The sequence below is a fragment of the Ruegeria sp. AK11 genome (assembly GCF_056541095.1).
In genome coordinates, this window is sequence record NZ_JBQFXU010000004.1 from 168,859 (window position 1) to 223,331 (window position 54,473).

Below are 54,473 nucleotides of genomic sequence, written 5' to 3' on the forward strand. Positions count from 1 at the left end.
GCGCAAAAAGCTGGCAAGTTTGTCGACGAAATCGTGCCCTTCACCATCAAGACCCGCAAGGGTGACATCGTGATGGACAAGGACGAATACATCCGCCACGGCGCTACAATGGAAGCCATGGCAAAGCTGCGCCCCGCCTTCACCAAGGACGGATCGGTCACAGCTGCAAACGCTTCGGGCCTGAACGACGGCGCGGCCGCAACCCTGCTGATGTCAGCTCAAAACGCAGAGAAGCGCGGAATCGAACCTTTGGCGCGCATCGCGTCCTACGCAACTGCCGGGCTGGACCCGTCGATCATGGGCGTTGGCCCGATCTACGCTTCGCGCAAGGCATTGGAAAAGGCGGGTTGGTCCGTCGACGATCTGGACCTTGTTGAAGCCAACGAAGCCTTTGCCGCGCAGGCCTGCGCAGTGAACAAAGATATGGGCTGGGATCCGTCGATTGTGAACGTGAACGGCGGCGCAATTGCCATCGGCCACCCAATCGGCGCATCAGGTTGCCGCGTTCTGAACACGCTGCTGTTCGAAATGAAGCGCCGCGACGCAAAGAAAGGTCTGGCCACCTTGTGCATCGGCGGCGGCATGGGTGTCGCCCTGTGTGTGGAGCGCGACTAAGTGCGCCAATAACCAAATAGAAAAGGGCGTCCATGGGACGCCCTTTTTTGTTACACTGGGGTCGTACCCCTTAGATGCGACGATATTGCCATCCGAAATAAACACCCTAACGACGAAACAATATTGCGCACAAACATCTCTCAAAGTAACAGCATTACCAAGGCGACTAAAATTGGAGGAGTCCTAAATGGCACGTACAGCACTCGTTACCGGCGGTTCCCGCGGCATTGGCGCAGCAATTTCCAAGGCGCTCAAAGCCGAAGGATACAACGTTGCGGCCACCTATGCAGGGAATGACGAAGCCGCCGCGAAATTCACCGAAGAAACCGGCATCAAGACCTACAAGTGGAACGTCGCCGATTATGACGAATCCAAAGCGGGCATCGAAAAGGTCGAGGCCGAGGTTGGCCCCATCGACATCGTTGTCGCCAACGCAGGCATCACCCGTGATGCACCTTTCCACAAAATGACACCCGATCAGTGGAAAGACGTGATCGACACCAACCTGACCGGCGTGTTCAACACTGTGCACCCTGTCTGGCCCGGCATGCGCGAGCGCAAATTTGGCCGTGTCATCGTCATCAGCTCGATCAACGGCCAGAAAGGTCAGTTCGCTCAGGTGAACTATGCTGCGACCAAGGCGGGCGATCTGGGCATCGTGAAATCTCTGGCGCAGGAAGGCGCGCGGGCAGGCATCACGGCCAACGCGATCTGCCCCGGTTATATTGCAACCGAGATGGTGATGGCGGTGCCCGAAAAGGTACGCGAATCGATTATTGGCCAGATCCCCGCCGGTCGTCTGGGCGAGCCCGAAGAGATTGCACGCTGTGTGACCTTCCTGGCCTCGGACGAATCTCAGTTCATCAACGGCTCGACCATCTCGGCCAATGGTGCCCAGTTCTTCGTCTGATCTGCAATCAGAATTGTGAAAACGGGCCGGTCCATCAGGGCCGGCCCATCCTTATCCCGTAAGATCGCGCGCGCTGCGATCAGCGGGAACCCAATACCCAATTCCACAACTGCCGGACCACCTTGCCACGCTCTTCATGCGCGCGCAGGATCGCCACTTGGGCGGCGGGATTTATTGTCATCTCGATCATGGCAGCCGCCTTTCAATTCAGTTTTGCTTGACCTGATGTGAATATGAAGGTCACCTAGGATCATGACAAACGAAGTTTCCTGAACCTTCAGTTAAGAATTTCTTGACCATGAGTGATTATCTGCCCCCACTTACCGCGCTTCGGGCTTTTGATGCCGCGGCCCGGCACATGTCGTTCGCGAAAGCGGCGGAAGAGCTGCACGTGACGCCAGCGGCCCTGTCCTTTCAGATCAAATCGCTTGAGGAGCATCTGGGTCGCCCTCTGTTCCGCCGTCTGAACCGTGCTGTGGAACTGACTGATGCGGGCCGCGCCCTGGCCCCCGGCGCGGCAGAGGGCTTTGCCACATTGCAAAGCGCGTGGCGTGCTGTACGCAGGCAGGAGGATGACACCGGATTGACCGTCACCGCAGGTCCGGCACTGACTGCAAAGTGGCTCGCACCTCGCCTTTACGAATTCGCCCGTGCACATCCGGAAATCGACCTGAAATTCTCGGCCACATTGCGCAACATGGATCTGGAGCGAGATGATGTGGATGTTGCCATCCGGTTTGGCAATTCCGCCGATGAGGGGCTGTATTCCGTACCTGTAAGAAAAGAGTGGCTGACCCCGGTCATGACCCCGGAGCTAGCGGAGCAATTCACCACGCCAGACAGCCTGCGCGACGCACCGTTGATCCACGACGATTCGATCAATTTTCTGACCCCGCCCTGCGACTGGCCTGCCTGGTTCCGCGCTGTGGGTATCGATTTTATCCCCACTCATGGGGCGCATTTTTCCAACGCAGATCACGCGATTGACGCCGCTGTCGCCGGCGTTGGTGTCGCCCTTGGACGGCGCGCCATGATCCTCAAGGACTTGACCGAGGGTCGGCTGGTTGCCCCCTTCAAGGTCGCGCTGGAAACGCAGGGCCGGTTCCGGTTCCTGTGCCTTCCGGGGGCCGAAAAACGTCCTCAGATCTCAGCATTTCGGGATTGGTTCCTGACCGAGATTGAAAAGACCGCGCATATTTCGGATGAATTCGACATTATTCCGATCGAAGAGGTTTCCGGATCATGACCAAAACGCGCGCAACAGCCATCGGCTTTGGGGCCGTACTATTATGGGCTTTGCTGGCGCTTTTGACCGTCGGCTCTGCACCCACACCGCCATTGCTGTTGAACACGATCTGCTTTTCGATTGGTGGGGCACTTGGGTTGATTTGGACAGCCGCAACCGGTGGGTTTAGCGGGTTGAAACAGGTCCCCTGGACGACCTACCTGTTCGGTTCATTGGGTCTGTTCGGGTATCACGCATTGTATTTTTCAGCCCTGCGTATGGCCCCCGCGGCCGAGGCCGGGTTGATTGCCTATCTCTGGCCCCTTCTTATCGTTCTGTTTTCCGGCCTGCTGCCGGGCGAGCAGCTTCGCACTGGTCACTTGATCGGGGCATGCCTTGGCTTTGTTGGGGCTGCTTTGATCATCACCGGAGGCGGGAGCGCCGGTTTTCAGGCACAACACCTGCCGGGATATGCATTGGCCCTGCTTTGCGCCCTGACATGGTCAGGCTATTCGGTTTTGTCGCGCAAATTGGGGGGTACACCGACCAGTTCGGTTGCGGTCTTTTGTCTGATGGCTGCGATGGCTTCGGGTCTGCTGCATCTGGCCATAGAAGACACCGTGCTGCCCGACACGACACTGGGGTGGTTATCGGTATTGGCACTTGGCCTCGGGCCCGTTGGACTGGCCTTTTATGTATGGGATATCGGGGTAAAGCAGGGTGATATTCAAATGCTCGGGACCTCATCTTATGCGGCCCCGCTTTTGTCGACACTTGCTTTGGTGATGGCCGGGATCGCTGCCCCATCCTGGGGGCTGGCGATCGCGGCCTTTCTGATTACCGGCGGGGCCTTGATCGCGGCCCGTTCCAGTTTGAAATCTTAAGCAGACAGTCGCTCGATCTCTTCCTTCAGCTTGAGCTTCTGTTTCTTCAGCTGGGCTATGTGGAGATCATCGATGCCTGGCGAGCGTTGGGCTTGTTCTACTTCTAGACCGAGAGATTCGTGCTTTTTCTTCAGTTCTGTCAGATGTGCGCTCACGCTCATTGCGATCCTCCTTTTATACGTGTCTGAATGTCACGTAAGAAGTTGATCACATCGTTTCCACCCTGTCACGCTGCAGACGCACAGAATCTGAAACAAATCCGACAAAATCGGCTGGACATTGCCGGTCGTCGTCAAAACCCGGGCAGGGCAGCGGCCTTCCGGAGCACGGCCGAAACTGCATCCGTATAGCTTTCGCCGTCTTTTTCGTGACGTTCACCCGCGTGCACAATCAAAGGTGGGTGGAGGCGAAATGCCGCACGCCCTCCTTTGCGGGCGCGCAGAATGATCAGCTCAGCCTCTCGCCCTGTCCGTGGGCTTAGCGGCAACAACTCTACCGATCCCAGCAACCCCTGGCACGCTGCCAGCATGTCGGGCAGTCGATCGGCTTTCTGGATCATGTGCAGGTACCCTTTTGGCGCAAGGCGTTTGGCAGCCACTGCAATCCAGTCGGCCAACTGGGTGTCTTCGCTCAGGGCCACACTTCGTCCAGCATCCTTTGCAGGGCTATGCGCCCCCGCCCGATAATAGGGCGGATTCGCAATTACGTGATCGAACTGGCGCTGCCGAAACGCCTCAGGCAAAGCAGTCAGATCAGCTTGGACAACTTCCAGCTCTATCCGGTTGATTTCCGCATTTCTGCGGGCCAATTCCGCATAGGAAGGCTGTAGCTCGATACCTGTCAGGTGCAGACCGGGCACTCGGGAGGACAAGCAAAGAATGGCAGCCCCTGCGCCGCACCCCAGTTCCAACACGGACTGACCTGCGCTGGCCGGAACGGATGCGGCAAGCAATACCGGGTCGACCCCGGCACGATAACCCGACCGAGGTTGCAGCAATCGAACCCTGCCCCCCAAGAAATCATTGCAGCTGAGTTCGCTATCGGAAAACCGGGTCATCGGCCCAGCGGAATTTCATTGTCGCGCATCACACGTTCAGCACGGGTCAGGTCTTCGGCGCGAACCATCAGTCGGCGGGGAAAGATTCCGATCCCACCTTCGAGGATGCTCATATTTACGTCCATCTGAAAGCAGTCTATATCCTCGCCTTCAAGGAGAGCGGATGCAAAGGCCAGGATCGTCGGATCGGTACTGCGCAATAGTTCTTTCATGGGGATGGATGTAAGGGCAAGGCGGGGCGGAAGTCGAGCCTTGTATCAGGAGAATGATGACCGTCGGCATGATCTCAAAACCGCATGAGCGCCTCGCTGATATATTGGCGGGTGAAATGGAGGCTGTGAACACGTTGATCCGCACCCGGATGGCGTCGGACCATGCCCCACGTATCCCCGAAGTGACCCAGCATCTGGTCGAGGCGGGCGGAAAGCGCCTGCGCCCGATGCTGACATTGGCAGCGGCGCGGCTGTTTGGCTATTCGGGCGAGCACCATGTACGCCTTGCTGCCACGGTCGAGTTCATCCATACCGCTACCCTTCTGCACGACGACGTTGTGGATGAGAGCGCGCAGCGGCGCGGACGCCCGACCGCAAATCTACTTTGGGGCAATAAATCCAGTGTGCTGGTCGGTGATTACCTGTTTTCTCGCAGCTTCCAATTGATGGTCGAAACGGGTTCGCTGCGGGTTCTGGATATCTTGGCCAATGCCTCAGCAACCATCGCCGAGGGCGAGGTGCTGCAAATGACCGCAGCAACCGACCTGCGGACAGATGAAAGCGTTTACCTACAGGTCGTGCGCGGCAAGACAGCAGCTTTGTTTTCAGCTGCGACCGAGGTGGGCGGCGTGATCGCCGGTGCATCGGAAGAACAGATCAAGGCCCTGTTCGATTATGGTGACGCATTGGGGATAGCATTCCAGATTGCAGACGATCTGCTGGACTATCAAGGGGACAGCAAGACAACCGGCAAGAATGTGGGCGATGATTTCCGCGAACGAAAGCTGACCCTGCCTGTCATCAAGGCTGTTGCACAGGCCACGCCCGAAGAACGCGCATTCTGGGAGCGTACAATCGAAAAAGGCCGCCAACAGGACGGTGATCTGGATCATGCGCTGGGTTTGATGGACAAATACGCAACGCTGGAAAAAACCCGGCAGGACGCTTTGGGCTGGGCGAACAAGGCAAAGGCATCTTTGGATGTTCTGCCCGATCATGAAATTCGCAGCCTGCTGCGCGAACTGGCCGATTACGTGGTCTCGCGCCTTAGTTAAGCTGCGTCGCGCGGCACCACCAGTCAGGATGCGCCGCACCGATCTCATAGGCCGCGAAATGCGCGTCTTTCATTGTGGGATATAGGGCAAAACAGGTTGATCCTGACCCCGACATGCGCGTCACAAGGGCACGACTGGTCATGTTCAACTCGTCCAAAACCTGTTCGATCTCACGTGCAACGCCCATGGCAGGTACCTGCAAATCATTGCGTTGATCACGCAACCACAGGGCACAGGCTTCAGCGTCTTCAAAATCTGGAACCAGCTCAGGCATCGGCGGATTGTCTCGGGACGCCAGCGCGTTGAAAACGGCTCCTGTCGGCACCGGCACATTCGGGTTGACCAACAGGGCGGGTAGGTTCGGAAAGTTCACCGCCGCCAAACGATCGCCAATGCCTTGCATTCTGATCGCCCGGCTTTCCAGACAAACGGGCACATCTGCCCCCAGTGACAACGGCAGGTCAGGCGGGATGTCACGGCCCAGACCGCCCAGCATATTCATCGTGGCGGCCGCATCCGATGACCCACCCCCAATACCTGCGCCGTGGGGCAGAGATTTGGTCAGGTCGATATGCCCGGTCCAACCGACACCTTCGGCCGCTTTCCAGACCAGGTTACGGCTGTCCGTGGGCACGCCTTCAGCAAACTCCCCACTCACGTCCATAGTCAGCTCGGGGCCGGGTGTGAATGTCAACTGATCGCCGAGATCAGCAAAAACCACTAACGAATCCAACAGGTGATAACCGTCCTTACGACGTCCGGTCACATGCAGGGTCAGGTTGATCTTGGCGGGCGCAAACGCCTTAATTTCCATTTGCGACTTTCAAAGGTTCCGCACCTTCTTCGGCCAGAACGGCACTTAGTCCGACCTCGATCTTGCGTCGAATGCGATCTGGGTCAGCCTCGCCATCTGTGTCTTCGGGGTCAACAAAGGACAGCGCCCGCTTCCATTGGAACTCGGCCTCGCGCGCACGTCCAACAGCCCAATAGACATCCCCCAGATGATCATTGACGACCGGATCAACAGGCATCAACTCGACCGCACGCTCCATATGCTCGACCGCTTCTTCGTAACGACCCAGACGGAACAGAACCCAACCCAGACTATCCACGATGTAGCCGCTATCCGGGCGGGCTTCGACCGCGCGTTGGATCATGTCCAGCGCTTCATCCAGCTTTTCTTTCCGTTCTACCAAAGAATAGCCCAAGTAGTTCAGCACCTGCGGCTGATCCGGATTCAACTCCAGCGCCCGGCGGAAATCGGTTTCAGCCTGATCCCACTGCTTCAGCCGCTCGTGGCTTATGCCGCGCGCGTAGTGCAGGAACCAATTCCCACCTGCCTGACTGTCCGTCAAAGCAATCGCAGTGTCGTAAGAGGCAACCGCAGCCGCATAGTTTTCCTGACGACGCTGAAGATCTGCCAGAGAAACATGCACGCTAGGCAAATCAGGGTTTTGCAGCGCCAGGTTTTGCAGAACTTCAATGGCCGCATCGGTTTTTCCGGATTTATCCAGGATTTCGGCCCGTCCAAGTTCTGCGGCATGGTGGTCATTGCTGCCTGCCGGGACCATACGATAGGCCGCAACAGCCAGATCATACTGTTGCAGCTTGTCCAGCAATTCCGCGCTCAGCAGAATGGCGTCCACGTGGTCAGGGCGCAGAAAGCTCGCCAGTCGCGCGTAAAGCAGGACGTAGTCTGCCGAAGCCTCGCTGTTCAATGCGGCACCAACGGTAAAGAATATTTCCGCCATGCCATCCAGCGCAGAGCCCGCATGGGTGAACGGAAGCGTCTCGCCCGCGGTCAATTGGCCGGTATAGGCTTCAATGGTCGGATCGCTACCGGAAACAAACACATCGTCCAGAAACTGTATGGCGTCTTCGTTGCGATCCAGCTGTGACAGCACCTCTGTACGGGCCAGCGCGGCCCGACGCGAGAACCGCGCAACCGCGCCGTTATTATCCGCAAATATCACCTCGGCACCTTCGAAATCGCCGATAGAGGCCAATGCCATGGCTTTGTGATACAGCGCAAATTCCCTGAGGCCTTCCTGCGTGGCCACGGCATCGAACTGCTCCATGGCCTTTGTCATTTCACCTTGCCCCAGATGGGCCCATGCGATCATCAGTCCATCAACTAAAGGACCGATCCCCTGCGTTTCAGGGTCACGCGCCAGAAGTTCGTCAAACTTGCCGTCAGCAATCAAATTGGCCGAAATCGCCATGCGCGCGGCCTGACTGGGAAGGTTGGCTTCCTCGATCTGCTTTGCAACAGGCAAAGCACGGGCAATTTCCCCCAGCGCAAGGCGGGCGACAACAACGCTTTCCAAGAGCAGCGCGTTTTCCGGATCAAACCGGAGAGCCTGGGCGTAGTATCTTTCCGCCGCAGAATAGTCGCTTTCGTAGATCGCCTGACGCCCGGCCAGATATGAACCGGCACCCGAATCCGAATAGGCCGGAACTGCGACCGACGACATGAGCAGCACGGACAATGCCGCGCGACGAACCAGGGAAACCACCGAAATCCTGCCTTACTATCGTTGACTGACGGTTAAGCTAGGGCTTCGGTCGGCAAGAGGCAATGGCAGAGCCTTCACGACCCTGCCATTGCCGGTTTTTTGCTTACATGTTCGGATAGTTTGGTCCGTCGCCCCCCTGCGGTGTGGTCCAAGTGATATTCTGGCTTGGATCCTTGATGTCGCAGGTTTTGCAGTGAACGCAGTTCTGGAAGTTGATGACGAATCGCGGACCGTTGTCATCCTCGACCATTTCGTACACGCCTGCCGGGCAATAGCGCTGCGCCGGTTCGTCGAACTTGGGCAGGTTGACCTTGACCGGGATATCCGGGTCCGTCAGGCGCAGGTGGCAGGGCTGGCTTTCCTCGTGATTGGTTGCCGCAAAGGACACGTTGGTCAGACGGTCAAAGGACAGCGTGCCATCGGGCTTGGGATAATTGATCGGCTTGTGCTTGCTGGCTTCCTCGGTCGACTGGGCATCGTTCTTGCCATGTCCCAGCGTACCAAAGAGCGAAAAGCCCAATGTGTTGGTCCACATGTCCAGACCACCCAGCACCAGCGAAGGGATCATGCCCCACTTGGACCACATCGGCTTGACGTTGCGCACCTTCTTCAGGTCCTTGCCAATTGCGCCATTGCGGACATCGGCCTCGTAAGCGGTCAGCTCATCGCCTGAACGGTCAGCCTTGATCGCGTCATAAGCAGCCTCAGCCGCGGCCTTGCCCGACAGCATCGCGTTGTGGTTGCCCTTGATGCGCGGCACGTTGACCATGCCCGCAGAACAGCCCAGCAGCGCCACGCCCGGTGCCACCAGCTTGGGCATCGATTGAAGGCCGCCTTCGGTGATCGCACGGGCACCGTAAGCCACGCGCTTGCCGCCTTTCAGCAGCTCGGCCACCATCGGGTGATGCTTGAAGCGCTGGAATTCCATGTAGGGGTACAGGTGCGGGTTCTTGTAGTTCAGGTGAACCACAAAGCCGACATAGACCTGATTGTTTTCAAGATGATAGATGAACGACCCGCCGCCTGCGTTGCCGCCCAGAGGCCAGCCCATTGTGTGCGTGACCGTACCTTCCTTGTGCTTTGCCGGATCGATCTCCCAGATCTCTTTCATGCCGACGCCGTATTTCTGCGGCTCTTTGCCGGCAGACAAGTCGTATTTGGCGATGACTTCCTTGGACAGTGAGCCGCGCACACCTTCCGACAGGAAAACGTATTTGCCGTGCAATTCCATACCCGGCTCGGTGTTGGGGCCATAAGAGCCGTCCGCTTCCAGACCAAAGACACCGGCCACTACGCCTTTGACTTCACCGTTATCGCCGTAAACCAGTTCGGAACAGGCCATGCCGGGGAAGATTTCCACGCCCAGTTCCTCGGCCTGCTCGGCCATCCAGCGGCAAACATTGCCCATCGAAACGATGTAGTTGCCATGGTTGTTCATCAGCGGCGGCATCGGGAAGTTGGGGATGCGGATTTTACCTGCCTCGCCCAGCATGTAGAAATTGTCTTCATGCACCGGCACGTTCAGCGGAGCACCCTTAGCATTCCAATCCGGGATCAAAGCATCCAGCCCGCAGGGATCGAGAACTGCGCCAGACAGGATATGAGCGCCCACTTCCGAGCCCTTTTCCAGAACGACAACGTTCAGATCCGCATCCAGCTGTTTCAGACGAATGGCCGCCGACAGGCCCGCAGGACCTGCGCCTACGATCACCACGTCATATTCCATTGCTTCGCGTTCAATCTCGGCCATCGCGGGCTCCCTAGCTTACTTTCGGAATTGGCGCTGTCACTGCAGGATCTGCGCAATTTTGTTTCACGGCTGATTACATGGTCAGTAAGACTTTGGTCAATCGAAACACGGCGTAACAAGGGCGCTATTCGACACATCAGTCCTCTGGTGCATCACCCATCAGGTATCTGGGGCCGCTACCATGGGATTTTGCCCTGTCATCGGGGTTATAAAGCTTGCATTTCGGCAAGCTGAGGCACCCACACCCGATGCAGCCGTCCAGATTGTCGCGCAATCGCATCAGGGTATCGATTCGCTGGTCCAGATGAGTGCGCAACCGCACGCTTATGGCTTTCCAATCTTGTGGTGTCGGTGTTCGCTTTCCCGGCAAGCCCGACAAGACCTCGCGAATTTCAGGCAAGGTCAGGCCGAACTGCTGTGCGATCATGACAAAACTCAGCCGCCGGATATCCGCCCGCTGGTAACGTCGCTGCCCACCCGCATTGCGCCAGGGCGCAATCAAACCCTGTGCTTCGTAATACCGGATCGCTGAAACGGCCAACCCCGTACGTCGGGCCAATGCCCCGATTGCCAACCCTTCTGAAACAGCCATGTCGCCCTCGAAGAAATACCTTGACCTAAAGTTAGGTTTAGAAATTACGGTGAGTCGAAACAAGCCAAAAAAAGGAGATCCCATGATGGCAACGCTTGAACATACCAATTTCACTGTCAGCGACCCACAGGCCTCGGCCGCCTGGATGCAGCAGGTCTTTGGCTGGAAAACACGGTGGGAAGGACCCGCAATATCAGGCGGATACACGGTGCATGTCGGATCGGCCCACACCTATCTTGCGCTTTACAAACCAGATGCGCCGAAACCATTGGTCGAAAGCAGCTACGATATCGTCGGCGGGCTGAATCATGTTGGTGTTCTGGTCGAAGATATCGATGCAACCGAGGCCAAGGTGCGCAAGGCCGGGTTCGAACCCCATAATCATGCCGATTACGAACCGGGGCGTCGGTTCTATTTCAGGGATGACAACGGCATCGAGTTTGAAGTGGTTCAATATGATTGAGATGCTGTGGCTCTGCACGCCTTCAAAGCGATGGTGCAAGGGTGGGCAACCGGACCATCGCCATAGGCCACACCCGAAACAATCCCAGCGGCGCAATGTTGCAAATTGATCGCTGCACCTGCTGACACCCCTTGCAATTCACGTGGTATTTGGGTCAGGTAATCGTCAACCTAGGACTCGCCCCGACGCTTCTGTGCGGCGGGGCGAGTCAGTTTATGCGTGGACGTAGAGAGTATGGAAAAGATCCCGATGACGCCTGCGGGCAATGCCGCACTCGCAGCTGAGCTGAAGAACCTCAAATCCGTCGAACGCCCTGCGATCATCGAAGCCATCGCATCGGCGCGAGAACTTGGCGACCTGAAAGAAAACGCCGAATATCATTCAGCCCGCGAAAAGCAGGGGTTTATCGAAGGTCGCATCAAGGAACTGGAAGGTATCCTGTCACTGGCGGATGTAATTGACCCGGCAAAACTGTCTGGCGCGATCAAGTTTGGCGCAAAGGTTACATTGGTTGACGAGGATACCGACGAAGAAAAGACGTGGCAGATCGTCGGTGAATATGAAGCCAATATCGAAGCCGGCCTTTTGAATATCAAATCCCCCATCGCCCGCGCCCTGATCGGCAAGGACGAAGGTGACAGTGTCGAGGTGCGCACCCCTGGCGGCGTGCGCTCTTATGAAATTCTGAGTATCAAGTACGCCTGACCGGAGCGCATGTAATGTCGGGGCCCAAACCTGACCCGGAAACTGAAAGACCGACTTCGCTGGGCATCTATGACCGCCCAAAGGCACCGTCTGTCACCGAGATTGAGATTGCCGCACTGGTGCTCAGCCTGATTTGGCTGGTGGTGTCGGTTGTTTTTCTGGTGTTGCCGGGTAAGGCGCAGAGCGGTGGTTTTGTTGTCACCTTTCTGGCCGTTTTCATGCCTGTGGCGATGATCTGGGTCGCGGCCACTGCCATGCGTGCCAGCCGCGTGATGCGCGAGGAAAGCGCGCGGCTGCAAACTGCGATTGATGCGATCCGTCAGGCTTATGTGGCGCAGCAGCAGCGCGCATCCAGCACCTACGAACCTGCGGTAGCAAAGAAACTGGATGAGATCGCAGCCGCGACGCGGAAAACCGAAAGCGCTCTGGCAACATTTTCGACCAAGCGCACAACGCCCCCTTATGCCCCTGCAAAACCACTCGTTGCAGGTGCTCAAACCTCGCTTGAACTGGGCACATCTGCGGAAGAAATTGCGCCACCGCTGAGCACCGATATCTTTATCCGCGCCTTGAACTTCCCGGAAACTCAGAATGACACCGAAGGGTTTAATGCCCTGCGCGTGGCGCTGAAAGACCGCAAGACGGCGCAGATCGTACAAGCCTCGCAGGATGTTCTTACACTGCTCAGCCAGGAAGGCATCTATATGGACGACCTGCGCCCTGACATGGCCCGGCCCGAAATCTGGCGTCAGTTCGCGCAGGGCGCGAGGGGTCGCGCCGTTGCCGCGCTTGGGGGTGTACGCGACAGGTCCTCGCTGGCGCTGACAGCTGCGCGGATGAAACAGGATCCCATTTTCCGCGACGCCGCCCACCATTTTCTTCGCCGCTTCGACAAGATGATGGCCGAGTTCGAGCCCACCGCAAGCGATGCAGAACTGAGCGCGTTGGGTGAGACCCGCACCGCGCGGGCGTTCATGTTGCTGGGGCGCGTAGCCGGGACGTTTGATTAATCAGGCAAAACGACCCAAGACATCTTGGTCGCGCTGCTGAAACCAAACAAGTAACTTAAAGGCCCGGTTTTTTCTTCACCCACAGGCCGAAATCCTTCGCGCTTGTATAAAGCGCGGGCGCGGGGATTTGTGTCGATAACGTCAAGCTGAACCACTGACATGTTTTGTTTCCGCGCTTCACACTTAACGGCATCCAGCAAGGCAGTACCAACCCCTTTGCCACGCGAGCCCGCGGCCACAAATATGCCATCCATCTGAAACACGCCGGGTTTCAATTCGCGCTCCAAAATGCTGAGGATGAGGGCGCGCCAAATGGCCCCAAGCCAGCCATAGACCTTTGCAAGGTCTGACATTCCGCCTCCGGCCAATGCACCATCGCGTGTCTTGAAACCTGCAAGCCCCAAAATCCGGTCTTCCTTGTCCCGTGCAACAAGCGCGAAATCCGGGTTCAACGAAGTTTCGAAGAAAGCCAGCCCCTTTTCATCCGGACCCATGACTTTGTTCAGTTTCGCCGAAAATGCCTGCCAGAACAGGGTCGCCACCAGTGGGCGTTCCGCATCAGAAAAACCGCGTGAGACCGTGATTTTCACAACCCAAAACTGCCATACGGGATAAACCGAACCATATCCCCGGGTTGGATATGCCGGGCACCATCTTCTATTTCGACCAGCCCTTCGGCCCAGCTGAGCCCGCTGATCCGGCCTGATCCTTCTGACTTGAAGACTACAACCCGGCCTTCCCGTATGCGCGCGCGCAGGTATTCGCGGCGGCCCGGTTTCTTGCGCTTTTCAAAGGCAGCGGGCACTTCGAACCCTTGCGGCTTGATCCAGCCTTCGCCAGACATCAGGCCCAGCGCCGGTCGCGCAAAGATCAAGGTGCAGACCAAGGCGGCAACGGGATTGCCGGGCAGTCCAAAGACCGGAGTTCCGGACCACAACCCCAAAGCCAGAGGGCGACCGGGTTTCAAGGCGATCCGCCAATGTTGCATCGCCCCCGCCTGGCGCAGCAAGGCAGATACGTGGTCTTCGTCACCAGCAGATGCGCCACCACTCGTCAGTATCACATCTGCCTGTTCCGCAGCCTGGTCCAGCCGTTCCCGCAGGGCATCCCGATCATCTGACACACGCCCCATATCCACAGGTACAAACCCCAATCTCTCGACCAGAGACAGAAGCATCGGGCGGTTGGCGTCGAATATCTGACCCGGTCCGGCGCACTCTCCGGCGTCGACCAGTTCATCACCGGTCGATACCACGGCGACACGCAGCGGTTTGCGCACCTTCACCTCGGCAATGCCCAAAGCGGTGAGCAGCGCAAGATCAGCCGGTGTCAATCGGCGCCCTGTAGGCAGGGCCAGATCGCCCGCGGCCACATCCTCGCCCACTTGCCTGGTATTCGCCCCCTGTTTCAGCGGACCATGGAATGCGATATGCCCGTCTTTTACTGTGACATCCTCTTCCAGAATAACCGTATCCACTCCGTCAGGCAGCGCGGCACCCGTCAGAACGCGCACTGCCTGACCCTCGGGAACATCACCGTCGAACGGGATACCGGCTGCAGCACGCCCATCGACCAGCGGCAGGACCTGTGGCCCATCTGAAACCGGACCAGCGAACCCGAACCCATCCACGGCTGTATTCGGCTGCGGCGGGTTGGAACGTTGGGCTATCACATCCTCTGCCAGAATGCGCCCACTCGCCTTGTTCAGCGCGACCACCTCGACCGAGGTAATCGGATGCAACCTGTCGCGCAAACAGGCCAAGGCGTCATCAACCGGCGTCCACTCCACACCCGCTGGCAGCGCAAAACAGTCGTTGCGCAACGGTGGCGGGGCTATGTTCGGCTTGTTCTGTGTAACACCCAAAATCCAGCCTTCCTCTGCCGCTGAAACATCTAATTGCGCATTCAACTCCTGCTCTGTCAAACGCGACAGAGTCAAGGCGACCTGTTCGACCTGCCAGGCATCCTTGATCCGCCCGTCCGGTGGCGCACCCAAGGTGAGCGACGGCCAGATTTCCACAAAGGCGACGGGTTTATCCAACGGCTCGAACGGCCAGACCGCGACTTGTCCGGCAAAGCGATGGCGGAGCCTGCTCAGAACTGGAAGCCCCATCATCACCTGCCCACCGACCGCGCCGGCACCCGCCATCTGCCAGCAGGTGAAACTGCCTTTTGCCAAGGCTTCAACCGCACGTCGGTCGGAAAACGGATTGGAATAGCCCGTTTTGGTTCTCGGCAAACCATCAATGTCACGCCCGAGGCCATTCATCCAAAATGGGCCTCTTCCTCCGAATTGTCGATTGATCCGGCCTGCCAAGTCGAAACGATTGTTCGTTTTCGAACTGTCCTCGACATGCTGTTTGAACCAGTCCCACAAGGTCAAGGGGTCATCCGTACCGGTCATCGCGCGGGCAAAACCCTTCGGGTATCCAAAAGGGAAATCAAACCCCAGAAACAGGCGGCGACCTGCCTTCAGTTCGGTGCAGATCAGGGCATCCAGCCACGCTTCGGCAAGCGCCCGGTTGCGCAGGTATTCGGGTTCCTGTGCCTGCCCTTCACGCACAATACAGACCCAGATCGCGTCTTTGCGCGGCGTTGGTCCTGTGTCATTTCCACCAGACCAGTCCACCATGGCAAAGGTCTGGAACAGGGTCACAAACCGACCTCATCTAATATGAAGTCCGCGATCCTGACTGTGTCGTTCAGGTCGAAAACCGGGCGATCCAGTTCCAGCGCCGTGTCGCTGGCAACGGCTCGAACGGTATCGTTTTCAATCGCGATCAGAGGGTTTCCTGCCTCGGCGCGAAACGCCTCGATCTTTGGGTGGCCTTCCCGTTTGAAGCCTTCAACCAGCACCAGATCAACCGGAGAAAGCCGCGCCAGCAGTTCGCCCAATGGCGGCTCGGGTGCGCCGCGCAGCTCCTGCATCAAAGCGATGCGCTGCCCCGACGCAAGCAAAACCTCGCTCGCGCCAGCAACGCGGTGACGATGACTGTCCGTGCCCGGCTGGTCCACATCGACGCCGTGATGCGCGTGTTTGACGGTTGAGACGGTAAAGCCCCGCCCCATGATCTCGGCCACCAGCCGTTCCATCAGCCCTGTTTTGCCTGCGTTTTTCCAGCCAGTGACGCCGTAGACTCTCATACCTGCTCCAACAATGTCCGGGCGCGGTCCAGATCGTCAGGCGTATTTACATTGAAGAACGGATCAAACGGGTCAGCCTGAAACAAAGCCTCGCGCCCGTCATGTTTATCAGTCCACAGCACGACCTTGCGCAACCCGTCCGTCAGAGCCGCCCGCAGATCATCGCGCAACGCCACAGGCCAGAGCCCAAAGGTCGGGTGCCGGTTGACCCGCCTGCCCCCACCGGATTTCAGCGCCTCGTCGCCCGTTCGCGGAGTAGTGGCCAAGACCAGAGGATGCACCTGCCCCGCTGCCGCCTCTTGCAGGCGCGCCACCAGATCACGCGGGAAGAACGGTGTATCTGCGGCAGCCGTTACGATGCTGTCGGCCCCCTGATCTGCCGCCCAATCGAGCCCCGCCAGAACACCGGCCAAAGGGCCAGCGAAGCCTTCGATCGAGTCAGGCAGAACGGGTAGCGTCAGATCGCTGAAACGCTCGGGATCGCCATTTGCGTTCAGGGCCAAACCATCGACTTGCGGAGACAGCCGGTCAACGACATGGGACAGCAGGCTCTGCCCACCAATCTGCAATAGACCTTTGTCACCGCCGCCCATCCGGGTGGCCTGCCCGCCTGCGAGGATGACGCCGAGGGGTTTCCTGTTTTCATCACTCATTGGCTACTCTTCCGCCTGTGTTTCCTGTCTTCGGCCACAACCGTCGACGGATCCACATCACGAACCAACCGTTCCTCACCGGAAAGACAAACAAAGCGCTGTCCGCGCATCCGGCCGATCAGCGTAAGGCCGACCTCACGCGCGATCTCAACACCCCAGGCGGTGAATCCGGAACGGGACGCCAACACGGGAATGCCCATCATCGCCGTTTTGATCACCATCTCCGATGTCAGGCGACCGGTGGTATAGAGGATTTTGTCCTCTGCCGTCGCCCCCTCGGACAGCATCCAGCCTGCGATCTTGTCGACAGCGTTATGGCGACCCACGTCTTCCATATAAACCAGCGGGCGGTTTTCCCGGCACAAGACAGTCCCATGAATTGCCCCGGCTTCAAGATACAGCGACGGGGTGCGGTTGATCTTGGCCGCCAGTTCGTAAAGCCACGAGGTCCGCACCTGCACTTGCGGCAGCTGAACGCCCTCAAGGCCCTCCATCATGTCCCCGAATACTGTGCCCACAGCGCAACCACTGGTGCGCGTCTTTTTCTTCAGCTTGTCCTCGTACGAAGTCGCGCGTGCGGTGCGGACAACTACGGTTTCAAGATCATCATCGTAATCGACACGGGTAATCTCATCACCAGCCAGCAGCATGCCCTGATTTCGCAGAAAACCCAGCGCCAGATATTCGGGATAGTCGCCAATGGTCATCGCCGTCACAATTTCCTGCGCGTTGAGGAAGATCGTCAGTGGGCGCTCTTCAACCACTGAAATCTGACTGACCTCGCCATTCTGGTCCACCCCCTCGACCGCACGGGTCAGGCGGGCCGCGCCCGGATCAGGAGCGATTATATAGTCTGACACGTCGGATTCGGTGACCAATTGCAACCCCTTCACAAGACCGATACTGCTGCTGGCGTCACCATAGGATTTAGCCATGGCCTCTGCCACATCCAAGTCATACTTCTGGAAAGGTTTTCGCGACGGCACGCCGTTTGTCTTCGTGGCTGTGCCTTTTGGTCTGTTATTCGGTGTTTTCTCGACAGAAGCCGGGTTGAATATCGTACAGACCATCGCCTTTTCCATCACCGTCTTTGCAGGCGCGGCGCAGTTCACAGCTCTGCAACTTCTGCAGGATGAAACGCCGACAATCATCGTTTTGATCTCGGCCCTGGCAGTGAACCTGCGGGTCGCGATGTATTCCGCGTCGCTGACGCCGTATCTGGGTGCCGCGCCCTTGTGGCAGAGAGCATGTGCGGCTTACCTGATCGTGGATCAGTCTTACGCCTGTTCAATCGCGCAGTTCGAAAAAGAGCCTGATCTGACGATCACCCAGCGAATGGCCTATTTCCTGGGTTCGGTCACTCCGATCACACCGCTGTGGGTTTTGGGAACCTGTCTGGGTGCCGTGCTGGGCGCTCAAATACCGGAAAGCTGGGCGCTGGACTTTGCCCTGCCGATCACCTTTCTGGCGATGATCGGGCCAATGATGCGTACGCTGGCCCATGTCATCGCCGCCCTGGTCGCCATTGTCGTTGCCCTGCTGACCGTGAGTGTGCCGTTCAATCTGGGCCTGCTGATCGCAGGCGCGGCAGGGATGATGGCCGGTGCGCAGGCAGAATTGATGCTAAAGCGGAACGCGCCATGAACCAGATCGACCAGACAACAATATGGATCATCATCGCGGGTCTTGCGGTGGGCAGCTATGCTTTGCGCTTTACCTTCATCGGTCTCGTCGGTGATCGCCCGATGCCGCCCTGGTTGTTACGTCACCTTCGATATACAGCCGTGGCCATCCTGCCCGCACTGATCGCGCCGCTGGTGGTTTGGCCTGCAGCCACCGAAGGACAACCGGATATACCCCGTATGTCGGCCGCAGCGGTTGCATTGTCTGTGGGCATTCTAACCAAGAATGTGCTGGCCGCCATCTTTACCGGGGCGGCAACACTTTACATATTGCTGTATTTAGTTGGATGAAGCCGCGTCCAGCTGGTTCAGGCGCGCATTGTTGAACGCCAGTCCCTTCTGCAGGTCCGCGTCGTCGTTTTCACGGTACTCCGCCGTTTGAACGCCTTGCAAGGCCCCAAACTGATCCGACAGTTTGACCGGATAGAATGTGGTCGTGATCTGTTCGAACCCCGGAACCTGCTGCAACAGCTGCGAGGTAGAGTTCGCACAGAATGCACCAGCCACCGGGCCCATCTGCTTGGCCAGTTGCAATGCAATTTCGGCCTGTTGCGGAGTGACCTCGATCGTCTGGATGCGCGCATAATGTGTTTCGCGGGCGTGGCTGCTGCGATACGCACGTTCGACATTCGGGGTAATACCGTACAGCACATCGTTCCTGATCGGTACAACATCCGCCCGGAACGATCCTGCCGGGTCGAAAATAACCCGCTCACTGCCGCTGATCATCAACGACGTATGCGCACCCGAACCGGTTCGGGTGCTGATCATCGTGTACAAGGTCAGGGTCGATGGCCCCGGATCGCGATAGGAGCGGGACGTAATTTCAGTTTGATCCGCTTGCGGGCGCTGTGATGCAGCGCAACCAGCCAGCGTTGCGGCCACGAGGCACGCAGTCAATATCCTGAGCAAAGCCGCCCCCGAATTGCTTACGAGGCGAAAACTGCCAGGAACAGGCACAACAAGGCGATCGCGACCACACACCAAGTGGTGGCTTTGATGAAACCGTTGAAAGTTTTGGTTTGAACGTCGATGTTCATTTCGCCGTGCTTGTATTCAGCCATGAGTCTCAGAATCCCAATTCGCGTGTTTGACCTGTTGGATAATGGAAAACAAAACGCCTGTCACCACGTCATTCGCGCGCAGGGCGCGCTTACTTGAGGACCGAGCATCCTGGATACCCAAACCCCCACCGCCAGGGCAGGCCGCTGCACGGCCCGCCACCGAAACGAACCGCCCCATACATGGCATCCGCAGTGATCGCATGAATGGTGCGGATCTGATCAGGTTCCATATCGTAGCGATCCGCATATTCGTCGGCATTCAGATCTCCATGCGCCGCAACACAGGCATGCAGGGCATCGTCCGCCGCCAAACGCGCGTCATAGCTTTCCTCGGCCGAATCCGCGCCGCCAGCATTGTGATATGCCCGGTCGTGGATCACACAACAGTTTTCCCAAGGTGGATGTTCTTCAAAAATCTCACCAACCTGCGGGAATTGCTTTGCCACCCAGCGCCAGCTTGCGGACAACCCACCCGAGCACCCGTCTGTTTCAAATGGTTGCAGCTCGGCTCCGTCGCTCTGGTCCATCAAGGCGCGATGGGCAGGCATTTCGAACCGGCGCATCAAGTCCTGTGCCAAGGCAACATGCGGAATGATGAGTAACAGCAGCGACAGATTAAGGGCTTTCATCGCGCATCGCCTTGGTGTCGACTTGTAATCCGAACGCCGTGGCCAGCCACAACATCAGCCGCTCTGCCGGTCCCATTTCGGCGCGCACGCGAAGAACCTCATTGGCCATAGCCGGGCGATCGGTAATCAGACCATCAACGCCCATAGACGCCATTTTAGACATTTGCAGCGGATCGTTTACTGTCCAGACATAGATATCCTTGCCGGCATCGTGAACCTTTCGGATCAGGCCCGGCGTCGCCATCCCTGCGTTAACGGCGACAAACTCGCCCTCCAACCCCGACAGATCACCAACGGCTGTGGCCGCCAATACACCCGAACGCCAGTCAGGGCGCAGTTTCTTCATCTTTTGGACAGCCGGGTACTTCAACGACATGGTGGCGACCTCGTCCTGCATCTCCAACTCTTCCACCAGTTTGATCACCCGGTTTTCCAGATCGATATCATGGCCATAGTATTTCAGTTCGATAAGAACCCTGGACTTGCCTTTGGCCGCCTCCAGCACATCACGCAGAGTTGGCGTGCGTTCCGAGGCGTATTCCGGGTCGAACCAGCTGCCGATGTCGATATCGGCCACATCCGCCATTGTGGCATCCCAGACCTTCAGATTAACACCCGCCAGCTTCATGAAATCGCTGTCATGGGCCACGATGATCACGTCATCCGCAGATTCCTGAACATCGATTTCAACCCAATCCGCGCCGTCCTCGATGGCTTTCAGAACCGAGGCCATCGTGTTTTCCGGCCGCAAGGCCGCAGCACCCCGGTGGCCAATGACCTCGGCATGATCCGGGGCCTGCACACGTTCCAGCAGACTTTGACCTGACCAAAGGCCAATACCCAACGCGGCTAGGGATGCACCCACTGTCACAAATACAGGCGCCCGAATTTTCCGGGGCTCTGGGTGAGCGATCTTTTTTCCGTCTGTATCGAAAAACCCGTCCAGCAAGACGGCCAGCGCGCCCAGCGCCGTTGCTGCCAAAACCAGCCCCGCCAATGACCACAGCCCAGCGACGACAAAGCTGAAGGTCAGGGCCAGCTTGAGGTTGCCGCCGTCCTGCACGGGTACGAAAGTAAACAAAAGGCTGGCCACTGCGGCAATCAAAGCGGCGATGACAAGGCGCATCCCCAGCCAAAGGGCAAGTTCGATCTTCAACCGCCCGCGCTTGCCCTCCATTTTCTGCGCACTTTGGGCAAACGCCGTTCGGGGCGCAGTTCGTTCGAAAAGGACCAAATGCAGGGCCAGCGCCCAGGCCGACAGACGGCGGATCAAAAGCCACGCCAGTACAAGAACAACCACTCCGATCAGAAGAGCCGCCACCTTGAAGGCGGGGGGGCGGAAGGTCAGGTAATAGTTGATGTCGTATTCAGTCAGCGTCCACCAAGCGATCAGGCCAGCGACAGCCACGAATGGCAGGGCAAGCAACAGGACACGCAGGATGAAACGCACGGCAAATCCGAACAACGCCGGGAAACGGGACAGGATCAATGCGAGCGCCGCACTGCCAGCACGCCAGGGATCCTGTTCGCCCATGCGCAGCGACCCGGCCATGACCGAGAACACAAAGACCTCAGCCAGCAGAAACAAACTCAGAACTACAACAGACGAGATAAACCCGACCGGAGACAGCAGGAACATGGCAATGTCCTGATCGGTCAAGGCCGTCTGGTCAGACAGAGAGACTGCCAGATTGACCGCCAGCGCCACCCCTGGCGCAATCAACGCCACAAGCAGCAACCGGACAGCGATATAGATAGGCACAAAAACCCGACGCCGGGCCCAGGCCCCCGCGTAGGCATGTGTTACGGCATGGAAATATCTGCTCACGCGGTCGCCTCCGAACTGATACATTCATTCAAAGGCGCGCAAACGTGAATTGCAAGTCAGCTGTCTTTCAGGTCTGCAGCTAGGCGGAACCCGATGCGGTTGGCTGGCTTGTCTTCAACCGATTTGGGAAGCGCACGCAACATCACGTTCAACTGGCTGACATGTTGCACCAGTTGCGTGCGGGCTCCGGTCCCGTCGGACCCGTAAAAGGTTATCATGTCGGGGTCGAAATAACCCATCCCCTCGATCCGCATTACACCTGCATCGCCACCGGTGAACCCCATCGCGACCTCATGATCGCCGTCCAGCGTCTGTTCGAAATTCTGGATGTACAGGATTAACCGCTCGTATGCCCATTGTGCGGGGCTCTTGCTAGCCACCGGTTTTTTCAACGTCTCGGGCAGTTTTTTGCTTCCGGATTCGGCTTTGGGATCGGCGTGCACCTCGTAACACTTTGGCAAAGCTGCGGCTTCTGCGGCCTCGGCCGAGGTTTCGATCTGGTCCTGCATTCGTCTACCCTTTGCGTTGATACAACCATGCCCCATCCGCGCGTTGCGTCCGGGTTACTGCACCAATGTGGTAGAGGTGATTTACATGTGCAACCGCCTCGACCAGCGCAAGGCCATACTCACCCTCGCGGATTGTACGTTTGAACAGCGGCATAAAGCAGTCAGCGGCAGATTTGGGCTGATCCAGATGATCCAGCAGCCGTTCCAGCGCGCCATGGTGGTTGTCAATCAGCTGCTTCATACGCAACGGCAGACCCGTGAAGGGCAGTTTGTGCCCACCCAAAACCAGATGATCGGGACGGGCGAGTACCTGAAGCCTCTCACAGGCCTCCATCCATCCTGACACTGGATCGGCCATGGGTTCGGTCGCATAGACACCCAGATTGGGACTGATCGAACTTAAGATCTGATCGCCGCTGAGTACCAGATTGTCATCGCGGCTCCAGAAGGTGGCGTGTTCCGGTGCATGGCCATTGCCCATATGAACGTCCCAGTCACGTCCGCCCATACGGATCACGTCACCCTGCTTGATCCCGGTAAAACCCAGCGGCATGGGATAGACCGTGTCGGCAAAATTAAAGGGCCGGTCCGCCATCCGTTTGTTCAAAACTTCGGATGCCATGCCCGCGCTGCGATAGAAACCCAGCGTTTCTTGCGGCCAGGTTTCCTGCACATCCAGCGTCAGCATCCGCGCAAACAGCCACGAGGTGCGGCTTGTCACCAGCTCGGCGCCGTGTTCCGTCTGAAACCATCCGGCATTGCCAACATGGTCGGGATGGTGGTGAGTCACCACCACCCGCCTGATCGGCTTGCCTGCAAGAGGTCCGGCCATCAATGCTTCCCAGATGCGCCGCGTCTTGTTCGAGGACAGCCCCGTATCGATCACCGTCCAGCTGTCGCCATCGTCCAGTGCGTAGATATTTACATGGTCCAGCGCCATAGGCAGGGGCAACCGCATCCAGAGAACACCTTGGGCAATCTCGGTGGCTTCGCCCTGCGCGGGCGGTTCAGACCACGGATATCTGATCCCCAATACGTGATCCCCGTCCATCAAACTGCAAACTCGTCCGTGCTCAGCGCGAAAAGGTCATCCGCCCCGTTCTGTGCCCGTGCCAAAAGGCCCGTATGTTCGGGCAACAGGGCGTTGATATAATACCGCGCCAGTTTCGCCCGCGGCCCCTCTGGGTCGGCAAGGGCTGCGGTCAGGTGATAATGCCCGCCCAGCACCCGGGCAAATGCCTGCAGATAAGCAACTGCGCCTGCAAAGCGGTTATTCATATCGTCCTGTGCCACCAGCCATTCTGTCGCCTCGCGCAGCGTTTCGGTGGCTTCCCAAACAGGGCCCGCCAGATCAGGCAGTGTTGCACGGGCGCGTTCAGCCTGGTCTTCAATCTCATCCAGCAAGTTCGAAGCAGCCTCGCCCCCGTCCATCATCTTCCGCGCAACAAGGTCCATCGCCTGAATGCCGTTGGTGCCCTCGTAGATCGCGGTGACACGCGCATCGCGATAGAACTGAGCTGCGCCGGTTTCCTCAATATATCCCATGCCACCATGCACCTGGACCCCTGTTTCAGCCACACGCATCCCGGTCTGAGTACCAAACGCCTTGCTGATCGGCGTCAACAGCGCGGCCCGCGCAGCCCAATCGGCGTCACCAGTGGCCTCTGCCATATCGATCGCAACCGCATTGGCCAACAGGATCGCGCGCGCGGCATAAACATCAGCACGCATATCCAAAAGCATACGGCGCACATCCGCATGATCGATGATCGTCCCGGACGGCGTTTTGCCTTGTTTCCGTTCCAGCGCATAAGCCACCGCGTGCTGATATGCACCTTCGGCCACGCCCACGCCCTGTCCGCCCACGCCCAGGCGCGCATTGTTCATCATGGTAAACATGGCCGCCATACCGCCATGTTCGGCACCCACCAGCCAGCCTTTGGCTTTGTCATATTGCATCACGCAGGTGGGCGACCCGTGCAAGCCCATCTTGTGTTCCAGCGAAACCACTTTCAGATCATTGGCCACGCCAGGATCACCATTTTCATCAGGCAGGAATTTGGGGACAAGGAATAACGAGATCCCTTTGGTGCCGGGCACCCCATCGGGAAGGCGGGCCAGTACCAGATGGCAGACATTCTCGGTGAAATCGGTATCGCCCCACGAGATGAAGATCTTTTGACCGGTGATCGAATATGTCCCGTCACCGTTCGGCTCAGCCTTCGCAGACAGCGCGCCAACATCCGATCCAGCCTGAGCTTCGGTCAGGTTCATGGTGCCCGACCATTCCCCCGTCATCATCTTAGGCAGATACAGCGCTTTCAATTCGTCGCTGGCGTGATGCTCCAACGCCTCGATCTGGCCCTGAGACATAAGCGGCGCAAGTTGCAGCGACAGGCAGGCGGCACTCATCATCTCGTTGACCGCCGTGGTGATGGTCATAGGCAGCCCCATCCCCCCGTATTCAGGATTACCACTGATCCCGATCCAGCCACCTTCGGCAATTGCCTTCCAGCCGTCTGCATATCCCGGAGAAGTTCGCAGCACGCCATTTTCAAGCCGTGCAGGTTCCAGATCACCGGGGCGCTGCAGAGGGGCCATCACCTCTTCGCACATCTTTCCAGCTTCGGTCAGGATCGCATTGACCACATCCCCGCTGGCATCAGCAAATTTATCCGTCGCAGCGACCTGGTCGAACCCGACCACTTGGTCCAGCAGGAACTGGTAATCTGAAATTGGGGTGCGGTAGGGCATGATCACTCTCGAAGGCTAACAATTCAGAACATATCGGCAGGCTTGGAATTGTGGGCAAGCGCCGGTAAGCGTATGAGCTTGGATCAATTACCTACTGTCCCTTATGTTTCAAGCAACCAAAACGCGGCGTCACCAGTTATGATCTCAACCGGCACTCAGGAATTGACGGCGGATCCCGGCGGTATCGCGCGGGCTGCAGATATGTTGCGACAGGGCCTTCTGGTCGCTTTCCCGACCGAGACGGTCTATGGCCTGGGCGGCGATGCCCGCAACGGGCAGGCGGTGGCATCGATCTACGAGGCCAAGGGGCGGCCCAGCTTCAATCCGCTGATCGCACATGTCGCTTCGGTCGCCGCGGCGCAACGGTATGTGCAATGGTCAGATCAGGCCGAGCATCTGGCGCAGGCCTTTTGGCCCGGTCCGCTTACCTTGGTTTTGCCCTTGCGCGAAGGGCACGGGATTTCATCGCTGGTGACGGCAGGTTTGGATACGTTGGCCGTGCGCGTTCCGGCACATCCGACAGCGCGCGCGCTGCTGGCCGAATTTGATGGCCCGGTTGCAGCGCCTTCGGCAAACCCGTCGGGTCAGATCAGTCCGACCACGGCAAATCATGTCTGGTCGGGTCTTGGCGGCAAGATTGCGGCTGTTCTGGATGACGGGCCGTGCGATGTCGGGCTTGAGTCCACCATCATCGGCCTGGCTGGGGAACCTGCACTTTTGCGTCCAGGTGGCATCGCGCTGGAGCAGGTCGAAGAGACGCTGAAAACGCGACTGCATTTGCATCAATCCGGTGATCTTCTGACCGCCCCCGGCCAGTTGCAATCACACTATGCGCCGGACGCTCCGGTCCGTTTGAATGCCAAAACCCGTCAGGGTGACGAGGTGTTTCTGGGATTTGGGCAGGTAGAGTGCGACCTGAACTTGTCCGCCACTGGCAACTTGACCGAAGCGGCGGCAAATCTGTTTGCGTTTCTGCATCAGCTGAACGAAACCGGGCGACCGATTGCCGTTTCTCCGATCCCTGACACGGGTTTGGGGGCGGCAATCAATGACCGGCTGCGGCGCGCGGCGGCACCCCGTGACAGCTGATCACGCTCGCCCCGCGCTGGCAGAAAGGGTCAGCGGGTCCACGCCCAAAGAAGCCAACGCTGCCTCCCATTTCGCATCATCGGGCACATCGAAAACAAGTTTCGACGTTGCTTCGGTGGTTAGCCAGCCGTTCATGGCAATTTCATCCTCAAGCTGACCGGGCCCCCAGCCGGAATAACCCAGCGCCAGCATCGAGTTCAGCGGCCCAGTGCCTGACGCCAAATCCTCGAGCACATCAAGTGTCGCCGTCATGCTGAAATCCTCGGAAATCTGCATTGAATGCAGGTTGGCCTCGTAATCGGCGCTGTGAAGGACAAAGCCGCGTGACATCTCGACCGGCCCACCGAAATGCACAAGGCGTTCGCCGACAATCGGAACACGGCAGGCGATGTTCAGTTGACCCAGCAAAGTCTTGATCCGCAGGTCCGAGGGCTTGTTCACAATCAAACCCATGGCACCGTCGTCACCATGACTGCACACATACACCACCGAATGGTCGAATCGCGGATCTCCCATACCGGGCATCGCAATCAACAGTTTTCCGGTCAGGTCCATGGGCCGCCATCTCTTTCTCAGAACACCTCAACAATGGCCCCGCAGCATGTCTATTGGCAAGAGAACAACAGGTATTTTAGCGGATTTCATCCCAGTGAACAGAACGTGACTTGGAATCCGGGTCAACGCCGCGCATTTAAGAGGGATGAAGATGTCGATGAAACACACTGCTGTCGCCGCACTCGTTTGCCTGCATCTATCCGCCCCGGTTGCCGCTCAGGGTCTGGACGGCGTGGTTCAGCTGGATGTTCTGGATGGCGGACGGACTGCAAACGGCACTTATCTTACCGCCTTGAAGCTGACGCTTGAGGATGGTTGGAAAACCTACTGGCGCGCGCCTGGAGATGCTGGCATCCCGCCGGAAATCAACTGGAAACGCTCAAGCAATGTCGGGCGTGTTGAAATCACATGGCCTGCCCCCGATGTCTTCGATCAGAACGGGTTGCAGTCGATCGGTTACAAGAACCAACTGGTCCTTCCGATTGAGATTACGCCGCGCAACCCTGCCAAGCCGGTCCGATTGCAGGGCGAAATGGATCTGGGCGTTTGCAAAGACGTTTGTATTCCGGAACGTCTGGGCTTTGACCACACACTCGACGCCAATGCCGGGCGCCATCCCGCGATTGCCGCCGCACTGGCGCAACGCCCTTATTCCGCGCAAGAAGCTCGCGTGTCCAGTGCCACCTGTCGTCTGACGCCGACTAAAGATGGTATGCGTATCGAAGCACGAGTGACCATGCCATCGGCAGGTGGTCATGAAGTGGCTGTGATCGAACCCGGCAATCCCTCCCTCTGGGCGTCGCAGCCGGTTGCGCAACGGCAAGGTGATACGTTGGTGGCCGAGGCCGAGATTATCAATGCATCGGGCACACCCTTTGCACTGGATCGGTCTGAAATCCGGATTACAGTTCTGGGCGCCAATCACGCAGTTGATATTCAGGGCTGCAGCGCAGGCTGAATTCATGACCCAATCACCAAAAATCGGTGCCCTGGCCGTTGTTCTGCATCAGGATCAGGTTCTTCTGGTTCAGCGCAGCAAGCAGCCCGACGCCGGGCTGTGGGGGTTTCCCGGTGGCCATGTCGAATGGGGTGAAACCGTATTGGAAGCGGCACAACGCGAATTGCTGGAAGAAACCTCGGTGATCGCGCAGTCGTCACATTATCTGAAAAATCTGGACCTTGTGCGCCGAACCCCAGATGGGCTGATCGTGTCCCATTACCTGCTGGTCGGGGTCGCCTGCCAGTATCGCTCGGGCACGCCAAAGGCCGGTGACGACGCATTGGATGCCCGGTGGTTTCCCGTCGATCAGATACGCCAGGGCAACCTGCCCATGAGCGCGCGGGTCATTGAGCTTATGGAATATGCCTTGCGTGCGGTTTAAGCATCTGCCGATTTCGTGAGGCGACCATAAAGCATGCCTGAGGCAGCAATGCTCAGAATCACAATCGGCACAGCTCCGGCAACAAACGCGCCCAGCCCCATTTTCAATGCGGCAATGCCATCATCACCGGGATAAAGACCTTGTAATATGGCAAGCGGTGCACCGTTGATGGCAGGCCAGATCATCGTCAAGGCAAACCAGACCCCAAGCATCGCGCCGGTTCCGGCCAACGCGCCACGAACAACCTTGTCAGGGGCCCGCGCCGCGCGGCGCATGGCTGTCATCGGACGTGCCACGTCATTGAGAACTCCCAGCAAGGCAGGCACAAGTACCAACACCAGCAACATTCCGAAACCAAGCCCGTAGACCAGTGTGATTACTGTCGGTTTCAGGAACTGCGCCTGTTGAGAGCCTTCATATAGTAAGGGCGCAAGGCCAAGAACCGTGGTCAGCGTGGTCAGCATGACAGGTCGCAACCTGTCCGCCGTGCCATCCAGAATAGACGGAATCAATCCGCGATCCTGCTGGTATGCGTCAATCGTGGTCACCAAAACGATCGAGTCGTTGATGATGATGCCTGTCATGCCCAGCAACCCGACCACCGTGAACATGCTAAGCGGCACCTCCCAGATGTAATGGCCCCAAATCGCCCCGACCAGGCCAAAGGGAATAATCGCCATAACCACAAGGGGCCGTGTCCAGCTGGCAAACACCCAGGCCAGTACAAGATAAATACCGGTCAGGCACAGGATCAGACCATTGCGGGCCTCGGACAGGAATTCGTTTTCCTGTTCGCTCAGACCCGACATGCGCCACTCAACCTGCCTTTCGGCTGCGATATTGGGCAGGATCTCGTCCTGCATCACGCGTTCAATTTCGGCGGCCCGTGCCGGATCGTCTTCCGAGATGTCACCTGTTACTGAAACCACCCTCAGGCCGTTTTCACGCCGAACCGTCGAAAACCCGGACTTGCGTTCGACCGAAACGATATCAGCCAAAGGTACATAGACTCCGTCAGGAGAACGCATCAGAGTTCGTTCCAGAAAATCTGCTGTCAGTTCACCTTCGGGCAGTTCGACACGGATCTCGGCACTGCGCGGCCCGTCGGGGAAGGTTGCGGCCTCAATCCCGTTCAAACGGTTGCGCAAAGCCCGCCCCAGCGTTTCGATCCGAAAGCCCAGCGCCTGACCTTGTGCCGTCAGATCAAGAAGAAACTCTTCCTTGTCATATGCCAAAGTGTCCTCAAGCGCCGAGACTTCAGGAAACTTCGACAGCGCGGTTTGCAAATCTTCAGATGCGGCTTTCAGGACATTTACGTCCGAGCCATAGAACTGCACGTCGATGGCGTCGCCACCGGGGCCAGATCGCCAACCACGGAAGCTGATCACTTCGACCTTGGGGTGGCGCGGTACGAAATCCTGTAGCTCGCCCACAAACTCAAAACTCGAATAGGGGCGCAGATCGGCGTCGATCAATTCAATCGAAATACCACCCAGCACACTGCCGTCCTTGCCATCAGCCGCAGCAAGCGCACGCCCGGCATTGCCACCAACTTCGGCCAGGACATAGTCAATTGGATTTCGGCCATGACGCTCTTCGTAGATCCGGCCCAGTTCGTTGGTTGCGTCCTGTAGAATGCGCATCATTTCAAGCGTATCTGACCGGGTCGACCCCTCGCGCATGATAAACCCGCCGCTGACTGAGCTGCGTTCAGGTGCGTTGAAGAACCGCCAGTTCACGTCGCCACGAATGAACAATGCGACCTGACTGGCCAGGATGGCGATCATCAGTGCGGCGACCACATAACGCGCCCAGATCACCCAGGCGATCAGCGGGCGGAACAAGTGATCCCGAACCCAACGAAAGCCACGATTGACGACACGGTTCGGCAGGTCGTACCAGTGTTCCTTGGCCGAATGCGCAATTGCGTGCGCCATGTGGTTGGGCAGGATCAGGAAGCATTCCACCAGCGATGCAACCAGAACGGCGATTACCGTGAAAGGGATATCGCGGATCAGTTCTCCGAAACGCCCTCCAACCAACGTCAGGCCGAAAAACGCAATCACCGTCGTTACCGTGGCGGCCAGAACCGGCATTGCCATTCGCCGGGCGGCACGCTCAGCGGCTTCCACAGGTGTCTCGCCCAATCGGCGTGCGCGATAATCGGCGTGCTCGCCCACGACAATGGCGTCATCTACGACGATCCCCAAGGTGATGATCAGACCGAACAGGGAAACCATGTTCAGCGACAGACCGCCCAGATACATTAGCGCGATCGCCGCCGACATCGCCACCGGGATACCCGCCGCGACCCAAAACGCAATGCGCGCATTCAGAAACAGGAACAACAGGATGACAACCAGCCCCAGCCCCATCAGCCCGTTATCCACGAGGATGTTCAGCCGGTCGGTAATCGCTTGCGCACGGGTACGGATCAGATCAATTCTCACACCTTCAGGCAGGCTGGCCTGCATCTCGCGGGCTACGTCCTCGACCGTGTGCTGAATACCTATCGCATCTCCGAGGTTCGACCGGTCCACTCTGATGGACATGGCGGGATTGTCGCCCACATAATAGCTGCGGTGCCGGGTGACGTCTTCGATCCGAAGTGTTGCTATGTCACCAACCTTCAGCTTCGACCCATCTTCGTTCACCCGCAGCGCGATGCCTTCGATCTGTTCGGGCGTGCGTTTCTCAGTCCCTGCCCGGATACGAGCCCCGGCGCCTTCCACATCACCCGCAGGATCCGTGGTGACTTCAGCCCCGATCGCCGCCGCGATTTCCGCCATTGAGATATCATTGGCAATCAATTGCGCTGTGGTGACTTCGACAACAAGGCGCGGTGCGGCAATACCTCGGATTGTCGTGCGGGTCACACCAGATGCGAATAAACGATTGATAAGCTCATCCGTCAGCTTCGCCAGTTGAGCAGTATCGGTCGGCCCCGTGATCACTACATCCGTCACCCGATCACGCCACGCCCCGCGTTGAATCTTGGGCTCCTCAGCGTCTTCCGGCAGATCTGTGACAGCGTCTACGGCGGTCCTAACATCCTCGACAGCGCGGGACACATCCCAGTTGGGTTCGAATTCCAGCCTGATCCGGGTCCATTCATGATGCGAGGAAGCCTCGGTGCTGATCACCCCTTCGACGGCCAGCAGCGCAGGTTCCAGCAACTGCACGATTCCGGCGTCCATGTCCTCGGGCCCGGCGCCTTCCCAGGTCACGGATACATCGACGCGTTCCAGAATGACGTCCGGAAAGAACTGCGCCCGCATGTTCGGGATTGCCGCCGCGCCAAGAACCAGCATGACAAGCAACAGCAGGTTGGCAACTGTCCGATGCCGCGTGAAGTAACTGAGAATGCCGCCCGCCGCGCCAGGTATCTCGCGCATCATGGCGTTTATCCCCCAGCCCTGGTTTCAATACTGCGCACCAAAGACGTCGGCACACGAGCTTCGCGCAGCCGGGTTAGAACCTGCGTCTTTTCCTTCGGAGGCATCGCACTGTTCGCCTCGACTTGCGCCACAAGTTCGGCGCGCTTCTCGTCCGTCAGCTCGACCATTCCGGGGTCTGCACCCGCCTCAAACCGCAGGGGCCGCACCCGCACGCCCGACCCAAGCAGGGGGGTTCGCCCGACGACGACCTCTCGCCCTTCCAAACCGTCGCCCCGCAGCAGAACCTCGTCCCCCTGGCGGCGGATGAGTTGAACCGGCAGGCTTTCCAAACGGTCATCAGGGCCAAGCACCAGAACTGTTCCGGATGCATCAAGGGCCGAGGACGGCAACCGGTAAACTCCGGCAAGCGGTTGTTCCTGAACTGAAACCGTAACGAAATCCCCGGGTTTAAACCCCGATGCCTCTTGCAGGCGGGCATAGATCAACCGCCCGGTCTGGCCTTCACCGGCAGACCCGCTGTCGCGACTAATCTGGCCAATTGCGGTCAGATCGGTCCCTGTCACTTCGAGCGATATGGTGACCGGCGCGTTGATCAGACGATCACCGCCATCCAGAAGCCGCACATATTGCGCAGTTGACACCCGAAATGCCACCTCAAGGTCGTTGGGATCAACCAGTTCCGCCAGCTTTTCATTTGCCGATACCAGCCGCCCTTCCACAAGCGTCACATCCGTTAAAGTACCGCCAAAGCCTGCCCGGATTGTCATGTCGCCCAGATCACGTTCCGCAGCTTCCAGTGCTATCATGGCGCGGGCCAACAGGGTTGATGCCTGATCCACACGGGATTCAGCCTGTGCCAGCGCAATACGCCGCGCCAGTACGGCCTGTTGCGCCGCTGCGGCAGCCAGTTCGGCCTCTTCCACGCTAGCGGCGGCCCCCACGCCCCGAGATTCCAGATCGCGTTGACGTTGCAACGCCCTTTCCCGCAGTTCCGCCTGAGCCTCAGCCGATTTCAGCTCGTCCTGCGCCAGCAGCAACGAGCGTTCTGCATCGCGCTCTTCAAACTGAGCGTCCAAGAGGTCGGACTTGGCCCGATCCAGTGCGGATTGCGCATCTGCCGGGTCCAGTTCAACCAGCACTTCGCCAGCCTCAACAATTCCACCATCTTCAAAGTCTTCCGCCAGCGCGACAACGCGACCACCAAGCGCCGCGCGCAACTCCAGCCTGCGGCGGCTTTGAACCTCTCCGAAAGCTTCAAGATATGGGGTGACGGTTTCCGCCTCGGCAGGCCGAACCGAAACAGCAAAGATCCTTTCTCGAGCGGGAGGTGTCGCGTTATCGTGCGTCAAAGCCTCCTGAACGGCCCCAACGATCATCTGTGCAGCAACGAACAACAAAGCCAGCGCCAGAAACGCCAGAAAAATACCGACAAGACTATGCCGCAGAAATCGCATCAATCAGTTACCCCGGTTGCACCACGCTGCCGTCCACAACATGTAGCTGGATCAGGAAATATGCCAAGCCACAAGGCGGTTATACGGAATGGAACGTATGACCAGTCTACTTCCGTCGCAGATGTTCGTCCAATCTGGGCATTATTTCCACAAAATTGCACGGGCGATGGCGATAATCGAACTGTTTTTCCAAAATACCGTCCCACGCGTCCTTGCAGGCCCCCGGGCTGCCGGGCAAGGCGAACAGGTATGTCCCCCCCGCAACGCCCCCCGTCGCCCGCGACTGCACCGCCGAAGTTCCGATCTTCTCCATCGAGATGATCGTGAAGACAGTGCCAAAGGCTTCGATCTCTTTTTCATAGACATCGCGGTGCGCCTCGACGGTGACATCGCGCCCAGTCAGACCCGTGCCGCCGGTCGAAATCACGACGTCGATCTGTTCGTCCGCCACCCACGCGCGTAACTGCTCTGCGATCTGTTTGCGCTCGTCCCGAATTATTCTCCGATCCGCGACGACATGGCCAGCCTTTTCAATCCGGTCCACCAATGTCTGACCCGAGCGGTCCTCTTCCATCGATCTGGTATCCGAAACAGTCAGTACGGCGATCTTAACCGGGATGAACTCCATGGTTTCGTCAATGCGCGACATGTGGTGTCAGGCCCTTTCCAGAATGGCAAGCCGGACCGCAAGGGCCGCAAAAATGCCCCCTGTAATCCAGCCCAGAATACGTGAGGCGCGCGGATTCGAGACCAGATGGCGCCCCGCGCTTCCGGCGAAAACACCAACCAGCCCGTTCACGACGAACCCACCGATGCCGATGATTGTGCCGAAGATCAAAAACTGCATCAGGACCGACCCCTGCGACGGGTCCACAAATTGCGGGATAAAGGCCAGAACGAACAGAATAACCTTGGGGTTCGTCAGATTGACAAGCATCCCATCCCGAAAGGACAACCGGGCCGGTTTGACGGGGGTCTCGGCCGACACTGCGCCATTTCGAACAGCACCCCAGGCAAGATACAACAGGTATGCAACACCAACCCAGCGAATGACATCGAACAGCCATGGCAAGGCCGCAACCGCCGCGCCGAGGCCCAGCCCAGCCAGAAGGACCTGTATCATTCCACCCGCGGATATCCCGGCACTTGCGGCAATTGCGGCGCGCGGACCTGATCGCAGGCCCTGACCGAAACAGAACATCATATCCGCGCCCGGTGTCAGGTTCAGCGCCAGCGCGGCGGGAATGAAGGCAAGCAGCGTTACCAACTCAATCATACGGCGACCTCGAACCAGTTTACCTTGGGACCAAGGTTGGCGATCCGGGTGCGGCCGATCGAGCCGCGATATCCCCAGCTGTCGTGAATATGGCCGCAAAACGTGAAACGGGGCTGTATCCGCTCGATCGCGTCCCGAACAGCGATCGAGCCCACAGCCATGCCTTGCGAGGTCACATCCCCATGGCCCTTGGGCGGTGAGTGCGAAATCAAGATATCTGCTCCGCTGCAGCGCGCCAGCAGTTCGGCGGCCTCACCCTCGGTCAGATCACAGGACCAATCACCAAACGGTGTGGGTGGAACACCGTAGCCAAGCCCGAACAGGCGCAATCCATCCACCGTCATTCCCGTTCCATGCAGAACATGCACACCCTCGGGCACAGCTTTGCCCAGATCCTCTGCGCTTTCTGCATTCCCGGGTATCAGGACCAGCGGCGCTGAAACGCCCGAAAGCATTTGCATCGCCTCGTCCAGACCCTGCCGCATATTGCAATAATCCCCTGCGCCGATAACCAGGTCGGCATCAGCGCTGGCCGCCACCAGATCAGCAGCGCGGTTGCGCGCCATATGAAGATCGGAAAACGCCAAGATCTTCATGACTCACCTCGCAGCCGGGCTTGTAACTCCAGCAGATCAGCCCAGGCCTGTCGCTTCATTTGCGGCTGGCGCAGCAAATAAGCTGGATGAAACATTGGGATCACAGGCAGGTCCATCGCCTGATCCCATTGGCCGCGCAATCGGGTAATCCCGCGCTTGCCCAGAACGGCCTGACAGCTGATATTGCCCATCACCACCAGAACCTCGGGCCGGGCCAACGCCACGTGACGTTCCAGGAAGGGCTTCATCATCCCGATTTCTTCGGGCTTTGGGTCACGGTTCTGTGGGGGCCGCCATGGCAGCACGTTTGTGATATAGACGTTCTGCCTGCGATCCAGATCAATCGCGGCCAACATGCGATCCAGCAACTGGCCCGCGCGCCCGACAAAGGGCTTGCCCTCGCGGTCTTCGTCGCGGCCCGGCGCCTCACCGATGATCATCACCCGCGCACCGGGCGTTCCATCAGCAAAAACCAACTGCCGCGCCCCGCGCTTCAGCTCGCAGTGATCAAAAGCTTCCATCGCATCGCGCAGCTGATCCAGTGACCCCGCCCCCTTGGCCGCTGCTTGCGCAACCGTTACCGGGTCGGTCTGTCCGGGCTTTGACGGGATGGCTGCCGCAACCTCTGCCTTCTTGGGTTTTGGTGAAGTGTCCGGCACCGAATATCGATCAACCGGAGCGTCCCCGATTGCCTCGGTCACGCCCAGTTCGACCTGCCATTCCAGCAGGGCCCGCGCAGAATAATAGTCCAAGCCCGATTCCATATGGATAATTTACCCGCCTGAGGGCTGATGGAAAGCGAATTGGGCTTGATCGGTCGCTCTGTCGCGCCGACCATCAGAGAACGATGCTCAGAACCTTGCGAATCCTCCTGATCGGGCTTGGACTGGTGCTTACCGGCAATCCGGCATTGGCGACGTTCCACAACGCACAGGGCCAGTGCCGTGCGGGCCAGTTCAAATGCGGCACCACCTGTTGTTCCGGTGGTCAAAGATGCAGCTTTGATGGGCACTGCATACCGCTGGGCGGCACCTATTGCGGTGGCGGGCGCAGTTGCGGCCCGTTTGAACGCTGCGTAGCGGGAGGAGCGCGTTGTGCACCCGCAGGCGCGAACAAATGCACATCGCGTCTGGATTGCCCCGGTGACAGTTTTTGCAATGGGCGCGGCGAATGTGAACGGATCACACCAGATCCGGGTACAGCCCCTCCTACGATATGCGAGGATGGCCGAACTTGTGCGCGCGGCTCGTCCTGTCTGCCGGGTGGGGGGTGTTCCCGTCCGGGATGGTTCCTGTGCGAGGATACAGGCTCGCAGTGCCGTCCGGGATTCAAATGCTCGACCCATCAGGGTTGCGTGCCGATCAAAGCCATCGACTGCGGATACGGCAAATGGTGCAAACCGGGTGAACAATGCCTGCCAGAGGGTGGCTGTGAAAAACTGCCAGAGGGTTCTGATCCTTAGGTTGCTTTGCCCCGCGGGGCTTTCTATAAGCGGCCCGATTGTCAGACAGGAGCCCGCCCATGCGTTTCGCCCATCGTCACCTTCTTGGCATCGAGCATCTGTCGCAATCCGATATCACCGAAATTCTCGATCTGGCCGAAACCTATGTCGACATGAACCGCCAGTCGACCAAACATTCGGATGTGTTGTCGGGGCTCACCCAGATCAACATGTTCTTTGAAAACTCGACCCGAACGCAGGCAAGCTTCGAACTGGCTGGCAAGCGTCTGGGTGCAGATGTGATGAACATGGCGATGCAGGCCAGTTCGATCAAAAAGGGCGAGACGCTGATCGACACTGCGCTGACCCTGAACGCGATGCATCCCGACCTTTTGGTGGTGCGTCACCCGCATTCGGGCGCGGTCGACCTGCTGGCGCAAAAGGTCAACTGCGCTGTTCTGAACGCAGGCGACGGGCGGCATGAACATCCGACACAAGCTTTGCTGGACGCGCTGACGATCCGCCGCGCCAAAGGTCGCCTGCACCGTCTGAACATCGCCATTTGCGGCGATGTCGCGCACTCTCGTGTTGCTCGATCCAATTTGATCCTGCTGGGCAAGATGGAAAACCGCATTCGTCTGATCGGCCCGCCCACACTCGTGCCGTCGCAATTCGCCGAGTTTGGGGCCGAGGTATATGACGACATGAACGAAGGCCTCAAAGACGTCGATGTGGTCATGATGCTGCGCCTTCAGAAAGAACGAATGGATGGGGGCTTCATCCCGTCAGAACGCGAATACTACCACCGTTATGGCCTGAATGTGGAAAAGCTGGCGCTGGCCAAGCCCGATGCCATCGTCATGCACCCCGGCCCGATGAACCGGGGGGTTGAGATCGACGGAACCCTGGCTGATGACATCAATCGATCCGTCATACAGGAGCAGGTGGAGATGGGGGTCGCTGTCCGCATGGCCGCCATGGACCTTCTGGCCCGAAACCTGCGCGAGGTTGCATGAGCAATCTGACCGTCGCCCCTCATGAACGCGGCGTCCTGCGCCTGTTCGCGCTGGACATGCGCCCGGAAGAGGCGAAGTTCCTGCGCGAACCGGGGGCTGCCGAACAGGTGCTTGGCATCGACGGGCTGGACCCCGAGCACATCGACATCTTTCCGGTATCCGACCTCGAAGAACTTGGGCTTTACGGCTATCTGAACGAAGGGTGCGGCGTGTCCGAGGATCAGTTGGACCGTGCGGCGCTGGCGCAGATCGGCGGATGGGTCATGGTCTTGCGCAGCGCAGCGTTCAAAGACCAGGCCACGACACTTGAACCCGATCCCCGGCTTCACATGATTGGTCTTTTCACGGAAGAGGCGACCAATTGGACCGGCGGAACGATCGAGACCGAAAGCGCCAAGCCTTTCTCGGCCCCGCAAACCGCGCCGGTTGACAACAAACCGCTCCGCATAGGCTCGGCCGTTATGGCATTGGCAGTACTTTTGATCACCGGAGGGATTCTATGGCTGATCCTGTAGTCTTTGCCCCGGACAAGGGCGCGTATATCCGCACCAATGCATGGCTTGCGGCCGCTGCCATGGCCGGAGCAATGGCTGTCTTGTGGTTGACCGGCAATCCTTACGTCTGGACTGGAGCACCTGCCGGCCTCGCCGCAATTGGCATCCGCGCGTGGTATCTGGCGTCGGAAGAACTGGCTGCTAACTGGGAGATGACCGGCACTTTGTTGACCGGCCCCGGCGAGCGAAAAGTTGCACTGACTCAGATTGAAACAGTCAAAACCATGGGCAGTTTCGTCCAAGTCGTTACCAAGGGCGGCGACAAACACCTGATCAAGTATCAGGCCGATCCCGCCGCCACGAAGGCCGCCATCGAAAGGGCTGTTCCATGACTTCCGTTCTTTTCGCCAACGCCCGCCTGATCGACCCCGAAGCCGGAACAGAGTCAACTGGCTGGTTGCAGGTAAACAATGGCCGGATTACCGCCCGAGGCGAAGGAAGCGCGCCGAGTACTGAAGGGCATATCGTAGATTGCAACGGCAAGTGCCTCGCCCCTGGCATCATCGATATTGGCGTCAAGGTCTGTGAACCCGGTGAACGTCATAAGGAAAGCTATCGGTCAGCAGGACTTGCTGCTGCAGCTGGCGGTGTCACGACGATTGTCACCCGACCGGATACTCTGCCAGCAGTCGACACACCGGAAACGCTGGAATTCGCGACACGCCGGGCGCAGGCCGATGCGCCAGTCAATGTTCTGCCGATGGCTGCCCTGACCAAAGGGCGCGAAGGGCGTGAGATGACCGAGATCGGGTTTCTGATGGACGCGGGTGCAATCGCCTTCACCGATTGCGATCACGTCATCACTAATACCAAGGTGTTTTCCCGTGCCCTGACCTATGCGAAATCCTGTGGCGCGCTTGTGATAGCCCACCCGCAAGAGCCGGGGCTGAGCGCCGGGGCCGCAGCGACCAGTGGCAAGTTCGCGGCATTGCGCGGCCTGCCCACAGTGTCACCGATGGCAGAGCGGATGGGGCTGGACCGCGACATTGCCCTGCTGGAGATGACCGGCGCCGCCTATCACGCCGACCAAATCACCACTGCCCGGGCGCTGCCTGCGCTGGAGCGCGCCAAGCGCAATGGGCTGGACATAACCGCAGGGACGTCGATCCACCACTTGACGTTGAACGAGCTTGACGTGGCCGACTATCGCACCTTCTTCAAGGTCAAGCCGCCGCTGCGATCAGAAGACGACAGGCAAGCGGTTATTGAAGCCGTTCGCACCGGGCTGATCGATATCATCAGCTCGATGCACACTCCTCAGGACGAAGAAAGCAAACGCCTGCCGTTTGAAGAAGCGGCCTCGGGTGCGGTCGCGCTGGAAACGCTTCTGCCCGCGGCCTTGCGCCTGTATCACGCGGGCCAGCTGGATCTGCCGACACTGTTTCGGGCCATGGCCCTCAACCCGGCCAAACGGCTAGGCCTGGACAGCGGTCGCCTGTCGAAAGGCGCGCCAGCGGATCTGGTTCTGTTCGACCCGGATGTGCCTTTTGTGCTTGATCGGTTTGCACTAAAATCAAAATCTCAGAACACTCCATTTGACGGCCAGCGGATGCAAGGTAAGGTCATTTCGACCTATGTAGCAGGTAATGAAGTGTTCCGGAGACCCTGATGCCCCCAATCGACAACTCAACTAGCGAACTGCTCCAATGGGCGGTGGTTGGATATCTGATGGGCTCTATTCCCTTCGGCCTGTTGCTGGCCAAGTTCATGGGGTTGGGAAATCTGCGCGAGATCGGTTCCGGCAATATCGGAGCAACCAACGTTCTGCGTACCGGCAACAAGACTGCTGCGGCGCTGACCCTGCTGTTTGACGCAGGCAAGGGCGCGGTAGCCGTTCTGATTGCACGTGCCTATGCGGGTGAAGATGCGGCCCAAGTGGCTGCACTATTGGCGTTTTTGGGCCATTGCTTTCCGGTTTGGCTGAGCTTCAAGGGCGGCAAGGGCGTGGCGACCTTTCTGGGGCTTTGGCTGGCACTGGACTGGCGCGTCGGTGTTGCCTGCTGCCTCACTTGGCTGGTCGCGGCGGCAATCTGGCGAATATCTTCAGTTGGTGCACTGGCAGCTGCTGCGCTTTCCACAACCTGGGTGTTGTTGCTGACAAACGGGACTACATTTATCCTTGGGATAATTCTGACACTTCTTGTCTACTGGCGGCACAGCTCGAACGTTGCCCGGATCAAGGCCGGAACGGAACCCAGAATCGGAAAACCGTGACTGCGTCAGACGCGTTTCTGTCTGCCCTTTTTGCACTGCCGTTGGGCAGTTTCACCGGAACCTCCGGCGGTCGACGCTATGTTGTTGTGCGTCAACAAATAGCGCGTGGTAAATCCCACAAGCTGGTTGCGCACGAGCTAGGCGGAACCGACTATATCAGCCTGAACCTGTATCAGACCCAGGGCAGCGGCGCGTTGCTTCGACCCTGTGAAATGCCCGCAAACAAAGTCATCGCATTTGTCCTGAACCTAACGCCGGATACCTGAGGCGGCTCGGCAAAAAAGAACAGTGGCTCTATCACCTGCGCACAATCACAATTCATTGTTTTGAACGTGATCAGCCCGCTTCCCAAATCGCTATCGTGACGGTCAATTACGGGCCACACAGGACAACAATCTGGGCCTTACGGCGGCAATTATTGCGGTGCTGAACGGGCTCATTTCACGAAAGGTGAAGCAATGAACAAGTTTAAATCTCTGATCAGTGGCGTGGCACTGTCTGTCACGTTGGCAACCTCCGCACTGGCGGCTGGCGTCGAAATCAACGCAAGCTCGACTGGTCTGGCCATGCAGGGCTATGATCCGGTGGCGTACTTCACCGCTGGCGAAGCGACCAAGGGCGATTACCGCATTACTGCATTGCACGATGATGCACTGTACCGGTTTTCGTCGGAAGAAAACAAAGTAGCCTTTGAAGCCAATCCTGATGCATATCTGCCCGCATATGGCGGCTATTGTGCCTTCGGCGCGGCCATGGGCTTTAAATTCGACGGCGACCCGAACCACTGGAAGATCGTTGACAACAAGCTGTATCTGAACCTGTCCAAAGACATTCAGGAGCGCTGGGAAGGCGACATCCCGGGTTTCATCGAAAGCGCGAGCGCAAACTGGGAAACGATTGCTGAAAAATCCCCGGCAGAGCTGCAATCGCAGTAAAACCTGATTTTTTTCAGGCACAGCGGCGGCGGTTTTTCCGCCGCCGTATGTCATTGAAGACCTCTTGTCCTTCCCATCCGGCGCATCAAGTATCCCAATTCTAAGGGCAATGGCGTTTCGGTACTGCGTTACAGGTCCAGAATTGTGCTGCCGGTCGTTTGCCGCGCCTCAAGCGCGCGATGCGCATCAGCAACCTGATCCAAGGCAAAGCGCTGATCGACATGGATTTTGACCTCACCCCCCTCGACTTTGCCAAACAGGCGACGCGACATTGCCTGACACACCGCATGGTCCGCGATATGTGTAAACAACGTGGGCCGGGTGATCTTGAGCGAACCTTTCTGGCCCAGAACTCCAAGGTTGAACGGTGGAACCGGGCCCGAGGCGTTGCCGAAGGAAATCATCATGCCCAGCGGTTTCAGGCAATCCAGTGATCCTTCGAATGTGTCCGCCCCGACCGAGTCCATCACCACGTCTACACCCTGACCCTTTGTAATCTCAGCCACGCGTTCTGCGAAATTCTCGGACCGGTAATTGATGCAATGCGCGGCCCCGTTAAACCGGGCAAGGCTGCATTTCTCGTCACTCCCCGCCGTTCCGATCAACGTGATGCCTTCGGATTTAGCCCATTGACATGCGATCAGCCCGACCCCGCCAGCTGCCGCATGGAACAGAACCGTATCGCCCCGCTTCAATGGTGTGGTCCGGTGAAACAGGTATTCAACTGTCAGACCTTTCAGCATCATCGCTGCGCCGGCTTCGAATGTGATGCCATCCGGTAGCGGGCAAACCTGCGCTGCGGGCATCACACGCGCCTCGCAATATGCACCGGGCGGGGCTGCGGCGTAAGCGGCCCGCTGCCCCGGCTGAAGATGCGTTACCCCTTCCCCAACCGCTTCAACGGTACCCGCCGCTTCCATGCCTAAAGCATGTGGAAGATCAAGGGGATACAGGCCGGTGCGTTGATATACGTCGATGAAGTTCAACCCGCAGGCCTGATGCCGAATACGTATCTCACCCGGACCGGGGTCGCCCACTGGCCTGTCTTCGATCCGCAGAACCTCAGGCCCACCAAATTCATGAATCACAACCGTTTTCGCTGTTTGCTGCATCCTGATCTCCTCTTGCCTGCCATCAAGCTAACATGACTGTGACACAGGGCAATCCGTCCGATGCCGGAGTATTGATCCAGATTTCGCAAATTTATGTTATACTGAGGTATGGCGTTGCCGGTTGGACCGGCCACGGGCAACTGAATGCCGGATCCGTTCCGCGGCGCAAGTCTCGCCAGGGAAGGGTGAAGAAATGGCTAAGACAATCGGAAATCCGATCAGCTGGGCAGCCCAGGCACTGGGCGCCACAAGTGACCACGTCACCGAAAGCGTCTCGCAACTTGGCAGTGCAGATCCAACGCAAGTACCAATGGTGCAGACCTTGACCCTGCAAGACCTACGGGCCTGCCTGAGGGCGGGGTATCAGGATTTTCTCGAAACCCGAGCGGATGTCGTATTCATTGTCCTGGTTTATCCGATCGCCGGGCTTTTGATGTTCGGCTTTGCCCTGAACGCCAATCTGGTTCCGCTTCTGGCCCCTCTGGTCGCTGGCTTCGCGCTGATCGGACCTGTTGCGGCCGTGGGCCTCTATGAGATCAGCCGTAAACGTGAACAGGGCAGCGAGGTTCACTGGCTGGACGCATTTGGTGTGCTTCGATCGCCGTCGTTCGGAGCAATTCTGGTTTTGGGGTTTTACCTAGTAATGCTGCTGCTGCTTTGGCTAATGGTGGCGCAAAGCATTCACACCTACACGATGGGCCCCGAGGTTCCTGCGTCGCTCAGCGCATTTGCCACACAGGTGTTCACGACCTCTGCGGGCTGGACGATGGTCATTGTCGGAACTGCGGTTGGGTTTGTTTTCGCCCTTTGCGCTCTGGCGATCAGCGTGGTCAGTTTTCCCTTACTGCTGGACCGCAAAGTGGGCCTGCCGGTTGCTGTTGTGACATCATTTAGGGTGCTGCGTCACAACCCCGGAGTCATTCTGACATGGGGACTCATCGTGGCAGTGCTTTTATTCCTGGGGGCTTTGCCATTGCTGTTGGGGCTTATCGTGGTGATGCCCGTTCTGGGTCATGCCACGTGGCATCTGTATCGCCGCGCCGTTGCGTGAACGCGCGGGACACGCCCGCGCATTCAAAACTCAACCCGCGATCTTCAGAACAATCTTCCCAATATGGCCCGAGCTTTCCATGCGCGCATGGGCGGCGGCTGCCTCGGTCAGATCAAACTCGCTGTCCATCACGGGCGCAACTTTTCCGGCATCCAACAGAGGCCAGACAGCTTCGCGCAGGTCCTGCGCGATTTGCGCCTTGGCCAGATCGCTTTGCGGGCGCAGGGTGCTGCCGGTCAGGGTCAGACGCTTGACCATCATCAGGGCAAAGTTCAGCTCGACCACAGGCCCTTGCAGAAACGCGATTTGCACCAGCCGCCCATCCTCGGCCAGAGCTTTAACGTTGCGCGGAATGTAACCACCGCCAACCATATCAAGGATCAGGTTTGCCCCACCTTCGGCGCGCATGGCTGCTACGAAATCCTCGTTTCGATAGTTGATCGCCTTTTCCGCGCCCAGCTTGACGCAAGCCTCACATTTCTCATCCGACCCAGCCGTGGCAAAAACGCGCGCGCCAAAGGCATTGGCCAGTTGGATTGCCGTCGTACCAATCCCACTGGACCCACCGTGAACCAAAAAGCGTTCACCTGCCTTCAACCCGCCACGCATGAACACGTTGGACCAGACTGTAAAGAATGTCTCGGGCAGACACGCTGCCTCTTTCATTCCCATACCTGCAGGCACTGGCAAACAATGGGCCGCTGGGGTCGAAACGTATTCCGCATATCCTCCGCCCGGCAGCAGTGCGCAGACCCGATCGCCGACAGACAGTCCTTCAACCCCCGCACCAACTGAAACCACTTCGCCCGAAGCCTCAAGCCCCGGCAGGTCGCTGGCACCCGGCGGAGGATCGTAAGCGCCCGCGCGTTGCAAAGCGTCGGGGCGGTTCACCCCGGCATAGGCCACTTTCAATACAACCTGTCCGGCCCCCGGCTTAGGGATATGGCGTTCGGTCAGCTGCAAAACATCGGGACCACCCGGTTGAGTGATCTCAACAGCACGCATCATTTGGGTCATAGGCACCTCCTTTGCCCAATGCCTAACAGGCATCAGAGGCAAGGCCCAGCACCAAGACGCGTTACTTTCTGGGGTTCAACATGCCTGGCAGATCACCCCGCATCTTGGACGGTGCCCTCACCTGACCCGCCAGCCAGTTCGGAACTGCAAGAAAGGGTTTCAACACCGGGTTGTCACGCACCTGAGCCTTGAGCTTTTCGAACTCCATGACATTTGCGATCCGGCGATCCAGAAACTCCCACGTGCGCTGATGGTTCGGGCTGTCATCGCCCAGCCAGAACAGCAAGGTCGAGGAATAGACCCCCGACAAGGTTGCCCGTTTGGTGTACCAGTTCACATCTTCTGACGTATCGCCCAGCGTGTCCCAGATCAGATCGCAGGTCTGCCATAACGCCTTGGCCCCATCGGCCGCATATGCTGGCAGGGAAAACAGCGTCATGCCCCGGCGCACCAGCTCTTTGTCTTCAACAGCCTGCAACCGGAACCTGACCGCAGCGGCAATCTTATCGCGGAATTTTAGACCGCTCATGTCCTCGGACCTGAGGCGGTCCAGCATCACCTGATCGCCGCGCGCATGAAAGGCCAGTGCCAGATCAACCGCCCCGCGCGGGCAAATTGCACGTGCCAAACCGTCATCCAGACCACAATCGGAAACCGAGGCGCGAAAGCTGGTTTCCGACCAGCCGTCGAAAGGAACATGATTCAGCATCGCGTCCAAAAGCTGCCGTTTTGCATCTTCATATGTTGTGGTCATGACGGTTCTCCGGTTGTCAGGTCCAGTACTAGACAAGTTAGGGCGGCTTTGCTATACGGCCAACTCCTGCAATTTCCTTGCAACTCTATCTAGAAAGGTGGTGACAACCACATGCAGGTTAGTGTTCGCGACAATAACGTCGATCAGGCGCTTCGTGCCCTGAAGAAAAAGCTGCAGCGCGAAGGCGTGTTCCGTGAAATGAAGCTCAAGCAACATTTCGAGAAACCGTCCGAGAAGAAAGCGCGCGAGAAAGCTGAAGCGATTCGCCGTGCCCGTAAACTGGCGCGCAAGAAAGCCCAGCGCGAAGGTCTGCTCTGAGATCTTTGATTTCGTCCAGCTTTGGATGACACTATTTGACGACCCCCGAGGCATGGCCCGGGGGTTTGTCGTTTCAGGGCTCGGATACAATCCGCCGACTCGTGGTTCAGGTTGTGCGGCAAGCTGCCATTTCCGTACAGGCAGTGTTTTGCCCGGCGCTTTGCAGCGCAGCGAATCTCGTCTCGGTAGCATCGGGCCGCCAAAACTCGCCTGAATTGCGCCGCCCTCTATCACCCGCGACGTCCCCGCCTCTAAGTGAGCCCGTCCGCAAGGACACAAACACAAACGGAGGCAAATATGTCGACTGCAAGTACAAACGAACGCGAGATGCTGGCGCTGATAAACCAGGAGCGCACGTCCCGCGGTCTCAACCCGCTGCAACTTGAAACGCAGCTGAACGACTCGTCCGAAGATCACAGCACCTGGATGCTGAATACAGACACCTTCAGCCACACCGGTTCAGGCGGTTCCAGCGCAACCCAGCGGATGCAAAACGCGGGGTTCGATCTTGAAGGAAGCTGGCGCACCGGGGAAAACATCGCATGGCAGTCCGAACGCGGCGCGCCGGGTATCAGCGACGATGTCGCCCAGTTGCATCAAAACCTGATGAACAGTCCGGGTCACCGCGCCAATATCCTAAACCCGGATTTCAAATATATCGGGATCGGGATCGAAGCCGGTGACATGCAGGGCTTCGATGCGGTGATGGTTACGCAAAACTTTGCCGCAACCGACGCGGCTGTCATGCTGGACAACGGCAATACAAACGCGCCGCCCGTTCCCCCGACAACACCGGATGAAGTTGCAGAGCCCGAGGAACCGGAAACCGAAACCCCAGATACTGACGTCACCGAGACCGAGGAGCCTGGGACTGAGACCCCCGAAACCGAGGAGCCGACACCCGAGACACCGGACACCGACGTCACAGAGACGGAAGAACCGGACCCCGAAACGCCTGATACCGACGTCACTGAGACCGAAGAACCGGAACCTGAAACCCCCGGTACCGAGGAACCAACACCCGAAACACCGGACACTGACGTAACCGAAGCTGAAGAACCGGAACCTGAAGCGCCCGATACTGACGTAACCGAAACCGGGGAACCGCAACCTGAAACACCCGATACCGAAGTCGTGGATGGCGGTGAGCCGGAAGCCTTCTGCTTTGACATTCAGGCCTTTCTGGATGAAATCGCCAGCTTCCTTGAAAACCTGCAAGCGCAGTTAGACGAGTTTGATTGGGCCGACGACATGAATGACGGCACTGATGTGGCAGATGTCGACGACGTCGATATCATGCCGACCCTAGATACCACCCCGGAGACCGAGATTGAGCCTGTCGACACCGAAACAGCCGAAGACGATGGCTGCGATGTCTTCATGATCAATATCTTCACCCATGACTGCATGATGGATGCAGCCTGATCACTTGAAATTGTGCGAGGTCGGCCCTGCCGGCCTCGCATGCGTTACTCAGTAAATCTTTGGGACGTAAAGCTCGTCTGGCAAAACCCGCCGCTCGTATTCAGGATTGTACCGACGGTCCGGCAAATTGACCTTTTCCTGTGGCACGTCTTCGTAGGGGATTCTGGTCAACAGATGCTCAATACAATTCAGACGTTCGCGTTTCTTGTCATTGCCCTCAACGATATACCACGGCGCTTCGGGTATGTTGGTTCGGAACAACATGTCTTCCTTGGCCTTCGTATACGCCTCCCAGCGAATACGGGATTCAAGATCCATCGGTGACAGTTTCCACTGTTTCATCGGGTCGTGAATACGCATGAGGAACCGCAGTTGCTGCTCTTCATCCGTGATCGAAAACCAGTATTTCAGCAGAATGATCCCTGACCGGACCAGCATCCGTTCAAATTCGGGAACGTCCTGAAAGAACTGTTCGACCTGATCCTCGGACGCAAAGCCCATCACCCGTTCAACCCCTGCCCGGTTGTACCACGAGCGGTCGAACAACACGATTTCACCCGCGGCAGGCAGATGCGGCACGTAGCGTTGAAAGTACCATTGGCTCTGCTCGCGGCGACTGGGCGCTGGCAGAGCAACCACACGGGCGACACGGGGGTTCAGACGCTGCGTGATCCGTTTGATCACGCCCCCCTTGCCCGCACTGTCACGGCCTTCAAACAGGATACAAACCTTGGCACCAGTGTGCTGCACCCAATCCTGCACCTTGATCAACTCGGCCTGCAATCGCAGCAGGTTTCGGAAATAGACCTTGCGATCCAGCATTTCGGGGTGCTGGTCCCGATAGATTTTGCGGACTTCCATCGACAGCATAGGCTCGCTGAACTCGATCTCGAAATCTTCGTCCAGCGTGTCTTCCAACTCGGCCTCAAGCCAGTTCTTGGTGCCCCCATCGTTTTCGTAAGCCAAGATCAGCTCCTTCTCAGTCATCGGGTTCGAACCATATCGGGCCTGTGTAACCGCCTGATGTCATCAGATAAATTGAAGCCGATCCGTTGCAGCAGTCTCAATCGGAAATCAGGGTCTGGACGGGTATATGGTCTTTTACCCGAATGTGTACGTCTGGCCCAAAGGATACAAGCACAAGAATTGACACAAGGCATCAGTCGCGCGCTTTCTAGTTGCTTGCATTGCCTTGTTTTTGTGCAGCATGACTGAGTCCACAATTCAGACGAGAACGCCGTGACGTTTTTCTTTTCGACATTGCCGGTCACCTGGCCCTGGCTGATCTTGATCACAGCGCAAGTCGCGGCGATGGGGCGACGATCCGGACTTGCGTATGCCCTGCTGATTCTGTTCGTCAGTGTCGCCTCGGTTACCGGACTGATGTCACCGACAGCAATCGTGGCGGTGGCGCTTGGTCTGATCGTGGCCTTCTTCCTCCCACGCCATACAGGTCTGCTGGCTATTGCGGGGCATACGCTGTTGATCCTGTGGTGCCTGGCATTGGGGGCACATCTGTTGCCAGGATTCAACAATTTGAAACTGCTGGATCAGGTGCAGGCAAGTGCCTCGAGCACAAGTTTCACACTGCACCTGAATCTGGACAAACCCATGGTCTTCTTTGCCGTTCTTCTGGCTTGGCCCGGAATGCTGAACAGCCCAATCAAGACCAGAATAAAACCTTTGCTAGCGGGTTTTCTGATTCTGCCCGGCCTGTTTCTGCTGGGTCTATCGCTGGGCGCCGTGCGCATGGACCTCTCAGCCCCTTATTGGTGGCTGGTATTTTGCCTGTCCAACCTGTTTCTGACTTGTCTTACGGAAGAGGCGTTCTTTCGCGGCTACTTGCAGTCGGCCATTACCTTGCGCCTTGGGGCAACAGGCGGTCTGGTCGCTGCCAGCCTGCTCTTTGGATTGGCGCATATCGGCGGAGGACCCGCGCTTGTGGTATTCGCATCCCTTCTCGGGCTGGGGTGCGGGTTGGGATATTTTGCAACCGGTCGGCTTTGGGTGCCTGTTGCGATGCATTTCGGGTTCAATCTGACCCACCTGCTGCTGTTCACCTATCCCGGCCCGTTATGACGGTCAGACCGGCAAGGCCGTGGTCTTGAACACGGTACGCAGCGCAAATGAACTTTGCATCTGCGCCACCCCAGGCAAGCGCGACAAGTATTGCCGGTGGATACGCGCGAAATCTTCTGTGTTTTCCGCCACGACCTTCAGAATGTAGTCTGCGGTTCCGGCCATCAGATGGCACTCCAGCACATCTGGTATTCGGGCCACCGCCTTTTCGAACACATCCAGAACCTCTTCGGCCTGGCCTTGTAGCGTGATCTCGACAAAGACGGTGGTAGGCACGTTCATTTTCCGCGCATCCAGCAGAGCCACATAGTTGCGGATATAGCCGTCAACCTCCAATCGTTGAACGCGGCGGTGGCACGCAGATGGAGACAGGTTGACCTGTTCAGACAGTTCCGAATTCGACATCCTGCCATTCTTCTGAAGTGCGGCCAGAATCTTTCGATCAGTCGTGTCCAGGCTCATTCCTGCAATTCCTTTGCGAGTTTTTTGAATAGTACGGGAAATTCTTCCAAAGAAAAGTCTACCGACACGTTTTCTTTCACAGAAATTGCGCCACGAAATGCACATAATTTAAGCAGCTTATGAACGGAGAGCCCAATGAAAATCGGTTGCCCCAAGGAAATCAAACCTCAGGAATTCCGCGTCGGGATGACGCCCAATGCTGCTCAGGAAGCGGTCGCTCGCGGACACCAAGTCCTGATCGAGTCCGGCGCGGGCATCGGCGCAGGCTTCGACAATGACGCCTATGTCGCCGCAGGCGCGCAAATTATCGACACCGCGGAAGAGGTGTTTGCCACCGCCGACATGATCGTCAAGGTCAAGGAACCGCAGGCCGTGGAACGCAAGATGCTGCGTGAAGACCAGCTGCTGTTCACCTATCTGCACCTGGCTCCGGATCCGGATCAGACGCATGACCTGCTGGAATCGGGTTGTACCGCAATTGCCTACGAAACCGTAACGGATGCCAACGGCGGCCTGCCGCTGCTGGCACCTATGTCCGAGGTCGCCGGTCGTCTGGCCCCTCAGGTCGGATCCTGGACCCTGCAGAAGGCCAATGGCGGCCGTGGGGTTCTGATGGGTGGCGTTCCCGGCGTCGGCCCGGCCAAAGTTGTTGTGATTGGCGGCGGTGTCGTCGGGACACACGCGGCCAAGATTGCCGCCGGAATGGGGGCTGATGTCACCGTTCTGGATCAGTCGCTGCCGCGCCTTCGCTATCTGGACGATGTCTTTGGCGGAACTTTCAAGAACCAGTATTCGACAGCAGGCGCGACCGCTGAACTGATCCAGGACGCCGATATGGTCATCGGTGCTGTTCTGATCCCCGGCGCAGCCGCACCGAAACTGGTGTCGCGCGCTCAACTGTCGACGATGAAACCCGGCGCAGTACTGGTGGATGTCGCCATCGACCAAGGCGGGTGCTTTGAAACGTCAAAAGCCACCACCCATGCCGATCCGATCTACGATGTCGATGGCATTATGCATTACTGCGTTGCCAACATGCCGGGTGCTGTCGCGCGCACTTCGACCATCGCACTGGGCAATGCCACAATGCCGTTCATGTTGTCGTTGGCCGACAAAGGATGGAAACAGGCATGTCAGGACGATCCGCACCTGATGGAAGGTCTGAACGTTCATGCTGGTAAACTGACCTACTATGCCGTTGGCAAGGCCCTTGGCATCGACGTCGTTTCGCCAAACGTGGTGGTCAAATCGTAAGCGCCTCCACTCCTGAAGTTGCCTGTTGATGGTAATTTTCAGGGTGGCGCGGTCGGTATCGAACCGACGACTTTCACAAAAAAGGGCACCGCGTTTCTGCGCGGTGCCCTTCTCAATGCGCGGAAAGGATGAATGCTCGCCCAAACAATGGGCGCCAGCTGTCACCCCTGTTTCTGAATTTCGACCGAATGCGGATACGGAATCGAAACACCTTTGGCGTCAAACGCCTCTTTCACCGCCTTCGTAAGCTCGAACTTGACGTCCCAGTAATCGGCTGCCGCACACCATAGCCGCGCAGTCAGATCGACTGAGCTGTCGCCCAGATTCGTGACCCGCACCCAGGGTTCAGGATCGCTGTGAATGCGCTGGTCTGCCTTGGCCACATCCAGAATGATCTGCATGGCGGTATCTGCGCTGTCCCCGTAATCAATTCCAAACACCAGATCGACACGACGTGTGTCGTGGGCTGAATAATTGGTTATGATCGACCCCCATGCCTGACCGTTTGGAACAATGATCTGCACGTTGTCGGGAGTCACAAGCTCGGTCGTGAACAGGCTCAGATCCATAACGGTTCCTGCCGTGCCACCGATATCCACATACTGTCCAAGCTTGTAGGGTCGGAAAACCACCAACATCACACCGGCCGCAAGATCACTCAGTGTACCCTGAAGTGCCAACCCAACAGCCAGTGACGCAGCGCCCAGAATGGCGACGATACTGGTGGCTTCTATCCCGAAGATCCCCAGAACTGCGACCAGAACTATGGCCAGAATTGCCCACTTGATCACACTGGCGGCAAAATTTCCGAGTGTCGGGTCGATCTGCGGCGTTCTGTTGATCCGGCGGCGTACAACACCCGCGATCATTCGGGCGGCGATCCAACCCAGAACAAGAACGATCAGAGCCTTCGCTGCATTCAAGGCAATGGGCAAGTATTGATTGGCCATACCAATCGCCTGCTCAGCCAAGTCGGCGGTTTGTTCCATCTCGAATTTCCTCGTGTTTTCTGTTCGTCAATTCTAATAAAACAGGCTCCGCGATTGGTGCGGAGCCCGATGTCGCAACGAAACGACAGATCTACTTCTTCAAAGCGTCCCGGATTTCCATCAGGATGTCCAGTTCGCTGGGACCTGCGGGTGCCTCTTCAACCGCTTCTTCCTCTGCTTCGGCAGCGTCTTTGACCTTGTTCACCATTTTTACCAGCATGAAGACGACCCAGGCGATGATCAGGAAATTGATAATAGCCATTATGAAAGCACCATAGGCAAAGACGGATGCGCCTGCTTCACGTGCCGCTTCAAGGCTGGCACCTTCGGCCACGTCACCTGCCAGAACGGCGTAGTTGTTCGTAAAGTCGATACCCCCTGTGAACAATCCAATAAGCGGATTGATCAGATCGCCCACCAACGAGGTAACGATTGCAGTAAATGCGGCACCGATAATGATACCGACCGCCATGTCCATGACATTGCCCTTGGCAATGAAAGTCTTGAATTCTTCCAGCATAGCATCCCTCTTGTTTTTTTAGACCACGCCTCTGTTCACGCATGAGCGCATAGGAATTGTGCGTTAAACGCATGAAGAAGGGTATGTTTTTTAGGGGAAAGCCACCCTATTTTTCCCCAAACGGCATTACTCAGGGGGTTTCATGTCTCAACTTGCACCTTTTTTCGTAACCGACAGATGGCCTGCGAAGAATCCCAGCATCCTTCAACTCTACTCCTATCCAACACCAAACGGCGTTAAAGCCTCGATCATGCTTGAGGAAACCGGCCTGCCCTATGAGGCGCATCTGGTGACACTGGCAGATGCTGATGTTAAAAGCTCCGAGTTCCTGTCGCTGAACCCGAACAACAAGATCCCGGCGATAATCGACCCCGACGGCCCGGATGGTGTGCCGCTGGCCCTGTTCGAAAGCGGTGCCATCCTTCTGTATCTGGCCGAAAAAACAGGTAAGTTCCTGGGTCAAAGCGCAGCAGACAAGCACCGGATCACCCAATGGCTGATGTTTCAGATGGGCGGTATCGGGCCAATGTTTGGCCAGCTCGGGTTTTTCTACAAGTTCGCTGGCAGCGAGATAGAAGATCCGCGCCCGCGCGAGCGTTACATCAACGAAGCCAAGCGCCTGCTGAACGTAGTGAACACGCAACTGGAAGGACAGGACTGGATCGCGGGCGAATATTCCATCGCGGATATCGCGCTTGCTCCGTGGCTGAATGCGCTGGATTTCTATGGCGCGAAGGATGTGGTTGATTGGAACGGCTATTCCAATGTCGTCGCTTATGTCGATCGCTTCTTCCAACGCCCAGCGGTTCAGCGCGGCAAAGCCATACCGGCACGAAACTGATAACAGTTAAATGAATTGGAGCGCCAAACCGGCGCCCCTTTCATCGATCAGCCGGGCAGAGCACCTGTCAGCACGTAACGCAGAATTTCGACCACCTGAGCAGGTTCTTCCGCCACGGCCAGTGCGGCGGCATCAACCTCTTTCAGCGCGTGCTGATGATCCGGGCCGTGCAGAACGATGATAGACTTGCCCAGTGCTGCAGCGTAACCCGCGTCAAAGGCGGCGTTCCACTGTTTGTACTTGTCACCAAACCTGACGACGACAACATCCGCATCCGCAATCCCCTTGCGTGTTCGGATCGCATTGACCATCGCTCCCTTGTGGTCGTGCCAATACTTGTTCGGCTCGGCCCCCAGAATGGCCACACCACAATCATCACTGGCCGCGTGATCGGTAACGGGGCTGTTGAAGGTCACGTCCAACCCTTGCGCCCCATCGATGATCTGATCACGCCAGTCGGTGTGGATTTCTCCGGAAAGATAAACGTTCAGGCCCATGGCAAACTCCGATGTTGTTCCCGACCAATTTAAGGGTCCAACACCCAAAGCCCAACGCGAATTCCGGAAAAACCTTACATTTTACGAGCCACTAGGAATCGGCGGGCGTCACGTATTGGGAAACTGTCGCTCTCGATGATGCTGAACCCGGCGCGTTCAAGGGCCGCATCAAGATCCGCCTCAGGCAGGAATCGCACAAACGGAGCCTTACCAAAGAACTGCATGATCGGAAGCGCGAGACGAATAGCGTAATACTTCAGGCTCGCCGCGCTGGACGGCCGGCAAAAAGTTTTCGAAATAAACAGTCCGCCGGGTTTAAGGACCGAATGTATTTGGCTCAGTGTCAGATCCAGATCTTCGACCAGATGCAAAAGATTGAATGCCAGCGCCGCATCAAATGAACCCTCAGGCGGTCGATTTACATCAGCCTCGGCAAAGGTGACGTTTTCGATGCTTTGCGAAGCGGCGCTTCGACGTCCAACGGCCAACATACCGGGGGACACGTCGGTTGCAGTGATAGATCCTACATATCCGGACAGCTTCAGAGCAGTCATGCCTGTGCCGCACCCAAGTTCCAGAACATCATCGGATTTCTTCAGGTAAGACGCTGTCCGTTCCAGCGTATGCTCGTACGAAGCCATGTCTTTGATGGGCGAGCGGGCATATTTCTCGGCCACTCCATCCCAGAATTTCGCAGTGGTGGTCATTGAGGAGTCTCCTTTCGGCGAGAATTTATTCATGCGCAGACCGAATATAAATTGCCGAAATTTGCAGGTTTACTATACATTTTTGTATGAATGATTTTGGCGATTTTGATTGGAACCACATCCGGGCCTTTCTGGCGACGGCTGAAACCGGGTCATTTTCCGCAGCGGCACGGCGGCTACGGCAAACCCAGCCTACGCTTAGTCGCCAGATAGCAGCGCTTGAACAGGACTTGGGCGTGATGCTGTTTGAACGGGTTGGCAGAACTCTTGAGATCACTCA

At 57.8% G+C, this 54,473-nt stretch carries 63 protein-coding genes (2 of these 63 only partly in view); 28 read left to right on the forward strand and 35 right to left on the reverse strand.

The window, feature by feature from the left end; all coding sequences use genetic code 11:
• The 4 genes from ACR0D9_RS12535 to yddG form a co-directional block, all read left to right on the forward strand.
• A protein-coding gene (locus tag ACR0D9_RS12535; RefSeq protein ID WP_209598663.1) for an acetyl-CoA C-acetyltransferase crosses the window boundary here: on the forward strand, positions 1 to 615 show its 3' portion. 561 nt of this gene lie to the left of the window's left edge; only the last 615 of its 1,176 coding nucleotides appear in the window; the start codon falls outside the window, past its left edge; it ends in the stop codon at positions 613 to 615.
• A gap of 187 nt (positions 616 to 802) precedes the next feature.
• A complete protein-coding gene (gene phbB / locus ACR0D9_RS12540) occupies positions 803 to 1,525 on the forward strand; it encodes an acetoacetyl-CoA reductase (protein WP_209506587.1) in 723 nt (240 codons plus the stop codon).
• A gap of 298 nt (positions 1,526 to 1,823) precedes the next feature.
• Positions 1,824 to 2,771, forward strand: coding sequence for a transcriptional regulator GcvA (locus tag ACR0D9_RS12545; protein WP_480483103.1), 948 nt, complete (start codon positions 1,824 to 1,826; stop codon positions 2,769 to 2,771).
• Positions 2,768 to 3,634, forward strand: a complete 867-nt coding sequence (yddG, locus tag ACR0D9_RS12550; protein WP_480483101.1) for an aromatic amino acid exporter YddG — start codon at positions 2,768 to 2,770, stop codon at positions 3,632 to 3,634. Before ACR0D9_RS12545 ends, yddG begins: the two co-directional genes overlap by 4 nt.
• Here yddG and ACR0D9_RS12555 read toward each other — a convergent pair.
• The 3 genes from ACR0D9_RS12555 to ACR0D9_RS12565 all read right to left on the reverse strand — a co-directional run bounded on the left by ACR0D9_RS12555 (position 3,631) and on the right by ACR0D9_RS12565 (position 4,903).
• Entirely contained in the window at positions 3,631 to 3,795 is a 165-nt protein-coding gene (locus ACR0D9_RS12555) for a YdcH family protein (protein WP_083445267.1), read from the reverse strand. The two genes, yddG and ACR0D9_RS12555, sit on opposite strands and share 4 nt — an antisense overlap.
• Before the next feature lie 131 nt (positions 3,796 to 3,926).
• Entirely contained in the window at positions 3,927 to 4,691 is a 765-nt protein-coding gene (locus ACR0D9_RS12560; protein ID WP_480539005.1) for a tRNA1(Val) (adenine(37)-N6)-methyltransferase, read from the reverse strand.
• Entirely contained in the window at positions 4,688 to 4,903 is a 216-nt protein-coding gene (locus tag ACR0D9_RS12565) for a putative signal transducing protein (protein ID WP_050604033.1), read from the reverse strand. The genes ACR0D9_RS12560 and ACR0D9_RS12565 overlap by 4 nt, the downstream gene beginning before the upstream one ends.
• 56 nt (positions 4,904 to 4,959) lie before the next feature.
• Here ACR0D9_RS12565 and ACR0D9_RS12570 point away from each other — a divergent pair, with 56 nt between their 5' ends.
• Complete coding sequence (locus ACR0D9_RS12570; RefSeq protein ID WP_480506820.1) at positions 4,960 to 5,958, forward strand: polyprenyl synthetase family protein; 999 nt, start codon at positions 4,960 to 4,962, stop codon at positions 5,956 to 5,958.
• On the opposite strand, the gene ACR0D9_RS12575 is transcribed toward ACR0D9_RS12570, so the two are convergent.
• From ACR0D9_RS12575 to soxR, 4 genes are all read right to left on the reverse strand, one after another.
• Positions 5,951 to 6,772: a 4-(cytidine 5'-diphospho)-2-C-methyl-D-erythritol kinase gene (locus tag ACR0D9_RS12575; protein WP_480539007.1), complete on the reverse strand. Its 822-nt coding sequence runs from the start codon at positions 6,770 to 6,772 to the stop codon at positions 5,951 to 5,953. The genes ACR0D9_RS12570 and ACR0D9_RS12575 overlap by 8 nt on opposite strands.
• A complete protein-coding gene (locus ACR0D9_RS12580) occupies positions 6,762 to 8,432 on the reverse strand; it encodes a tetratricopeptide repeat protein (RefSeq protein WP_480486834.1) in 1,671 nt (556 codons plus the stop codon). Before ACR0D9_RS12580 ends, ACR0D9_RS12575 begins: the two co-directional genes overlap by 11 nt.
• A 145-nt stretch (positions 8,433 to 8,577) precedes the next feature.
• Entirely contained in the window at positions 8,578 to 10,224 is a 1,647-nt protein-coding gene (locus ACR0D9_RS12585) for an electron transfer flavoprotein-ubiquinone oxidoreductase (protein ID WP_480539009.1), read from the reverse strand.
• A gap of 136 nt (positions 10,225 to 10,360) precedes the next feature.
• Positions 10,361 to 10,816: a redox-sensitive transcriptional activator SoxR gene (soxR, locus tag ACR0D9_RS12590; RefSeq protein WP_209598669.1), complete on the reverse strand. Its 456-nt coding sequence runs from the start codon at positions 10,814 to 10,816 to the stop codon at positions 10,361 to 10,363.
• Positions 10,817 to 10,898: 82 nt separating this feature from the next.
• Between soxR and ACR0D9_RS12595 the strand changes: the two genes are divergently transcribed.
• The 3 genes from ACR0D9_RS12595 to ACR0D9_RS12605 all read left to right on the forward strand — a co-directional run bounded on the left by ACR0D9_RS12595 (position 10,899) and on the right by ACR0D9_RS12605 (position 12,994).
• Complete coding sequence (locus ACR0D9_RS12595; RefSeq protein WP_209598670.1) at positions 10,899 to 11,279, forward strand: VOC family protein; 381 nt, start codon at positions 10,899 to 10,901, stop codon at positions 11,277 to 11,279.
• A 234-nt stretch (positions 11,280 to 11,513) separates the two neighbouring features.
• A complete protein-coding gene (gene greA / locus ACR0D9_RS12600) occupies positions 11,514 to 11,984 on the forward strand; it encodes a transcription elongation factor GreA (RefSeq protein ID WP_209506599.1) in 471 nt (156 codons plus the stop codon).
• A gap of 14 nt (positions 11,985 to 11,998) precedes the next feature.
• A complete protein-coding gene (locus ACR0D9_RS12605) occupies positions 11,999 to 12,994 on the forward strand; it encodes a hypothetical protein (protein ID WP_480539011.1) in 996 nt (331 codons plus the stop codon).
• Here ACR0D9_RS12605 and ACR0D9_RS12610 read toward each other — a convergent pair.
• Genes ACR0D9_RS12610 through ACR0D9_RS12630 form a run of 5 tightly spaced genes read right to left on the reverse strand, consistent with a single transcriptional unit; the run spans position 12,991 to position 17,726 of the window.
• On the reverse strand, positions 12,991 to 13,584 hold the full coding sequence (locus ACR0D9_RS12610; protein WP_480539013.1) for a GNAT family N-acetyltransferase: 594 nt from the start codon (positions 13,582 to 13,584) through the stop codon (positions 12,991 to 12,993). The genes ACR0D9_RS12605 and ACR0D9_RS12610 overlap by 4 nt on opposite strands.
• Complete coding sequence (locus ACR0D9_RS12615) at positions 13,581 to 15,650, reverse strand: molybdenum cofactor synthesis domain-containing protein (protein ID WP_480539015.1); 2,070 nt, start codon at positions 15,648 to 15,650, stop codon at positions 13,581 to 13,583. The genes ACR0D9_RS12610 and ACR0D9_RS12615 overlap by 4 nt, the downstream gene beginning before the upstream one ends.
• The gene (gene mobB, locus ACR0D9_RS12620) at positions 15,647 to 16,138 is read right to left on the reverse strand and encodes a molybdopterin-guanine dinucleotide biosynthesis protein B (protein ID WP_480483087.1); all 492 of its coding nucleotides are present in this window, start codon (positions 16,136 to 16,138) and stop codon (positions 15,647 to 15,649) included. Before mobB ends, ACR0D9_RS12615 begins: the two co-directional genes overlap by 4 nt.
• Positions 16,135 to 16,791, reverse strand: a complete 657-nt coding sequence (gene mobA, locus ACR0D9_RS12625) for a molybdenum cofactor guanylyltransferase MobA (RefSeq protein ID WP_209506605.1) — start codon at positions 16,789 to 16,791, stop codon at positions 16,135 to 16,137. The genes mobB and mobA overlap by 4 nt, the downstream gene beginning before the upstream one ends.
• On the reverse strand, positions 16,788 to 17,726 hold the full coding sequence (locus ACR0D9_RS12630) for a formate dehydrogenase accessory sulfurtransferase FdhD (protein ID WP_480506695.1): 939 nt from the start codon (positions 17,724 to 17,726) through the stop codon (positions 16,788 to 16,790). Before ACR0D9_RS12630 ends, mobA begins: the two co-directional genes overlap by 4 nt.
• On the opposite strand from ACR0D9_RS12630, the gene ACR0D9_RS12635 reads away from it, so the two are divergent.
• Entirely contained in the window at positions 17,725 to 18,435 is a 711-nt protein-coding gene (locus tag ACR0D9_RS12635) for an AzlC family ABC transporter permease (protein ID WP_480486607.1), read from the forward strand. The two genes, ACR0D9_RS12630 and ACR0D9_RS12635, sit on opposite strands and share 2 nt — an antisense overlap.
• Positions 18,432 to 18,764: an AzlD domain-containing protein gene (locus tag ACR0D9_RS12640; RefSeq protein ID WP_267364537.1), complete on the forward strand. Its 333-nt coding sequence runs from the start codon at positions 18,432 to 18,434 to the stop codon at positions 18,762 to 18,764. Before ACR0D9_RS12635 ends, ACR0D9_RS12640 begins: the two co-directional genes overlap by 4 nt.
• Here ACR0D9_RS12640 and ACR0D9_RS12645 read toward each other — a convergent pair.
• The 7 genes from ACR0D9_RS12645 to ACR0D9_RS12675 all read right to left on the reverse strand — a co-directional run bounded on the left by ACR0D9_RS12645 (position 18,753) and on the right by ACR0D9_RS12675 (position 25,257).
• Positions 18,753 to 19,385, reverse strand: a complete 633-nt coding sequence (locus tag ACR0D9_RS12645; RefSeq protein ID WP_480475007.1) for a hypothetical protein — start codon at positions 19,383 to 19,385, stop codon at positions 18,753 to 18,755. The two genes, ACR0D9_RS12640 and ACR0D9_RS12645, sit on opposite strands and share 12 nt — an antisense overlap.
• A gap of 17 nt (positions 19,386 to 19,402) precedes the next feature.
• Positions 19,403 to 19,537 carry an aa3-type cytochrome c oxidase subunit IV gene (locus tag ACR0D9_RS12650; protein WP_267364539.1) on the reverse strand — a complete coding sequence of 45 codons (135 nt, stop codon included), beginning with the start codon at positions 19,535 to 19,537 and terminating at the stop codon, positions 19,403 to 19,405.
• Positions 19,538 to 19,626: 89 nt separating this feature from the next.
• Entirely contained in the window at positions 19,627 to 20,166 is a 540-nt protein-coding gene (locus ACR0D9_RS12655) for a hypothetical protein (RefSeq protein ID WP_480486605.1), read from the reverse strand.
• Entirely contained in the window at positions 20,153 to 21,994 is a 1,842-nt protein-coding gene (locus tag ACR0D9_RS12660) for a glycerophosphodiester phosphodiesterase (protein ID WP_480539017.1), read from the reverse strand. Before ACR0D9_RS12660 ends, ACR0D9_RS12655 begins: the two co-directional genes overlap by 14 nt.
• 56 nt (positions 21,995 to 22,050) lie before the next feature.
• Positions 22,051 to 22,503: a DUF6173 family protein gene (locus ACR0D9_RS12665; RefSeq protein WP_267364542.1), complete on the reverse strand. Its 453-nt coding sequence runs from the start codon at positions 22,501 to 22,503 to the stop codon at positions 22,051 to 22,053.
• A gap of 4 nt (positions 22,504 to 22,507) precedes the next feature.
• Positions 22,508 to 23,554, reverse strand: a complete 1,047-nt coding sequence (locus tag ACR0D9_RS12670) for an MBL fold metallo-hydrolase (protein ID WP_480486601.1) — start codon at positions 23,552 to 23,554, stop codon at positions 22,508 to 22,510.
• Positions 23,554 to 25,257 (reverse strand): acyl-CoA dehydrogenase, encoded by a 1,704-nt coding sequence (locus tag ACR0D9_RS12675; RefSeq protein WP_480486599.1) that lies wholly within the window; start codon positions 25,255 to 25,257, stop codon positions 23,554 to 23,556. Before ACR0D9_RS12675 ends, ACR0D9_RS12670 begins: the two co-directional genes overlap by 1 nt.
• A gap of 138 nt (positions 25,258 to 25,395) precedes the next feature.
• On the opposite strand from ACR0D9_RS12675, the gene ACR0D9_RS12680 reads away from it, so the two are divergent.
• Positions 25,396 to 26,346 carry an L-threonylcarbamoyladenylate synthase gene (locus tag ACR0D9_RS12680; RefSeq protein WP_480483071.1) on the forward strand — a complete coding sequence of 317 codons (951 nt, stop codon included), beginning with the start codon at positions 25,396 to 25,398 and terminating at the stop codon, positions 26,344 to 26,346.
• Here the strand turns inward: ACR0D9_RS12680 and ACR0D9_RS12685 are convergent, their stop codons facing one another.
• Complete coding sequence (locus ACR0D9_RS12685; protein ID WP_480483069.1) at positions 26,347 to 26,901, reverse strand: YqgE/AlgH family protein; 555 nt, start codon at positions 26,899 to 26,901, stop codon at positions 26,347 to 26,349.
• A gap of 157 nt (positions 26,902 to 27,058) precedes the next feature.
• Here ACR0D9_RS12685 and ACR0D9_RS12690 point away from each other — a divergent pair, with 157 nt between their 5' ends.
• Positions 27,059 to 27,859 (forward strand): protein-disulfide reductase DsbD domain-containing protein, encoded by an 801-nt coding sequence (locus ACR0D9_RS12690; RefSeq protein WP_480483067.1) that lies wholly within the window; start codon positions 27,059 to 27,061, stop codon positions 27,857 to 27,859.
• Positions 27,860 to 27,863: 4 nt separating this feature from the next.
• Positions 27,864 to 28,283, forward strand: a complete 420-nt coding sequence (locus ACR0D9_RS12695; RefSeq protein ID WP_480486596.1) for an NUDIX hydrolase — start codon at positions 27,864 to 27,866, stop codon at positions 28,281 to 28,283.
• On the opposite strand, the gene ACR0D9_RS12700 is transcribed toward ACR0D9_RS12695, so the two are convergent.
• From ACR0D9_RS12700 to ACR0D9_RS12725, 6 genes are all read right to left on the reverse strand, one after another.
• Positions 28,280 to 31,681: an efflux RND transporter permease subunit gene (locus ACR0D9_RS12700; protein ID WP_480539019.1), complete on the reverse strand. Its 3,402-nt coding sequence runs from the start codon at positions 31,679 to 31,681 to the stop codon at positions 28,280 to 28,282. The genes ACR0D9_RS12695 and ACR0D9_RS12700 overlap by 4 nt on opposite strands.
• 5 nt (positions 31,682 to 31,686) lie before the next feature.
• Positions 31,687 to 33,135, reverse strand: coding sequence for an efflux RND transporter periplasmic adaptor subunit (locus ACR0D9_RS12705; RefSeq protein WP_480539074.1), 1,449 nt, complete (start codon positions 33,133 to 33,135; stop codon positions 31,687 to 31,689).
• Between the two features lie 106 nt (positions 33,136 to 33,241).
• Complete coding sequence (gene moaB, locus ACR0D9_RS12710) at positions 33,242 to 33,784, reverse strand: molybdenum cofactor biosynthesis protein B (protein WP_480539021.1); 543 nt, start codon at positions 33,782 to 33,784, stop codon at positions 33,242 to 33,244.
• A 6-nt stretch (positions 33,785 to 33,790) separates the two neighbouring features.
• Complete coding sequence (locus tag ACR0D9_RS12715; RefSeq protein WP_480483059.1) at positions 33,791 to 34,411, reverse strand: LysE family translocator; 621 nt, start codon at positions 34,409 to 34,411, stop codon at positions 33,791 to 33,793.
• Complete coding sequence (locus tag ACR0D9_RS12720) at positions 34,408 to 35,007, reverse strand: metallophosphoesterase family protein (RefSeq protein WP_480483057.1); 600 nt, start codon at positions 35,005 to 35,007, stop codon at positions 34,408 to 34,410. The genes ACR0D9_RS12715 and ACR0D9_RS12720 overlap by 4 nt, the downstream gene beginning before the upstream one ends.
• Positions 35,004 to 35,771, reverse strand: a complete 768-nt coding sequence (locus tag ACR0D9_RS12725) for a uracil-DNA glycosylase (RefSeq protein WP_480539023.1) — start codon at positions 35,769 to 35,771, stop codon at positions 35,004 to 35,006. The genes ACR0D9_RS12720 and ACR0D9_RS12725 overlap by 4 nt, the downstream gene beginning before the upstream one ends.
• A gap of 83 nt (positions 35,772 to 35,854) precedes the next feature.
• On the opposite strand from ACR0D9_RS12725, the gene ACR0D9_RS12730 reads away from it, so the two are divergent.
• From ACR0D9_RS12730 to ACR0D9_RS12765, 8 genes are all read left to right on the forward strand, one after another.
• Positions 35,855 to 36,469 carry a scavenger receptor class F, member 2 gene (locus ACR0D9_RS12730; RefSeq protein ID WP_480486586.1) on the forward strand — a complete coding sequence of 205 codons (615 nt, stop codon included), beginning with the start codon at positions 35,855 to 35,857 and terminating at the stop codon, positions 36,467 to 36,469.
• A gap of 59 nt (positions 36,470 to 36,528) precedes the next feature.
• A complete protein-coding gene (locus ACR0D9_RS12735; RefSeq protein ID WP_209598687.1) occupies positions 36,529 to 37,464 on the forward strand; it encodes an aspartate carbamoyltransferase catalytic subunit in 936 nt (311 codons plus the stop codon).
• On the forward strand, positions 37,461 to 37,979 hold the full coding sequence (locus ACR0D9_RS12740; RefSeq protein WP_480539025.1) for a hypothetical protein: 519 nt from the start codon (positions 37,461 to 37,463) through the stop codon (positions 37,977 to 37,979). Before ACR0D9_RS12735 ends, ACR0D9_RS12740 begins: the two co-directional genes overlap by 4 nt.
• The gene (locus ACR0D9_RS12745) at positions 37,964 to 38,350 is read left to right on the forward strand and encodes a hypothetical protein (protein WP_480539027.1); all 387 of its coding nucleotides are present in this window, start codon (positions 37,964 to 37,966) and stop codon (positions 38,348 to 38,350) included. The genes ACR0D9_RS12740 and ACR0D9_RS12745 overlap by 16 nt, the downstream gene beginning before the upstream one ends.
• Positions 38,347 to 39,627: a dihydroorotase gene (pyrC, locus tag ACR0D9_RS12750; protein ID WP_480486581.1), complete on the forward strand. Its 1,281-nt coding sequence runs from the start codon at positions 38,347 to 38,349 to the stop codon at positions 39,625 to 39,627. The genes ACR0D9_RS12745 and pyrC overlap by 4 nt, the downstream gene beginning before the upstream one ends.
• Complete coding sequence (gene plsY, locus ACR0D9_RS12755) at positions 39,627 to 40,232, forward strand: glycerol-3-phosphate 1-O-acyltransferase PlsY (RefSeq protein WP_480539029.1); 606 nt, start codon at positions 39,627 to 39,629, stop codon at positions 40,230 to 40,232. Before pyrC ends, plsY begins: the two co-directional genes overlap by 1 nt.
• Positions 40,229 to 40,498: a hypothetical protein gene (locus ACR0D9_RS12760; RefSeq protein WP_480539030.1), complete on the forward strand. Its 270-nt coding sequence runs from the start codon at positions 40,229 to 40,231 to the stop codon at positions 40,496 to 40,498. Before plsY ends, ACR0D9_RS12760 begins: the two co-directional genes overlap by 4 nt.
• Before the next feature lie 192 nt (positions 40,499 to 40,690).
• A complete protein-coding gene (locus ACR0D9_RS12765) occupies positions 40,691 to 41,167 on the forward strand; it encodes a YHS domain-containing (seleno)protein (RefSeq protein ID WP_480486578.1) in 477 nt (158 codons plus the stop codon).
• 128 nt (positions 41,168 to 41,295) lie between these two features.
• On the opposite strand, the gene ACR0D9_RS12770 is transcribed toward ACR0D9_RS12765, so the two are convergent.
• Complete coding sequence (locus ACR0D9_RS12770; protein WP_209506634.1) at positions 41,296 to 42,279, reverse strand: quinone oxidoreductase family protein; 984 nt, start codon at positions 42,277 to 42,279, stop codon at positions 41,296 to 41,298.
• A 193-nt stretch (positions 42,280 to 42,472) separates the two neighbouring features.
• On the opposite strand from ACR0D9_RS12770, the gene ACR0D9_RS12775 reads away from it, so the two are divergent.
• Positions 42,473 to 43,330 carry a DUF2189 domain-containing protein gene (locus ACR0D9_RS12775; RefSeq protein ID WP_480539032.1) on the forward strand — a complete coding sequence of 286 codons (858 nt, stop codon included), beginning with the start codon at positions 42,473 to 42,475 and terminating at the stop codon, positions 43,328 to 43,330.
• Positions 43,331 to 43,360: 30 nt separating this feature from the next.
• On the opposite strand, the gene ACR0D9_RS12780 is transcribed toward ACR0D9_RS12775, so the two are convergent.
• The gene (locus ACR0D9_RS12780) at positions 43,361 to 44,347 is read right to left on the reverse strand and encodes an NAD(P)H-quinone oxidoreductase (protein ID WP_480539034.1); all 987 of its coding nucleotides are present in this window, start codon (positions 44,345 to 44,347) and stop codon (positions 43,361 to 43,363) included.
• A gap of 61 nt (positions 44,348 to 44,408) precedes the next feature.
• Positions 44,409 to 45,101, reverse strand: coding sequence for a COQ9 family protein (locus ACR0D9_RS12785; protein ID WP_480483033.1), 693 nt, complete (start codon positions 45,099 to 45,101; stop codon positions 44,409 to 44,411).
• Positions 45,102 to 45,212: 111 nt separating this feature from the next.
• Here ACR0D9_RS12785 and rpsU point away from each other — a divergent pair, with 111 nt between their 5' ends.
• Both rpsU and ACR0D9_RS12795 read left to right on the forward strand, forming a co-directional pair.
• Positions 45,213 to 45,419 carry a 30S ribosomal protein S21 gene (gene rpsU, locus ACR0D9_RS12790; protein WP_005614280.1) on the forward strand — a complete coding sequence of 69 codons (207 nt, stop codon included), beginning with the start codon at positions 45,213 to 45,215 and terminating at the stop codon, positions 45,417 to 45,419.
• A 297-nt stretch (positions 45,420 to 45,716) separates the two neighbouring features.
• Positions 45,717 to 46,844 (forward strand): CAP domain-containing protein, encoded by a 1,128-nt coding sequence (locus tag ACR0D9_RS12795; RefSeq protein WP_480483031.1) that lies wholly within the window; start codon positions 45,717 to 45,719, stop codon positions 46,842 to 46,844.
• A 48-nt stretch (positions 46,845 to 46,892) separates the two neighbouring features.
• Here the strand turns inward: ACR0D9_RS12795 and ppk2 are convergent, their stop codons facing one another.
• Positions 46,893 to 47,810 carry a polyphosphate kinase 2 gene (ppk2, locus tag ACR0D9_RS12800; protein ID WP_209506639.1) on the reverse strand — a complete coding sequence of 306 codons (918 nt, stop codon included), beginning with the start codon at positions 47,808 to 47,810 and terminating at the stop codon, positions 46,893 to 46,895.
• A gap of 273 nt (positions 47,811 to 48,083) precedes the next feature.
• On the opposite strand from ppk2, the gene ACR0D9_RS12805 reads away from it, so the two are divergent.
• Positions 48,084 to 48,923 (forward strand): CPBP family intramembrane glutamic endopeptidase, encoded by an 840-nt coding sequence (locus tag ACR0D9_RS12805; protein ID WP_480486571.1) that lies wholly within the window; start codon positions 48,084 to 48,086, stop codon positions 48,921 to 48,923.
• A 3-nt stretch (positions 48,924 to 48,926) separates the two neighbouring features.
• On the opposite strand, the gene ACR0D9_RS12810 is transcribed toward ACR0D9_RS12805, so the two are convergent.
• The gene (locus ACR0D9_RS12810) at positions 48,927 to 49,385 is read right to left on the reverse strand and encodes an Lrp/AsnC family transcriptional regulator (RefSeq protein ID WP_209506641.1); all 459 of its coding nucleotides are present in this window, start codon (positions 49,383 to 49,385) and stop codon (positions 48,927 to 48,929) included.
• Positions 49,386 to 49,520: 135 nt separating this feature from the next.
• On the opposite strand from ACR0D9_RS12810, the gene ald reads away from it, so the two are divergent.
• The gene (ald, locus tag ACR0D9_RS12815; RefSeq protein ID WP_480539036.1) at positions 49,521 to 50,639 is read left to right on the forward strand and encodes an alanine dehydrogenase; all 1,119 of its coding nucleotides are present in this window, start codon (positions 49,521 to 49,523) and stop codon (positions 50,637 to 50,639) included.
• A gap of 161 nt (positions 50,640 to 50,800) precedes the next feature.
• Here ald and ACR0D9_RS12820 read toward each other — a convergent pair whose 3' ends face one another.
• Positions 50,801 to 51,589, reverse strand: coding sequence for a mechanosensitive ion channel family protein (locus ACR0D9_RS12820; protein ID WP_480483360.1), 789 nt, complete (start codon positions 51,587 to 51,589; stop codon positions 50,801 to 50,803).
• Positions 51,590 to 51,719: 130 nt separating this feature from the next.
• Positions 51,720 to 52,148, reverse strand: coding sequence for a large conductance mechanosensitive channel protein MscL (gene mscL / locus ACR0D9_RS12825; RefSeq protein ID WP_480483027.1), 429 nt, complete (start codon positions 52,146 to 52,148; stop codon positions 51,720 to 51,722).
• A gap of 142 nt (positions 52,149 to 52,290) precedes the next feature.
• On the opposite strand from mscL, the gene ACR0D9_RS12830 reads away from it, so the two are divergent.
• A complete protein-coding gene (locus ACR0D9_RS12830; RefSeq protein ID WP_480486569.1) occupies positions 52,291 to 52,989 on the forward strand; it encodes a glutathione S-transferase N-terminal domain-containing protein in 699 nt (232 codons plus the stop codon).
• A 47-nt stretch (positions 52,990 to 53,036) separates the two neighbouring features.
• Here the strand turns inward: ACR0D9_RS12830 and ACR0D9_RS12835 are convergent, their stop codons facing one another.
• The gene (locus tag ACR0D9_RS12835) at positions 53,037 to 53,486 is read right to left on the reverse strand and encodes a YtoQ family protein (RefSeq protein ID WP_480486567.1); all 450 of its coding nucleotides are present in this window, start codon (positions 53,484 to 53,486) and stop codon (positions 53,037 to 53,039) included.
• 74 nt (positions 53,487 to 53,560) lie between these two features.
• A complete protein-coding gene (locus ACR0D9_RS12840; protein WP_480486566.1) occupies positions 53,561 to 54,193 on the reverse strand; it encodes a methyltransferase domain-containing protein in 633 nt (210 codons plus the stop codon).
• Positions 54,194 to 54,279: 86 nt separating this feature from the next.
• Here ACR0D9_RS12840 and ACR0D9_RS12845 point away from each other — a divergent pair, with 86 nt between their 5' ends.
• Positions 54,280 to 54,473 carry the 5' end (the start) of a LysR family transcriptional regulator gene (locus ACR0D9_RS12845; RefSeq protein WP_480539038.1) on the forward strand. The gene runs 691 nt beyond the window's last position, so 194 of the gene's 885 nt are visible here — the first part of the coding sequence; the start codon lies at positions 54,280 to 54,282; the stop codon falls past the right edge of the window.

Coding starts and splice junctions, on each gene's coding strand:
- ACR0D9_RS12775 (WP_480539032.1), top strand. CDS start 42,473: ATGGCTAAGACAATCGGAAATCCGATCAGCTGGGCAGCCCAGGCACTG.
- ACR0D9_RS12725 (WP_480539023.1), bottom strand. CDS start 35,771: ATGGAATCGGGCTTGGACTATTATTCTGCGCGGGCCCTGCTGGAATGG.
- ACR0D9_RS12555 (WP_083445267.1), bottom strand. CDS start 3,795: ATGAGCGTGAGCGCACATCTGACAGAACTGAAGAAAAAGCACGAATCT.
- ACR0D9_RS12770 (WP_209506634.1), bottom strand. CDS start 42,279: ATGCAGCAAACAGCGAAAACGGTTGTGATTCATGAATTTGGTGGGCCT.
- ACR0D9_RS12705 (WP_480539074.1), bottom strand. CDS start 33,135: ATGCGATTTCTGCGGCATAGTCTTGTCGGTATTTTTCTGGCGTTTCTG.
- yddG (WP_480483101.1), top strand. CDS start 2,768: ATGACCAAAACGCGCGCAACAGCCATCGGCTTTGGGGCCGTACTATTA.
- ACR0D9_RS12605 (WP_480539011.1), top strand. CDS start 11,999: ATGTCGGGGCCCAAACCTGACCCGGAAACTGAAAGACCGACTTCGCTG.
- ald (WP_480539036.1), top strand. CDS start 49,521: ATGAAAATCGGTTGCCCCAAGGAAATCAAACCTCAGGAATTCCGCGTC.
- ACR0D9_RS12785 (WP_480483033.1), bottom strand. CDS start 45,101: ATGACCACAACATATGAAGATGCAAAACGGCAGCTTTTGGACGCGATG.
- ACR0D9_RS12715 (WP_480483059.1), bottom strand. CDS start 34,411: ATGATTGAGTTGGTAACGCTGCTTGCCTTCATTCCCGCCGCGCTGGCG.
- ACR0D9_RS12730 (WP_480486586.1), top strand. CDS start 35,855: ATGCTCAGAACCTTGCGAATCCTCCTGATCGGGCTTGGACTGGTGCTT.
- ACR0D9_RS12840 (WP_480486566.1), bottom strand. CDS start 54,193: ATGACCACCACTGCGAAATTCTGGGATGGAGTGGCCGAGAAATATGCC.
- ACR0D9_RS12735 (WP_209598687.1), top strand. CDS start 36,529: ATGCGTTTCGCCCATCGTCACCTTCTTGGCATCGAGCATCTGTCGCAA.
- ACR0D9_RS12675 (WP_480486599.1), bottom strand. CDS start 25,257: ATGCCCTACCGCACCCCAATTTCAGATTACCAGTTCCTGCTGGACCAA.
- ACR0D9_RS12695 (WP_480486596.1), top strand. CDS start 27,864: ATGACCCAATCACCAAAAATCGGTGCCCTGGCCGTTGTTCTGCATCAG.
- ACR0D9_RS12670 (WP_480486601.1), bottom strand. CDS start 23,554: ATGGACGGGGATCACGTATTGGGGATCAGATATCCGTGGTCTGAACCG.
- ACR0D9_RS12810 (WP_209506641.1), bottom strand. CDS start 49,385: ATGAGCCTGGACACGACTGATCGAAAGATTCTGGCCGCACTTCAGAAG.
- ACR0D9_RS12630 (WP_480506695.1), bottom strand. CDS start 17,726: ATGGCTAAATCCTATGGTGACGCCAGCAGCAGTATCGGTCTTGTGAAG.
- plsY (WP_480539029.1), top strand. CDS start 39,627: ATGCCCCCAATCGACAACTCAACTAGCGAACTGCTCCAATGGGCGGTG.
- soxR (WP_209598669.1), bottom strand. CDS start 10,816: ATGGCTGTTTCAGAAGGGTTGGCAATCGGGGCATTGGCCCGACGTACG.
- ACR0D9_RS12745 (WP_480539027.1), top strand. CDS start 37,964: ATGGCTGATCCTGTAGTCTTTGCCCCGGACAAGGGCGCGTATATCCGC.
- ACR0D9_RS12595 (WP_209598670.1), top strand. CDS start 10,899: ATGATGGCAACGCTTGAACATACCAATTTCACTGTCAGCGACCCACAG.
- pyrC (WP_480486581.1), top strand. CDS start 38,347: ATGACTTCCGTTCTTTTCGCCAACGCCCGCCTGATCGACCCCGAAGCC.
- ACR0D9_RS12585 (WP_480539009.1), bottom strand. CDS start 10,224: ATGGCCGAGATTGAACGCGAAGCAATGGAATATGACGTGGTGATCGTA.
- ACR0D9_RS12795 (WP_480483031.1), top strand. CDS start 45,717: ATGTCGACTGCAAGTACAAACGAACGCGAGATGCTGGCGCTGATAAAC.
- ACR0D9_RS12650 (WP_267364539.1), bottom strand. CDS start 19,537: ATGGCTGAATACAAGCACGGCGAAATGAACATCGACGTTCAAACCAAA.
- ACR0D9_RS12545 (WP_480483103.1), top strand. CDS start 1,824: ATGAGTGATTATCTGCCCCCACTTACCGCGCTTCGGGCTTTTGATGCC.
- ACR0D9_RS12680 (WP_480483071.1), top strand. CDS start 25,396: ATGATCTCAACCGGCACTCAGGAATTGACGGCGGATCCCGGCGGTATC.
- ACR0D9_RS12740 (WP_480539025.1), top strand. CDS start 37,461: ATGAGCAATCTGACCGTCGCCCCTCATGAACGCGGCGTCCTGCGCCTG.
- ACR0D9_RS12580 (WP_480486834.1), bottom strand. CDS start 8,432: ATGTCGTCGGTCGCAGTTCCGGCCTATTCGGATTCGGGTGCCGGTTCA.
- ACR0D9_RS12655 (WP_480486605.1), bottom strand. CDS start 20,166: ATGAAAGCCCTTAATCTGTCGCTGCTGTTACTCATCATTCCGCATGTT.
- rpsU (WP_005614280.1), top strand. CDS start 45,213: ATGCAGGTTAGTGTTCGCGACAATAACGTCGATCAGGCGCTTCGTGCC.
- mobA (WP_209506605.1), bottom strand. CDS start 16,791: ATGAGTGATGAAAACAGGAAACCCCTCGGCGTCATCCTCGCAGGCGGG.
- ACR0D9_RS12570 (WP_480506820.1), top strand. CDS start 4,960: ATGACCGTCGGCATGATCTCAAAACCGCATGAGCGCCTCGCTGATATA.
- ACR0D9_RS12720 (WP_480483057.1), bottom strand. CDS start 35,007: ATGAAGATCTTGGCGTTTTCCGATCTTCATATGGCGCGCAACCGCGCT.
- mobB (WP_480483087.1), bottom strand. CDS start 16,138: ATGAGAGTCTACGGCGTCACTGGCTGGAAAAACGCAGGCAAAACAGGG.
- ACR0D9_RS12565 (WP_050604033.1), bottom strand. CDS start 4,903: ATGAAAGAACTATTGCGCAGTACCGATCCGACGATCCTGGCCTTTGCA.
- ACR0D9_RS12690 (WP_480483067.1), top strand. CDS start 27,059: ATGAAACACACTGCTGTCGCCGCACTCGTTTGCCTGCATCTATCCGCC.
- ACR0D9_RS12765 (WP_480486578.1), top strand. CDS start 40,691: ATGAACAAGTTTAAATCTCTGATCAGTGGCGTGGCACTGTCTGTCACG.
- moaB (WP_480539021.1), bottom strand. CDS start 33,784: ATGTCGCGCATTGACGAAACCATGGAGTTCATCCCGGTTAAGATCGCC.
- ACR0D9_RS12780 (WP_480539034.1), bottom strand. CDS start 44,347: ATGACCCAAATGATGCGTGCTGTTGAGATCACTCAACCGGGTGGTCCC.
- ACR0D9_RS12700 (WP_480539019.1), bottom strand. CDS start 31,681: ATGATGCGCGAGATACCTGGCGCGGCGGGCGGCATTCTCAGTTACTTC.
- ACR0D9_RS12560 (WP_480539005.1), bottom strand. CDS start 4,691: ATGACCCGGTTTTCCGATAGCGAACTCAGCTGCAATGATTTCTTGGGG.
- ACR0D9_RS12820 (WP_480483360.1), bottom strand. CDS start 51,589: ATGGCCAATCAATACTTGCCCATTGCCTTGAATGCAGCGAAGGCTCTG.
- ACR0D9_RS12640 (WP_267364537.1), top strand. CDS start 18,432: ATGAACCAGATCGACCAGACAACAATATGGATCATCATCGCGGGTCTT.
- ACR0D9_RS12665 (WP_267364542.1), bottom strand. CDS start 22,503: ATGCAGGACCAGATCGAAACCTCGGCCGAGGCCGCAGAAGCCGCAGCT.
- ACR0D9_RS12685 (WP_480483069.1), bottom strand. CDS start 26,901: ATGGACCTGACCGGAAAACTGTTGATTGCGATGCCCGGTATGGGAGAT.
- greA (WP_209506599.1), top strand. CDS start 11,514: ATGGAAAAGATCCCGATGACGCCTGCGGGCAATGCCGCACTCGCAGCT.
- ACR0D9_RS12835 (WP_480486567.1), bottom strand. CDS start 53,486: ATGGGCCTGAACGTTTATCTTTCCGGAGAAATCCACACCGACTGGCGT.
- phbB (WP_209506587.1), top strand. CDS start 803: ATGGCACGTACAGCACTCGTTACCGGCGGTTCCCGCGGCATTGGCGCA.
- ACR0D9_RS12830 (WP_480486569.1), top strand. CDS start 52,291: ATGTCTCAACTTGCACCTTTTTTCGTAACCGACAGATGGCCTGCGAAG.
- ACR0D9_RS12635 (WP_480486607.1), top strand. CDS start 17,725: ATGGCCTCTGCCACATCCAAGTCATACTTCTGGAAAGGTTTTCGCGAC.
- ACR0D9_RS12575 (WP_480539007.1), bottom strand. CDS start 6,772: ATGGAAATTAAGGCGTTTGCGCCCGCCAAGATCAACCTGACCCTGCAT.
- mscL (WP_480483027.1), bottom strand. CDS start 52,148: ATGCTGGAAGAATTCAAGACTTTCATTGCCAAGGGCAATGTCATGGAC.